Annotated in this window: 51 protein-coding genes and 1 pseudogene (2 of these 52 cut by a window edge); 32 read left to right on the forward strand and 20 right to left on the reverse strand. The window is 65.5% G+C overall.

Features of this window, described 5'->3' with window-relative positions; genetic code table 11:
- Both MY55_RS08195 and MY55_RS08200 read left to right on the forward strand, forming a co-directional pair.
- Window positions 1–172, forward strand: the 3' portion of a protein-coding gene (locus MY55_RS08195; protein WP_065202232.1) for an MATE family efflux transporter. It extends 1,184 nt beyond the left edge of the window; the window shows 172 of its 1,356 coding nt (coding positions 1,185–1,356); the start codon falls outside the window, past its left edge; its stop codon occupies window positions 170–172.
- A 126-nt stretch (window positions 173–298) separates the two neighbouring features.
- Window positions 299–649: a hypothetical protein gene (locus MY55_RS08200; protein ID WP_043572032.1), complete on the forward strand. Its 351-nt coding sequence runs from the start codon at window positions 299–301 to the stop codon at window positions 647–649.
- 56 nt (window positions 650–705) lie between these two features.
- On the opposite strand, the gene MY55_RS08205 is transcribed toward MY55_RS08200, so the two are convergent.
- The 15 genes from MY55_RS08205 to MY55_RS08275 all read right to left on the reverse strand — a co-directional run bounded on the left by MY55_RS08205 (window position 706) and on the right by MY55_RS08275 (window position 13,045).
- On the reverse strand, window positions 706–1,974 hold the full coding sequence (locus MY55_RS08205) for an Hsp70 family protein (RefSeq protein ID WP_047243329.1): 1,269 nt from the start codon (window positions 1,972–1,974) through the stop codon (window positions 706–708).
- A 73-nt stretch (window positions 1,975–2,047) separates the two neighbouring features.
- Entirely contained in the window at window positions 2,048–3,139 is a 1,092-nt protein-coding gene (locus MY55_RS08210) for a tyrosine-type recombinase/integrase (protein WP_065202233.1), read from the reverse strand.
- 128 nt (window positions 3,140–3,267) lie between these two features.
- Window positions 3,268–4,728: a GDL motif peptide-associated radical SAM/SPASM maturase gene (locus MY55_RS08215; protein WP_047236229.1), complete on the reverse strand. Its 1,461-nt coding sequence runs from the start codon at window positions 4,726–4,728 to the stop codon at window positions 3,268–3,270.
- A gap of 55 nt (window positions 4,729–4,783) precedes the next feature.
- Window positions 4,784–5,392, reverse strand: coding sequence for a DUF1842 domain-containing protein (locus tag MY55_RS08220; RefSeq protein WP_065202234.1), 609 nt, complete (start codon window positions 5,390–5,392; stop codon window positions 4,784–4,786).
- Between the two features lie 52 nt (window positions 5,393–5,444).
- A complete protein-coding gene (locus MY55_RS08225; protein ID WP_043572041.1) occupies window positions 5,445–6,080 on the reverse strand; it encodes a DUF1842 domain-containing protein in 636 nt (211 codons plus the stop codon).
- Window positions 6,081–6,117: 37 nt separating this feature from the next.
- On the reverse strand, window positions 6,118–6,297 hold the full coding sequence (locus MY55_RS08230) for a DUF1843 domain-containing protein (RefSeq protein WP_043572043.1): 180 nt from the start codon (window positions 6,295–6,297) through the stop codon (window positions 6,118–6,120).
- Window positions 6,298–6,503: 206 nt separating this feature from the next.
- Complete coding sequence (locus MY55_RS08235) at window positions 6,504–6,980, reverse strand: hypothetical protein (protein ID WP_052257896.1); 477 nt, start codon at window positions 6,978–6,980, stop codon at window positions 6,504–6,506.
- Window positions 6,977–7,687, reverse strand: a complete 711-nt coding sequence (locus tag MY55_RS08240; RefSeq protein ID WP_047236231.1) for a hypothetical protein — start codon at window positions 7,685–7,687, stop codon at window positions 6,977–6,979. Before MY55_RS08240 ends, MY55_RS08235 begins: the two co-directional genes overlap by 4 nt.
- Window positions 7,647–8,225, reverse strand: coding sequence for a type III secretion apparatus protein OrgA/MxiK (locus MY55_RS08245; RefSeq protein ID WP_065202235.1), 579 nt, complete (start codon window positions 8,223–8,225; stop codon window positions 7,647–7,649). The genes MY55_RS08240 and MY55_RS08245 overlap by 41 nt, the downstream gene beginning before the upstream one ends.
- Window positions 8,218–8,973: an EscJ/YscJ/HrcJ family type III secretion inner membrane ring protein gene (locus MY55_RS08250; RefSeq protein WP_047243325.1), complete on the reverse strand. Its 756-nt coding sequence runs from the start codon at window positions 8,971–8,973 to the stop codon at window positions 8,218–8,220. The genes MY55_RS08245 and MY55_RS08250 overlap by 8 nt, the downstream gene beginning before the upstream one ends.
- A complete protein-coding gene (sctI, locus tag MY55_RS08255; protein WP_047243324.1) occupies window positions 8,970–9,272 on the reverse strand; it encodes a type III secretion system inner rod subunit SctI in 303 nt (100 codons plus the stop codon). The genes MY55_RS08250 and sctI overlap by 4 nt, the downstream gene beginning before the upstream one ends.
- A 44-nt stretch (window positions 9,273–9,316) precedes the next feature.
- Entirely contained in the window at window positions 9,317–9,568 is a 252-nt protein-coding gene (locus MY55_RS08260; RefSeq protein WP_043572047.1) for a type III secretion system needle complex protein, read from the reverse strand.
- 19 nt (window positions 9,569–9,587) lie between these two features.
- Complete coding sequence (locus MY55_RS08265; protein WP_052941598.1) at window positions 9,588–10,757, reverse strand: PrgH/EprH family type III secretion apparatus protein; 1,170 nt, start codon at window positions 10,755–10,757, stop codon at window positions 9,588–9,590.
- Between the two features lie 165 nt (window positions 10,758–10,922).
- On the reverse strand, window positions 10,923–11,363 hold the full coding sequence (gene iagB, locus MY55_RS23050) for a type III secretion system invasion protein IagB (RefSeq protein ID WP_047236234.1): 441 nt from the start codon (window positions 11,361–11,363) through the stop codon (window positions 10,923–10,925).
- Window positions 11,360–13,045, reverse strand: coding sequence for a HilA/EilA family virulence transcriptional regulator (locus MY55_RS08275; protein ID WP_043572051.1), 1,686 nt, complete (start codon window positions 13,043–13,045; stop codon window positions 11,360–11,362). The genes iagB and MY55_RS08275 overlap by 4 nt, the downstream gene beginning before the upstream one ends.
- Before the next feature lie 507 nt (window positions 13,046–13,552).
- Between MY55_RS08275 and MY55_RS08280 the strand changes: the two genes are divergently transcribed.
- The 22 genes from MY55_RS08280 to MY55_RS08385 all read left to right on the forward strand — a co-directional run bounded on the left by MY55_RS08280 (window position 13,553) and on the right by MY55_RS08385 (window position 38,100).
- Window positions 13,553–13,924 (forward strand): hypothetical protein, encoded by a 372-nt coding sequence (locus tag MY55_RS08280; RefSeq protein WP_043572053.1) that lies wholly within the window; start codon window positions 13,553–13,555, stop codon window positions 13,922–13,924.
- Window positions 13,925–13,934: 10 nt separating this feature from the next.
- Window positions 13,935–16,517, forward strand: a complete 2,583-nt coding sequence (locus MY55_RS08285; protein ID WP_065202236.1) for a hypothetical protein — start codon at window positions 13,935–13,937, stop codon at window positions 16,515–16,517.
- Window positions 16,518–16,630: 113 nt separating this feature from the next.
- A complete protein-coding gene (locus MY55_RS08290) occupies window positions 16,631–17,965 on the forward strand; it encodes a TcdA/TcdB catalytic glycosyltransferase domain-containing protein (RefSeq protein WP_081284649.1) in 1,335 nt (444 codons plus the stop codon).
- Between the two features lie 115 nt (window positions 17,966–18,080).
- Window positions 18,081–18,848, forward strand: a complete 768-nt coding sequence (invF, locus tag MY55_RS08295; protein ID WP_230623322.1) for an AraC family transcriptional regulator InvF — start codon at window positions 18,081–18,083, stop codon at window positions 18,846–18,848.
- A complete protein-coding gene (gene sctC / locus MY55_RS08300) occupies window positions 18,845–20,554 on the forward strand; it encodes a type III secretion system outer membrane ring subunit SctC (protein WP_065202238.1) in 1,710 nt (569 codons plus the stop codon). Before invF ends, sctC begins: the two co-directional genes overlap by 4 nt.
- Before the next feature lie 6 nt (window positions 20,555–20,560).
- A complete protein-coding gene (locus tag MY55_RS08305; protein ID WP_065202239.1) occupies window positions 20,561–21,679 on the forward strand; it encodes a YopN/LcrE/InvE/MxiC type III secretion system gatekeeper in 1,119 nt (372 codons plus the stop codon).
- A gap of 42 nt (window positions 21,680–21,721) precedes the next feature.
- The gene (locus MY55_RS08310; RefSeq protein ID WP_065202240.1) at window positions 21,722–23,767 is read left to right on the forward strand and encodes an EscV/YscV/HrcV family type III secretion system export apparatus protein; all 2,046 of its coding nucleotides are present in this window, start codon (window positions 21,722–21,724) and stop codon (window positions 23,765–23,767) included.
- Between the two features lie 16 nt (window positions 23,768–23,783).
- A complete protein-coding gene (gene spaK, locus MY55_RS08315; RefSeq protein WP_065202241.1) occupies window positions 23,784–24,191 on the forward strand; it encodes an SPI-1 type III secretion system chaperone SpaK in 408 nt (135 codons plus the stop codon).
- Window positions 24,170–25,477: a type III secretion system ATPase SctN gene (sctN, locus tag MY55_RS08320; RefSeq protein ID WP_279625440.1), complete on the forward strand. Its 1,308-nt coding sequence runs from the start codon at window positions 24,170–24,172 to the stop codon at window positions 25,475–25,477. Before spaK ends, sctN begins: the two co-directional genes overlap by 22 nt.
- Complete coding sequence (locus MY55_RS08325) at window positions 25,461–25,916, forward strand: hypothetical protein (RefSeq protein ID WP_065202242.1); 456 nt, start codon at window positions 25,461–25,463, stop codon at window positions 25,914–25,916. The genes sctN and MY55_RS08325 overlap by 17 nt, the downstream gene beginning before the upstream one ends.
- On the forward strand, window positions 25,904–26,929 hold the full coding sequence (locus tag MY55_RS08330; protein WP_065202243.1) for a SpaN/EivJ family type III secretion system needle length determinant: 1,026 nt from the start codon (window positions 25,904–25,906) through the stop codon (window positions 26,927–26,929). The genes MY55_RS08325 and MY55_RS08330 overlap by 13 nt, the downstream gene beginning before the upstream one ends.
- Window positions 26,929–27,825 (forward strand): YscQ/HrcQ family type III secretion apparatus protein, encoded by an 897-nt coding sequence (locus tag MY55_RS08335; protein ID WP_065202244.1) that lies wholly within the window; start codon window positions 26,929–26,931, stop codon window positions 27,823–27,825. Before MY55_RS08330 ends, MY55_RS08335 begins: the two co-directional genes overlap by 1 nt.
- Window positions 27,815–28,474, forward strand: coding sequence for an EscR/YscR/HrcR family type III secretion system export apparatus protein (locus tag MY55_RS08340; protein ID WP_043572072.1), 660 nt, complete (start codon window positions 27,815–27,817; stop codon window positions 28,472–28,474). The genes MY55_RS08335 and MY55_RS08340 overlap by 11 nt, the downstream gene beginning before the upstream one ends.
- A gap of 359 nt (window positions 28,475–28,833) precedes the next feature.
- Window positions 28,834–29,094: an EscS/YscS/HrcS family type III secretion system export apparatus protein gene (locus MY55_RS08345; RefSeq protein ID WP_065202245.1), complete on the forward strand. Its 261-nt coding sequence runs from the start codon at window positions 28,834–28,836 to the stop codon at window positions 29,092–29,094.
- Between the two features lie 3 nt (window positions 29,095–29,097).
- Window positions 29,098–29,871 (forward strand): type III secretion system export apparatus subunit SctT, encoded by a 774-nt coding sequence (gene sctT / locus MY55_RS08350; protein ID WP_065202246.1) that lies wholly within the window; start codon window positions 29,098–29,100, stop codon window positions 29,869–29,871.
- 1 nt (window position 29,872) lies between these two features.
- Window positions 29,873–30,937: an EscU/YscU/HrcU family type III secretion system export apparatus switch protein gene (locus tag MY55_RS08355; RefSeq protein ID WP_047249720.1), complete on the forward strand. Its 1,065-nt coding sequence runs from the start codon at window positions 29,873–29,875 to the stop codon at window positions 30,935–30,937.
- Between the two features lie 112 nt (window positions 30,938–31,049).
- On the forward strand, window positions 31,050–31,553 hold the full coding sequence (gene sicA / locus MY55_RS08360; RefSeq protein ID WP_043572081.1) for a type III secretion system translocator chaperone SicA: 504 nt from the start codon (window positions 31,050–31,052) through the stop codon (window positions 31,551–31,553).
- Window positions 31,550–33,292 carry a type III secretion system needle tip complex protein gene (locus tag MY55_RS08365; RefSeq protein ID WP_047257636.1) on the forward strand — a complete coding sequence of 581 codons (1,743 nt, stop codon included), beginning with the start codon at window positions 31,550–31,552 and terminating at the stop codon, window positions 33,290–33,292. The genes sicA and MY55_RS08365 overlap by 4 nt, the downstream gene beginning before the upstream one ends.
- Window positions 33,293–33,311: 19 nt before the next feature.
- Window positions 33,312–34,565, forward strand: a complete 1,254-nt coding sequence (locus MY55_RS08370; protein ID WP_081284650.1) for an IpaC/SipC family type III secretion system effector — start codon at window positions 33,312–33,314, stop codon at window positions 34,563–34,565.
- 80 nt (window positions 34,566–34,645) lie between these two features.
- On the forward strand, window positions 34,646–35,686 hold the full coding sequence (gene sctA / locus MY55_RS08375; RefSeq protein ID WP_065202247.1) for a type III secretion system needle tip protein SctA: 1,041 nt from the start codon (window positions 34,646–34,648) through the stop codon (window positions 35,684–35,686).
- Between the two features lie 22 nt (window positions 35,687–35,708).
- Window positions 35,709–37,877, forward strand: a complete 2,169-nt coding sequence (locus tag MY55_RS08380) for a hypothetical protein (protein WP_065202248.1) — start codon at window positions 35,709–35,711, stop codon at window positions 37,875–37,877.
- Window positions 37,861–38,100: an acyl carrier protein gene (locus tag MY55_RS08385; RefSeq protein ID WP_047236246.1), complete on the forward strand. Its 240-nt coding sequence runs from the start codon at window positions 37,861–37,863 to the stop codon at window positions 38,098–38,100. Before MY55_RS08380 ends, MY55_RS08385 begins: the two co-directional genes overlap by 17 nt.
- Here the strand turns inward: MY55_RS08385 and MY55_RS08390 are convergent.
- The 5 genes and pseudogenes from MY55_RS08390 to MY55_RS08405 all read right to left on the reverse strand — a co-directional run bounded on the left by MY55_RS08390 (window position 38,092) and on the right by MY55_RS08405 (window position 44,832).
- Window positions 38,092–40,440: an ATP-binding protein gene (locus MY55_RS08390; RefSeq protein ID WP_052877945.1), complete on the reverse strand. Its 2,349-nt coding sequence runs from the start codon at window positions 40,438–40,440 to the stop codon at window positions 38,092–38,094. The two genes, MY55_RS08385 and MY55_RS08390, sit on opposite strands and share 9 nt — an antisense overlap.
- The gene (locus MY55_RS08395; RefSeq protein WP_065202249.1) at window positions 40,437–41,138 is read right to left on the reverse strand and encodes a response regulator; all 702 of its coding nucleotides are present in this window, start codon (window positions 41,136–41,138) and stop codon (window positions 40,437–40,439) included. Before MY55_RS08395 ends, MY55_RS08390 begins: the two co-directional genes overlap by 4 nt.
- 263 nt (window positions 41,139–41,401) lie before the next feature.
- A complete protein-coding gene (locus tag MY55_RS08400; RefSeq protein WP_244270671.1) occupies window positions 41,402–43,480 on the reverse strand; it encodes a hybrid sensor histidine kinase/response regulator in 2,079 nt (692 codons plus the stop codon).
- Window positions 43,481–43,531: 51 nt separating this feature from the next.
- Window positions 43,532–44,032: pseudogene (locus tag MY55_RS24595) on the reverse strand (7TMR-DISMED2 domain-containing protein); the annotation flags it as partial.
- Window positions 44,029–44,832 carry a response regulator transcription factor gene (locus MY55_RS08405; protein ID WP_043572089.1) on the reverse strand — a complete coding sequence of 268 codons (804 nt, stop codon included), beginning with the start codon at window positions 44,830–44,832 and terminating at the stop codon, window positions 44,029–44,031. The gene MY55_RS08405 and the pseudogene MY55_RS24595, both read right to left, overlap by 4 nt.
- Before the next feature lie 514 nt (window positions 44,833–45,346).
- On the opposite strand from MY55_RS08405, the gene MY55_RS08410 reads away from it, so the two are divergent.
- From MY55_RS08410 to MY55_RS08440, 8 genes are all read left to right on the forward strand, one after another.
- On the forward strand, window positions 45,347–46,765 hold the full coding sequence (locus tag MY55_RS08410; protein ID WP_065202250.1) for a hypothetical protein: 1,419 nt from the start codon (window positions 45,347–45,349) through the stop codon (window positions 46,763–46,765).
- 13 nt (window positions 46,766–46,778) lie between these two features.
- Window positions 46,779–48,914: a LodA/GoxA family CTQ-dependent oxidase gene (locus MY55_RS08415; protein ID WP_043572091.1), complete on the forward strand. Its 2,136-nt coding sequence runs from the start codon at window positions 46,779–46,781 to the stop codon at window positions 48,912–48,914.
- Entirely contained in the window at window positions 48,911–50,098 is a 1,188-nt protein-coding gene (locus tag MY55_RS23380; RefSeq protein WP_122983719.1) for an NAD(P)/FAD-dependent oxidoreductase, read from the forward strand. Before MY55_RS08415 ends, MY55_RS23380 begins: the two co-directional genes overlap by 4 nt.
- Before the next feature lie 92 nt (window positions 50,099–50,190).
- Complete coding sequence (locus tag MY55_RS23055; protein WP_099049621.1) at window positions 50,191–51,261, forward strand: multicopper oxidase domain-containing protein; 1,071 nt, start codon at window positions 50,191–50,193, stop codon at window positions 51,259–51,261.
- 11 nt (window positions 51,262–51,272) lie between these two features.
- Window positions 51,273–52,376 (forward strand): multicopper oxidase domain-containing protein, encoded by a 1,104-nt coding sequence (locus MY55_RS23060; RefSeq protein WP_099049622.1) that lies wholly within the window; start codon window positions 51,273–51,275, stop codon window positions 52,374–52,376.
- A 77-nt stretch (window positions 52,377–52,453) separates the two neighbouring features.
- The gene (locus MY55_RS08430) at window positions 52,454–54,199 is read left to right on the forward strand and encodes a flavin monoamine oxidase family protein (protein WP_081284651.1); all 1,746 of its coding nucleotides are present in this window, start codon (window positions 52,454–52,456) and stop codon (window positions 54,197–54,199) included.
- Window positions 54,200–54,202: 3 nt separating this feature from the next.
- On the forward strand, window positions 54,203–55,888 hold the full coding sequence (locus MY55_RS08435) for an alpha-keto acid decarboxylase family protein (protein ID WP_065202252.1): 1,686 nt from the start codon (window positions 54,203–54,205) through the stop codon (window positions 55,886–55,888).
- A gap of 742 nt (window positions 55,889–56,630) precedes the next feature.
- Window positions 56,631–56,790, forward strand: the start of a protein-coding gene (locus MY55_RS08440; RefSeq protein ID WP_047249361.1) for a DNA-binding protein. It continues 896 nt past the right edge of the window; 160 of the gene's 1,056 nt are visible here — the first part of the coding sequence; it begins with the start codon at window positions 56,631–56,633; its stop codon lies beyond the right edge, outside the window.

A 56,790-nucleotide genomic window follows, 5' to 3' on the forward strand; every position in this document is an offset into this window, starting at 1 on the left:
GCTTGCCTTCGTCGCGCCGGTGATGTGGCTGACGGCCCAGGGCGGCTTTGCCATCGAGCAGGTATGGTACTTTTCGATTGGCAGCACCTTCATCCAGGCGCTGGTCAGCCTGCTGCTGTTGCGGCAGCAGTTTAGCCAGCGTTTGCGCCCTGCGGCCGCATTCGCGCGCTGAGGCCAAGGCGGCGCGGCGGAATGATCACGGTATATTTCGCCGCGGCGCCGCCGCCCGCCTGCGCAAGCGGCGGCTTTATGGTATTCTTGCGCCCCTCGTCAAAACGCCGTGACCCGTCACCCATCCATGAAAGACCCTTGCGATCATTACACCTTCGATCTGATCGGCGGCGTACAGAAAAAGCCAGGCCGCAAGCCGCTGGGTGAGCGCGCGATGACGGTGGCCGAGCGCAAGCGGCGCAGCCGCGAGATGCGGCGCAACCGGCTGCAGGAGTTGTCGGTGACGGTGGAGTTGAGCCGAGACGCGCAGAAGTCGCTGGACAAGATGATCGAGTGGTGGGGCGTCAGCAAGAAGGAAGCCATCAACCGCGCGCTGTTGATCGCCTGTCAATCCCAGACCGGCCGCACCGGCACCCTGTTCGATTTCGAGCTGCCGCCGCAGGGCAAGAAGCCGTCCCGCCGCAAGCCGCAAGGTTGAGTCTGAGAGAAAGAGCCAATAAAAAAACGCCGCGATCCGCGGCGTTTTTATTGGCTTCAGCAACCGTAGCGCTTCATCGCCTCGATGGCGAGGCCGCTGCCGATGCTGCCGAACAGATTGCCCTCGACATGATGCGCCTTGGGCAGCAGCGCGCGGATGCTGGCGCGCAAGGCCGGCACGCCGCTGGAGCCGCCGGTGAAGAACACGGTGTCGATCGCCTCGGCCGGCAGTTGCGCGTCGGCCAGAAGCTTGCTAACGGTGGTGGCTACCCTGTCCAGCATCTGCGCGATGCCGGCTTCGAAATCCTCGCGGCTGAGCTCGCAGCTCAGGCCCGTCTCGATCGGGTCCAGCGCCATGCGGTGCTGGGCCTGGTCGGACAGCGCGATCTTGGCCGCTTCGACTTCCATCGCCAGCCAATGGCCGGCGCGTTCCTGGATCAGGCGGAACAGGCGGTCCAGCTTGTTCGGCTCGGCCGCGTCGCGGTGCACGTCCTGCAGGTCCATCCAAGCCTTGCGGGTGTAGGCGAAGTTGATGGTGTGCCAGGTGGCCAGATTGAAATACTGGCTGGACGGCATTTCGGCGTTGTTGCGCAACCGGGTCTTGAAGCCGAACAGCGGCATCACGCCATGCAGGCTGAGCTGGCGGTCGAAATCGGTGCCGCCGATGTGCACGCCGCCGGTGGCCAGGATGTCGTCGCGGCGTTCCGCCTGGGCGCGGCGATCCGGCGACAGGCGGATCAGCGTGAAGTCGGAGGTGCCGCCGCCGATGTCGACAATCAGTACCAGCTCTTCCTTCTGCACCGAGGCCTCGTAGTCGAAGGCCGCGGCGATGGGTTCCAGCTGGAAGGAAATTTCCTTGAAGCCCACCTGGCGGGCGATGTCGGCCAGCGTGTCCTCGGCTAGCTTATCGGCTTGCGGATTGTCGTCGACGAAATAGACCGGGCGGCCCAGCACCACCTCGTCGAAAGCGCGGCCGGCGTTGGCTTCGGCGCGCAGCTTCAGTTCCTTGATGAACAGCGTGAGCAGGTGGCGGAAGGGCAGGGCTTTGCCCTGGACTTCGGTCTGGCTGTCTATCAGGCTGGAGCCCAGCAGGCTTTTCAGCGAGCGCATCAGCCGGCCTTCGTAGCCGTCGATGTATTCGCGCAGCGCTTCGCGGCCAAAGCGGGAGTGGTCTTCCTCGTAATTGAAGAACACCACCGACGGCAAGGTGATCTTGCCGTCTTCCAGTTGCAGCAAGGTGTCCTGGCCCGGGCGCAGCCAGCCTACGGTGGAGTTGGAGGTGCCAAAGTCGATACCGCAGGCGCGGGCAGCGGTTTGGGGCGTCATTCAGGCATCTCCTTGAAATAAAAAAGAGGCGCGATGGTACGCTCAAAGCCGCGGCATGGGAAGGGGGAGGCTTTCAGTCTTCTGGCTTGAGGCGGTGCAGCCGGCTGGCCTGGTGCCGGGCGTCTTCTTCGCTGTGAAGGTAGCGGCGAGTGGTTTGGATGCTGGCATGGCGAAGGTTCTGGCTGACCAGCAGCAAGGGAACGCCGGCTTCCAGCTGGTGGCTGGCGGCGGTGTGCCGCAGCCAGTGGGTGCTGGCGCGCGCCAACTGGGCGCGGGTTTCGTCGTTCGGCGCGTGTTGCAGGGCGCGGGCGAACACTTCTTTGCAGATCAGGTAAATCGCTTTGTCCGACAACGGCCCCGCGCGGTTCTTCGCGCCGATGCGGCAGACCAGGGGGGTATCGTCGCCAATGCCGATGTCGGCGGGCAGGCCCAATGTCTGGCGGTAATGGCCATAGGCGGCCATCAACTCATCCGACAGCGGGATGCGGGCGCGCACGCCGCCCTTGCCTACCACGTTCCACCACCAGTTGCCGTGGCGGCGCGCGAGGTCGCCCGCGACGGCGCCGGCCACTTCGCTGCGGCGGGCTCCGGTCAGGTACAGCAGGGTGAACAGCCACTGCGCCCGCTCGGCGTGGCGAACTGCCTTTGCCGTGTCGCGCGGCAGCCTATCCAGCGTGGCCTGGATGTGCCGCCAGCATTCGCCATCGAGAAAACGCTCCACTTCCGCGGTCTGGCGCGGCGCGCGGCGGCGCAGCAGCTTGAAAGGGTTGCCGTTCAGATAGCCGGCGTCGTTCAGATAGCTGAACATCGCGCCGAGCACAGTCAGGCTATGCGCGGCGCTGTGCGGCGTCAGCCCCTTGCTGAACGGCTTCCAGTGCGGATGGCTGCGCGGGCGGGGCGGGCCTATCCATTGTTCGGCCGGGTGCGGCGCGGCGAGGAAGCGTTGATAGTCCAGCACGTCTTCGCGCCGCACCTGGGCCAGTTTTTGGCCGCGGCTGGCCAGCCACAGCAGCAGGCGTTCCGATTCCTTGCGGTAACTGGCCAGGGTGGCGGCGCTGCTAGTGTGCTCGGCCAACCAAGCCAGCACCGCTTGGGTGTCGGATTGCGCCTGGATCAGCAGCGGCGAGGCGTTGCGGGAGGTCTGCGGGGGGGTGTCGGGCAGCATGACAGTCTGGCTTGGTGAGTTGGGCCGGATTGTAAGGGATGCCGCCGCTTCGGGGAAACCGTTTCCAATGGCGTGCGGGAGGATGGCGGCCGAGGGCCGGCTGGCGGGAGCGCGCCGGCCCTCGGCAGTTAGGCGCCGATGCCTAGCAGGCGCTGCAGCCGGTCGACGATTTGCCGCCTGTTCGCTTCTTCCTGTCGATAGGCGCTTTCGGCCGCTGCCAGATCGGCGGCGCAATGCGGACAGGTCTTTTCTTCCGGGTGGATGTATTGCTTGCAACTGCGGCAGATGGACAGCGTAGCCGGCGGCTGGCCGATTTCGGGCGCGCGCTTGCCCTGGTTTTTCCATGTCAGCTCTATCACCTGTCCGTTGCGGCTGATCTGGCTGACCACTTTCCCGGTGGCGATCTCCTCGGTGATCAGGTCGAAGCGGCCGACCGCGAACGAGGCCTGGGCGGCGTCCTGCAACTTGACGATGCGCTCCCGCAGGCCTTTCTTCTGCAGGTCCAGCACGCGATAGTGGCAGTAAGGGTTATTGCCCGGCTTGCCCAGCAGCGAGTGGGAAGTCCAAGTACAGCCGCCGCGGCAGACGTCGTTGTAGTAGCAGCCGCGGCAGTAGCCCCACAGGTCGTCGACCGAGCGCAGCCGGCCAAAGTGCATGCCCTCGCTATGCTGCCAGATGTCAGCCAGCGTCATGTCGCGGACATTGCCGCCGGAGAAGCCTACCGTGGCCAGCGACGGGCAGCCTTTGACGGTGCCGTCGGCCTCCAGCGCCATCACGGTCTGGCCGGCGGCGCAGCCGGTCCAGTGCACGCGCTCGTCGCCGAAGCCGCGCCACAGGTGCTCGTAAGGGCCGTAATAGCCGATATTGTTGCCTACGTTCATCAGGAGGCCGCGTTCCAGCCCAGACTTGTACAGGCGGGCGAGCAGCGGCATCAGCTCCTGCAATTGATAGGGCTGCAGCAGCAGCTGGTCGTTGTCCACCGCATTGCCCATCGCCACGGTCAGCTGGATCTGCCAGTGGGTGGCGCCGATGTCGATGATCGTTTCCATCAGCTCGGGCAGGTCCGGCATGGTGGCCGCGCCGATCTGAGTGTTGACGCTGACGGCGAGGCCGGCAGCCTTGGCGCGGCGCAGCGCGTCCACGGCCTTGTCGAACGAGCCCGGCACATTGCGCACCTTGTCATGCAGCGGCGCCAGCCCGTCCAGCGAAACGCCGATTCCGTTCAGCCCCGCGTCCAGCGCCTGCTGCAACCGGGCCGGATTGAGGTTGCGCCCGCCAGTCTGGACCGCGCAGTACATGCCGTGGCCGCGGATGGCGCGTATCAGCTGCGCCCAGTCCTTGCGCAGATAGGCTTCGCCGCCGATCAGCGTGATTTCGCGGGTGCCCAGCGCGGCCAGCGAGTCTATGACCTGCAGGCATTCTTCGGTGTTCAGCTCATCAGGGCGGCGGTGGCCTGCGCGCGAGCCGCAGTGTAGGCATTTCAGGTCGCAGGCCAGCGTGATTTCCCACACCACGTGCACCGGCGTGTAGCGCTTGAAATCGTCGTCGCTGAGATAGCGGGCAGGGCGGATGGCGGCGCTCTCTTGCATCAGTGTGTCCTTGGCAGGGCGCCGGCCCGATGGCCTGGGCCGGCGCGAGGGAGGCTTACTGCTGTTTTTCCAGACGGATGATTTCGTCTTTGAGCTGGGTCAGCGCGTTTTGAATATTGTCGTGCTGTTTCAGCTGTTCCTCAGCCTGGCTGGCCAAGGCCTTGAGCTGGGCGACATCGGTGCTGCCGCGGGACTGCTGCAGCGCGGCGGCGTACAGCGGCATCACCGGATGGTGGCGGGCATGGTTGCCGGCGTGCGGCTGCTTGCCCGGCGCCAGCTTGTCTTCGGTCACCACGGCGTGGACAACGCTGTGCCATGCGCCCTGATAGAAGAAACGGTAGCTGGCGTAGCCTTTTGTCCAGTCTTGCTCCAGGATGCCTTGCAGATTGAAGGTCTCGGCGATCATGCTGTTGGGCGAGCTGGGACTGCCTTCCAGCGACAGCACGATGTGGTGCTCGGTGGCCTTGTCGAGCTTGGCCTGGGTGTAGTGGCCCCAGACATTGGCGTGGAATTGCACCGGCGGATTGGTGCTCTGGAAGATCTGGGCGGCGCCGGCAACCTTTTTGCTGACGGTGTCCACCACCAGGTCGAGGGTCAGGACGGGGGCGCCGAGGTTGGGCGAGGCGACGGTGAGGCGGGTATGAAACAGCCCTGCTGCTGACATGGAGTGCTCCTTGGTCATTGGAGGAATCGTGTAGGGACGAGGCCGCGCCTCTTTAGCCGCCCAGCTTGGAGATTTCCGCCTTCAGTTCGGCCAGCGCCGCTTCCAGCTGCGGCCTGCTGTCCAGCTGCTGCTGGGCCAGGTTGGCCAGGGTTTTCATATGGGTCAGGTCGCCGCTGGCGATGGCGCTTTGGATAGGGACGCCGTAGAGCGGGATGACGCGGCCGCCGGACGGAATGACCGGGCCGGGTTCCAGCGGAATTTCAGGGTGGCGGCGCGATTGCAGCTTGTCGTTCAGCTTGGCCGGCGCGTTTTCGACTTCCACCCACTGCTGGCCGTTGAAATAGCTGTAGTTGGCCACGCCTTTTTTCCAGTCGTGCTCTAGCACCAGGTGGATCTTGAAGTTGACGGCGGCGTTGGAGTGGGGGCCGCCGGGGTTGCCTTGCGCGGTGATCAGAATCCGGCCTTCGCTCGGCGGCATGATGGTCAGATAGGTGAATTGCCCTCGCACGTCCGAGTGCAGATCCAGCGGCGGGTTGGTGGCCTGGGTGATGTGCGCGGTGCCGGTCACCGTTTCGCCGGCGCTGTTCACCAGCAGATTCAGTTGCAGGTTCTGGGCGCCGGGCGCGCCGGTGGTGATGATGTAGCTGACCGGAAACAGTCCTTCAAGAGCCTGAGTGTTGCCTGACATAGAGCCTCCGCAAGTGGACGATGATGCCGGAATCGGCTTAGCGCCTTTCCAGGCGGGAAATTTCGTTTTCCAGCTCCTTGAGCTGAGCGCGAAGATCGTTCAGATACTGCTCGCTTTGCTGGTGGAGTTGCTTCATCTGGGACAGGCTGCCTTCGCTGATGGCTTGCTGAATGGCGGCGCCGTAAGGCATGACGGTGTGGACGGGTTGTGCGCTCATGTTCGCTTTCTCTCGGAAATTGAAAAAAGCAGGGGACGTGCGCGGCAACCCGCGGTGAAGTGACGGGCGGGCGCCGGGCAGTGCTTTCTGATTAGCAGCTTGCCCGGTTCCTGCTCTGCCCTTAAGTACAGGTAGATGGCTGGCGAGGCTTGGGAAAAGGCGGGGCGCGAGGCGGGGTCAGCTTGGGCTGGGGACGCGGCGCGGCATCACCATTCGTCGAATTCCGGCGGCGTGCCGTCCGACAACACCACGTCCTGCATCCACTTTTTCATCTGGAACTGCAGGTTGCTGGTGCCCAGCATCACCGCCATCAGCGGGGCGTGCAGCGGCGAGGTTTCTCCCAGCCGGGCCAGCGTGCGTTGCAGGATGGCGCTTTGCTCTTCCAGCGTGACGAAGGCCGCGCTGTCCGCGGGGTATTGGAAGTCGCGCAGCAGTTTGGCGATGGCGTCGATCTGCGCCTGCTTGTCGGCTTGCGCGTCCGAAAGCGCGGGCGGAAGTTGCTGCAACGCCGCGAGAAAGGCCATGGCCTTGGGGTCGGTGTCGTAATCGGGCCACTTGCCGGTCGGGCGGGTCTGCGGCGTTTCGGATGCGGCGGCGGCCAGCCTTTGCTGCAGAGAGACCGGGGCGTCCGGCTCGGGTGTCGCGGCCGAATAGGGCGATGGGGCGGACAGCGGCGATATCATTCAGCGTCTCCTTGCCGGGCGGCGGCGGGAGCGGATTCCGATTCTGGGTTGCGTTCCCGCTCCCGCAGCAGATGCGCCAGCGAATCGGCCGCGATCCGGCGGCAGTCCTCCTGCAAGCCGTCCAGGGCCTGCAATAATTGCCGCGATGCCGATTCCACGTATTGCTCCGGCTCGAATTCGGCGGCTTGGTCGGCGCAGCGCATGACGAAGCGCGGCTCGGAGTGATAGTCGATGCGTATCGCGCCTGGCCAGTGCTCCGCCAACAGCGCCATCAGCCGCGGCTGCAGCGCCTTGGCGCGCGACGGCAACTGCAGCGTCAGCACGTCGCTGCGCGCGCCGTCCTGCGCGCGCAGCCATTCGTCCAGCAGCAGCAGCAGCGTGTCGGGGTGGTCCACCGCGGCGGACAGCATGGCGCGGGCCTCGGCGCCCAATCGCAGCCGCCACTGTTCGGCCAGCGCGCGGCTGTCGGCGAGATGCGCCGCCACTTGGCCCAGCGCCTCCTGCATGCCCTGCCGGTAGCCTTCCTGGCATGCCTGCTGCCGAATGGCGTCGGCTTCGCGCCGGGCTTCGCGCAGCAAAACTTGCGCGTGCTGGCGCGCCTGGCCGTCCAGCCGGCCGAGCCGGGCGGCCTGGCCAAGCCGCTGGCTGCGGATCAACACGCCTTCTTCAATGCAGGAACGATGGGGAATGGGGATGTCTCTGGGCATGTTGCAAGGCCAAGGTCAGTAGCAAGGGATCGGGCAGCGCGGCGGGCCTGGCGGCCAGCACGGTTGCGGGCGGAAACAGCAGCGGCAGTCTTTGTACCAGCGCGCGCGGCAACTGGCCGCTCCAGGCCAGCAGCTGGCCGTAGCCCGCGGCCAGCAGATCGGCATGATCCGGCGCGCGGGGCAGCGCCGGCGCGGCGGGTGCGGCCAGCGGCATGGCGGCAAAATCCCGCGCCCACGGCGGCAGGCGCAGCAGCGCGCCCTGCCTGGCCAGCGAGGGCCGCAGCAGCTGGCAGCCCATCAGGTAGGCCGCTTGCGGCAGCCGCGCCCAGTGGCGCAGCCATTGCCGGGTGGCGTGGCTGTGCGGCCCCGCCGGCCAGGCGGTGTCCAGCCGGTAGGCGGCGATCAGCATGTCGTTGACGGCGGCGCGCTGGCCGCCGCCGCGCATCTCGTCCGGCAGGCTCAGGCGTTCGCGGTGCAGATAGCCGAGCGGGTCGAACAGGATGGCACAGGCCTGGCTCCCCAGGCCGGTGTCAGCCATGCGACTCTCCCGCGGCAGGGGCGGGCGCCGTCGCCGGCGCGGGGGGGCGGCGGCGATGCCAGAACCAGCCGGCAGCGCCCGCCAGCGCCAGCAGGGCGGCCAAGCCCGCCAGCCACCAGGCGGCGCCGCTCTGGCCTTCATCGCGCCGCGGGCCGGGCGGCTGTTGCTGCGCTTCGCCGCGGCGCGACAGCACCACGGAGATGTTGTCGTACTCCACTTCGGCGAAGCTGTTTTTCAGGAAACGCTTGATGTTGTTGATCATGGCGGCGGGATCGGCCTCGCTGTCGTACACCGCCAGCGCGGAGATGTGCATGGGCTGGGCTGTCCGGCCGGCTTCGCCGCCGTCCAGGTCGTAGCTGACATGCACCCGGGCAGACAGTATGCCGTCCATGGTCTGCAGCGACTGCTCCAACCGCTGTTCCAGCGCGGAGTACAGCCGCGCCTTTTCCGCGCGCGGCGACGACACCAGCGAGTCGGCGGGGAACATCTGCGCCACCTCCACCCTCGGGCGCGACGGCAGGTTGTAGATGCGCAGCCAGTCCACCGCGGCGGCGAAATCGGGCTGGGCCACGGCGATGCTGAATCCGGTCTTGCCGCGGTCGGTCTTGTCGGCTTCTATGTTGTGGCGCTGCAGCACCGCCACCACTTCGTTGGCTTGCTGCTGATCCAGGCCCTTGAGCAGGTCTTTTTGCTGGCAGCCGGCCAACAGCAGCGCCAGCAGCGCGGCTTTCAGGCTGGCGCGCATCATGAGCGCAGCAGGCTTTCCACCGCGCCCACGGTCTTGCGGGACAGGGTGCTGATCATCGACACCTCCAGGTTGTAATTGGAGGTGCGTTGCTGCAGCTCGAACAGCTCGGCCGGGTTGGTGATGATTTCCGGCTGCTCCAGCTTTTGCAGGATGGCGTCTTTTTCCATGCCGGCGCTGACGGCCGAGCGGGAAAACGCCTGAATCAGCCGCTCTTCCAGCGAAACCAGCCGGTCTTCGCCGCGGGCGAGGTCGCCGGATTGCGCCAGCGCGTGCAGTTGAGAGGCGCCGATGGGATTCATGGGTGGCTCCTGGGGAGGCCGCCGGCGCGGGCCGGCGGCGCGGGTTAACGGAAGTTCTGGATGATGGCGGCGTCGATGTCCTTGAACGCCTTCACCGCGTTGGATTGCGCGTTGCGGTACAGGTTGTACTCGGACAGCTTGCTCTGGTATTGCGCCAGCAGTTCGGGATCGGACGGCTTGTCCTTCAGCGCCGCCAGCGCATCCTCCACCTGTTTGTGCATGTTCTTCACGCCTTCGTCGAACTTGGCGGAGGTTTCGTCCAGATAACCGCTCCAGGGAAAATCGATTTTTGCCATAGCTAGTGGGTCCTTGTGGTCAAAGTGGCTTGGGAAAATACCAGTGGCCGGTTTCCATCTTCACGTAGCCCTGGTCGCCGTACTTGAAGGACTTGCCCTTGAGCCAGTCGTCCTTCAATTCTGTGGCGAACTGCACGTAGCGGCTGCCCCATTGCCGGTAGTAGCCGTCCACGAATTGGCGCGCGCGCTGCAGTTCGCCGTCGTCCAGCGCGCCCTCTATCACGAAGGTGACGCTGTCGGGGTGCTTGTTGCGGCTGAAGGGCAGCGCCTGCCGCGTCAGCCCCGCCTCCGCCTCGCGCGCGGCGGCGGCGTCGTCCATCGGGACGATGTCCACCCGCTCGGCGTAAGGCAGCTGGCCCGCCAATTGCCGGCTGAGCGCCGCCGTGTCCGCCGCGCTCAGCGCGCTGCGCTGCAGGCTGGTCCAGAGCTGGGGGCGGCGCGGGTCGTCCAGCTGCAGCCGGTAATAGGCCAGGCCGGGCCGGGAGTCGGCCAGCCAGCGGTCGATGCGTTCGTTTTCCCGCCGCGGATTGATGACCCGGGCCAGGCCGCCGCCGCGCAGCAGCGCCTGCCGCGCCCAGGCGGCGTCGCGGTCGTCGGCGGCGGCGACGTAGAACGCGCCGTCGCGACCCGGCAGCACCTGGAAGCGTTGCGCGTCGCGTCCCAGCAGCGCGGACAGCTGCGCCGCCTGTCTTTGCGGCGTGTCCCACAGCCAGTAGGCGCCGCCGGCCAGCGCCGCCAGCAGAACGATGGCCAGCGCGGCAGGCCAGGCTGGACGGCTGGCGCGGTCCGGGCGCTCGGCCGCCGGCGCGGCGGCTTGCGGATGCAGCAGAATGTCCTCAGCCCAGGCTTGCCCCGGATGCCGCAGCGCCAGCTCCAGCTCGCCGATTTTCAGCGCCCGGTTGAGTTCGGCCGGATAGGCGTCCGCCGCATGCTCGCCCAGCTGGCGAATGGAAGCCCGGCCGTCTGCCGCCTGCAGTTCGAAATTGACGCCGCCTTGCGCCAGCGGCACGTACAGGGTGTCGGCGGGCAGCTCGGGCAGCGTCGCGGCGCTGTCCAGCATCGGCTCGGGGCCGACCACGAACAGGGTCCGGCCTGCCGGCAACGGGAATTCGCAGCCGCGCAGGGGGCTGTTGAGCAGGCGCGCCACGATGGCGGCGCTTGCGCTGGTGTGGGTGTCTTCTACGGCCATGGGCTCTTTGCTGATCTGCGTTGTTGCCGCCACTGTAGCGCTGGCCCGTCCGCGCTTCCTGATGGAAAGCCGATCAAATTCCGATGGCGCGATCAGATTCGGCAAAAAAAAGATGGCGGCCCGCCCACGCAGGGCTGCGGCCGCCATTCAAGGGGTGAATCGTTGTCAGCGGCTGGCGCGCAGCCGCTGGTAGCGCTGCCACACCTGATGGGCGTAGCGCATGCGCAAGGTTCGGCGTTCGGGGCCGACGCCGGCGTTGTAGGCGCCCACCGCCTCCCAGGAGTAGCCGTAGCGTTTCATCATGTCCGACAGGATGGAGGCGCCGACGATCACAGACAGACAGGCGTCGCCCAACAGCCGCTTCTCGTCCACGCCCAGCTGGCGCAGCCGCGGCAGGTGCAGGCTGTTGATTTGCATCAGGCCCAGGTCGCGGCTGCCGTCGCGGTTGCGGCCGGCGGCGTCGGGCCGTAGGCCGGATTCCTGCTCGGCGATGGCGTACAGCAGGTCGGGCTCGATATTGAACATCCGGCCGGCCTGCTCCCAGCAGTCGGCATGGGCGGGCAGCGCGCACAGCAGCGCGGCGCCGGCCAGCCAGGCGCGGCTCACGCGGCCTCCGGCAGCGGCTGCTGAAACAGCGAGGCCAGCCGCGGGTCGTGCCGCCAGGCGCGCAGCCACAGGTAGCGCTCGGCCTGCAATTGACCCAGCAATTGCAGCGCGGCCTCGCGGCCGTGTAGGGCCAGGATCAGCGGCAGCAGGCCGGAGCGGACCTGGCGGCTGTCCACCTTGGCCAGGAAGTCCAGCAGCTGCGGCCGGGCGGCTTCGCCCTGGCTGCAGTGGCGCACGTAGCAACAGTTGGCCGCCAGCAGGCCGCACTCCTCGCCGGAGGCGCGCACCGCTGCCGCCAGCTCTTCTGCCTGGGCGTGCTGGCCTTGCACCGCCAGCATCAGCGCCAGCATGCTCTGCAGCACCGGGTGGTCCTGGCCGTATTGGCAGAGCTGGCTTTTGCCCAGCGCCACCGCGTCGTCGACGCGGTGCTGGCAATAGGTAAGCCACAGTTTGAGGATGCCGGCGGCGATGCGGGAAGGGTCGCGCGCCAGACAGGCGTCCACCGCCTGCTGCGCCTGCTCCAGCCGGTTGGACAGAAACAGGTGCCAGGCGTGGTAGTAGTGGATGTCCAGCGAATCCGGCGCCAGCAGGCGCGCCTGCTCGAACAGAGCGTCGGCCACCGCGATTTGCGCGCGCATGCTGCTGAGCAGGGCCAGCAAGCCCATGGCTTGCGGATGGCCCGCTTCCAGCGCGATCGCCTTGTTGACTGCCTGCTGCGCCTCCTCCAGCGCCAGCGCCTGGTCGAACAAGCCCAGTTGAGCCAGGGTCAGGTAGCACTCGGCCAGGCTGCAGTAAGGCAGCGCGTGGCTGGGGTTGCCGCTGACGCACTGGTGCAGCATGGTCAGCGCCTGGCGCAGGCTGGAGGGGGTGTGGCGCTGCAGTTGGTGGCGGCTGTTGAGGTAGGCCACGGCGAGGTCCAGCGAATCCAGCTCGCTGGCGTTGCCCTGTTTCCAGCGCAGGCCGGGAATGCGTTGCGGCAGCAGGCTGGCCAGCCGGCTGTGGAGCGCGGCGATGGGCTGGCCCGGACCCAGCTCCATGCTTTCGTGATGCACCAGCTGGTGGCCGTCGGCGCGCACCAGCTCGATCTGCAGTTGCGACGCGCCGCCATGGCGGCGCACTTGTCCGGCCAGGTAGTAGTCGGGGCGCAGTTGGTCGATCAGCGACATGATGTCGGCGACGTCGCTGCAATTGCGGGTGATGGTGGCCGGCAGCACGATCAGGCCGAACGGCGAATAGCGCGACAGGCATTGCACCAGCGCCGCGTGCAGCTCCAGCGCGTCCAGTTGGCCGTCGGTGCGAAAGGGCAGCACCGCCATCGTGCACTTTTCCGCGTTGGGCGTCGGGCGCGACACCACCGCCACCGGACGGCAGAAACGGTAGCCCTTGCCATAGACGGTGTCGATGTAGCGGTTGTCCTTGCCTTCCAGCAGGATGCGGCGCAACGCGTAGATGCAGCGGGTGAGCGACTCCTCGTTGACGTCGCCGTCCGGCCAGACCCGGTCCAGCAGCGAGTCCTTGCTCACCAGCTCGCCAGCGGCTTCCAGCAGGGCGGTCAGCACCGCCAGCTCCTTGGGCGGAATGCTGAGCTGCTGTTCGCGGTGAACCAGCGCGCCGTCGAAGCGCAGGACAAAATCGCCAAAGACGAATTGCCGATTGATGAAGCCATCGTTGTGTAACGCCATCTTCAGTTCCTCTTGCGCGCGGGGCGCGACAACCGTGCGGGCGGGCCGCAGGAATCGAGTCGACCGCCGCCGCGCCTGCTGTTTCCCCGCAGCGTCGCGGCATGTCGCGTGTTGTTATCTGGATGTGTTCGAGTGATCTGTGCCGGTTCTTGTATTTATCTTCGCATCATAAAAACGGATAGTGCATGGTACTTATGCATGCGCGGATGCGGCTTGCAAAAAACGTCCAGAGCGATGGCGTGGCGAGGAAGAGTGGCGGTCATCTCTATTGAATTGAATGACTTGCCGCCGGTTGGATCACGGAATTCAACATTTAGAGTAGGAATACTACGCGAGGGTCTGCTTGCTACAAATGGGAAAAGTCTGAAAAACGACCGGGCGCGAAGGGCGTTTTATGCAAGTCGCGGCGCGCGGCCTGCGTTAATTTGACGCTGGGCCGCCTGCATGGATGCGGGACGCGCCGATCGCAAACTGTCGCCCGGGCCAAGCCGGGCAGGAGTCGAGAACATGGTGAATGGAGTGTCCGGGGCCGCCAGGCCGTATCCGTTGGCCGAAGCGCGGCAGGCGTCCCACGGCGCGGCGGCGTCCGGCCTGGCCCAGCGCTGCCGCGGCTGCGGCATGTCGCCGCAAGCGCGGCCCCAGCCGGCGATGGCCGGCAGCCAGGTCGGCGGTTTTCAATCTTGCCTGGACGGGCTGCGGCGCGATCTGGATGGCGCCGGCGCCATGCTGCGCCAGCTGTCCGGCGACGCCGGGCTTCCGTCGCGCCAGCAAGCGCAGGCGGGGCAGTTGGCGCAGCGGCTGGATGGCTTGAGCCAGGCGCTGGAACGGGGCAACCGGCTGGCGTTGGCGGCCAGCCTGATCGGCGCGCGCGGCGCCTGAGGAGAACACCATGCTGGATGCAATCGGCGCGAACGGCGCCGCCACGCTGCGCGGGTTTCGCGCATTGCCGGACGGCGAAGCCGCCCCGGCGGCGAACTTGGGGCGGGCGCTGCGCGGCGCGGCCGGCCGGCCGGAGAGGCGCGCGGCCATGCCGCGCGGGGCGGAGATCAAACTGGCGGATGCCGAACTGCGCCTGCAGCGCCAGGGCATGCGCGAGGTGCTGCGGGCGATGACGGACGAAGCGCGCCGCCTGGCCGAGCCCGCGCCGCGGCCGCGCTGGGCGGCGACGCTGCGGCTGGGGAATGCCAGCCATCGCCTGACGTCGGACAGCGTGGCCATTTTGCAGAACCTGCGCCAGGCGCTGCGCGAAGGCAGCGGCGACGCGCTGGACATCCGCGAATGCGCGAAGCTGTCGCTGCAACTGGAGAAGCTGGCGGAAAAATTGCCGGCCGACAGCCCGCTGGGCGAGCTGAGCCGCCGCCTGGCCTTGCAGGGGCAGGCCGCCTGGGCGCAGCTGGCGCGCGCCGATGTCGAACGGCAATTGCTGCCGCAGTTTTTGCGTTTCGATCAGCCGGGAGCGGCCAGCGAAAGGCATCTGGGCGTATCGGTGGGCGTCGGCATCGGCCTGGGCGAGGGCGGCCTCGGCGCCAAGGCGACGGTAGGCCTGGGCGCGAACCTGAGCCGCGGCATGGATAACGACGACGAGGGTTTCGTATTCCAGAACCGCGGCCATGCGGTATCGGTTCAGGCCGGGGTGAGGGCCGGCGTCGGCGCGGCCACGCTGTCGGGAGCGGCGGAAGGGCGGCGCCAGGTCACCCGCTTCACCGAATTCAACAGCGCCAAGGCATTTGTCCATCTGCGGGCCGAGCAACTGGGGCACGGTTCGCGCCGCGAAACGCTGGGCGTCAGCGCCCGAACCGTGGTGGGCGCGCTGATCCGGCTGTTCCGCCCCGGACACGGCAACGAGCTGCGCCATTACCACCGCTTGCAGCAACAGGCGGGCGATCAGCAGCAGCGGGTGGCGGTGCTGCTGGGCTGGCTGGGGCGGCGCGATGCTTCCGCCGCGCTGCCTGGCGCGCGGGTGCCGGTGTTGCCGGGCGGCGAATCGGTGGCTATCCGCGGCGCCGTCAGCGCGCGCGCGGCGGCGGTCGGTTTGAGCGCCGGCGTCGGCGCGGCGCTGGAGCGCATCGACATCCGGGCCGACGCGCTGACGCCGTTCTGGCAGGGCGTCGCGGCCGAAGCGGGCGCGGCGCGCGACCCAGTGGTGGCGGCGCAGCGGCTGGCCGGCATCGAGCAAAAGGCGCAGGCGCTGTTCGACCAAGTGGGCGACAAGCCGGGCGCGCGGCCGCTCAGCCGTTTGACCGGCGGGCTGCGGCTGGCGGATTGCCCGCCCGAGGCGTTGAAGTCGGCCGTCGGCCGGCTGGCGGCGGAGTTCGAGCATTTCTGCGCGGTGGCGCGGCAGCTGGATGCCGGCATCGGCCGCCGCGAAGGCGGCGCGCAGGTGGAAAAATCCATTCTGGCCAGCTGGCAGGGAAAAAGCCGCGAGGACGCGCTGGCGAACATGGCGCTGGCGCATGCCGCGCTGTTGCTGGCGGCGGGGCGGCGGGAGGGCGCGGACGATGCCCGCGCGGCCTTGTTGGAAGCCGCGCCCGGCTTGTACGCGCCGCCGATTCGCCATGACGCCGCGGCGCTGGCCGAGCGGGTGAGCTTCCGCGACACCCTGGCTCTGCAGATCCGCGACCGCAGCTACGCGCTGGACCTGGGCGGCGGCATCGGCCCGCTGGGGGTGAAGGCGGAAGCGTCCTTGACCGAGCGCGAACGGGTTCATCCCAATCCGGCGCGCGCTGGCAGCTACAAGGATGTGCGCGTCACCTTGTCCGGCAGCCTGGGCGACGCTGGCGCGCTGGACAAGCTGAAGGACGCGCTGCTGGCGCAACTGGCGCCGCATGGCCTGGCCGATCAGCTGCCGGCGGCGTTGGCGGGCGCGCAGTCGCAATTGAGCGCGCAGACCGGCGCGGGCGTCACGCTGCTGCTGCGCTTCTACCAGCCGCAATACCAGCGCCAGGCCGACTTCCCGGCCGCAGCCGCCGGCTACCGGCTGCAACTGGCCAGGGTGAGCGCCAGCGTGGACGGTTCGGCCGCGCTGTCCGGCGGCGTGCCGTTGCAGCCGGGCGTGTCGCTGGAGCTGGGTTTGAGCGCCGGAGCGTCCTCAAGCGCGGTGTTGCATGAGCGTTGGGGCGACAACAGCCTGAGCGCGCCGATGATGCATTATCTACACCTGCAGGCGGTGGGCGAGCCCGAGCGCTGGCCGGCGCTGCGCGAGTCGCAGCGGGAGGCGCTGTCGGGCCTGTTCCGGCAACTGGCCGACGACGGCGCCGCCGTGCATCAAGAGGCGGGGTATTTTCTGGCGCGCCAGCCGCAAGACGGCTTCGGCGAGCGCTTCTTCGCCGCGATGCGCGCCTTCGCCTCCGGCTCGGGCGGCTTCGACGCGGCAGGCGCGGCGCTGGAAGCCCTGCTGCAGCGGCAATACCCGCTGTGGCAGGCGGACAAGCTGTCCTTCCCCGGCCTGGTGGAGCTGCCGCTGCCGGCGTGAGCGAACCGCCATGATGGTTTTGCCGGCCCGCTTGAGCGCTTTTTGTAAGCGCCGGCGGGCCGGCTGTATTCCAATATTCCTGGTCAGTTCGTTGATCCCAACCAGGAGCCGTCATGCACATTTCCAGTCTTCAACCATCCCGTCCGTTGTCTTCTTCGTCCGCAGCCGATCAGGCCCAAGCTGTCCGCAGCTTTGCCCAGGTTTACGACAAGGCCGACTTCAAGCCGGTGCCGAATCAGATCCACATGGTGTGGGTGGGTTCGCAACCCGGCCAGACCCAGCAGGACTACCTGCGCCAATGGGCGGCCAAGAATCCGGGCTCTGAAGTCAATCTGTGGGTGGATTCCAAGCAGTTCGGCGCCTACGCCGCCAACCGCGAGGTGCGCCAGCAGGTGGACAAGCTGTTCCCCGATGCCGGCGCCTTCCAGGCGGAAAAGCTGTTCCGCGGCCTGTTCAGCCAGTTGGCCGCCACGCTGGGCAAGGAAGACGGCGCCTTGGGGCGCGCCGCGCAGAAGCAGGCGCTGAGCGAATTGAACAAGGAATTGGCGGCGCCGGGGAATGAGGCCTGGCGCGAGGCGCTGCTGCCGCAGGGCGGCAAGGTGACCGGCGACAATGCCGCCGCCGCGCTGGATGCCTTCCGCCAATTGGTTCGCGGCAACGACGAGAAATTCCTGTTGGCCGACCGCCTGATCCTGGACCAGACCGTCAAGGCCTGGGACCGCTGCGCCGCCGGCGCCGAGCGCGACGTCGCCGCGCTGGAGCGCCTGCAGGCCGGCTTCGCCGACGCGCCCAATGTGAAAGTGCGCGACCTGAGCCATGCCGGCGATATCCAGCTGCGCAACCGCGACGCCTACCAGCATGAAATCATCGGCCGCAACGGCGCGTATCCGGCGGCGTCGGACATCGCCCGCTATGAAATTCTGCACAACTACGGCGGGGTGTACGCCGATATCGACCTGGAGTGCACGCAGCCCTTGGCCGGCGCGTTGTCCGCCCACCCGGACCTGATGCTGGTGGGTCTGGCCGAAGGCAAGCGCGAGGCCAGCGGCAGCGCCACCCCGTATTTCGCCAACGCGCTGCTGGCCAGCCACCCCGGCAGCAAGATGCTGGACGGCTTCATCGACAAGATCGGCCGAGACTACCAGCAGATGAAGGGCGCGGAATTCGCCGGCGACCGTTACTTCAGCCGCGCCAACAAGAGCACCATCGAAGGCACCGGCCCCAACGCGCTGCGCGGCCATGTCGACGCCGTGCTGCGCGAAGCCGAGGGCCGGCCGGAAGCCGCGCGCGGCGACGCGCAATCGCTGGCGGAGCGCATCTGGAGCCAGGACGACACCCGCAACCATGATTTCTGGGCGGCGATGGACTCCCACTTCCGTTTCCCCGACGGCTTGGTCAACTTCGAAACCGAAGAGCAGCAGCAAAGCGCGACCAAGGGCATGGCCTGATGGACGCCGGCCGGGCAATGTCGGCCCGGCCATCAGATTCGCATCAGGATTCGCCCGGGACGCTGGGCGAAACTGTCCGTCATCCAAGCACGAGCCCGCAAGCGGGCATGGACCGATGACAGATAACGATGTGTTGAATCCGCTGGAAACATTGGGCGCGGCCGCCAGTCGCGGCGTGGCGTCCCAGGAGGCCTGGCTGTTGCAACCGCGGGAGGGCCGGGCCGCGCGCCTGGCCCTGGACTGGGCATCGGGCGGCGAGATGCTGGAGCTGCCCGCCGGCTGGCGCGGCCTGCTGCTGCTGGACCGGCTGGAGCTGACCGTGCTGGACGGCGGCGTGAGCTTCCAGCCTATGCGGCTCGAGGCGCTGACCAAGCTGCTGTCCTTCGTCGACGAGGCGCGGGACGCCGAGCAGCAGGCCAGCGAATGCCGTTGCGCGCTGCTGCCGTTGGGCGAGGACGAAGTCTGGACCGACCGCCGCGGCTGCGAGTACTGGTTTTTGCGCCAGGTGCTGGCGCCGTCCGAGCCGTTCCAGGCGCTGTTGTCCTTGCTCAGGCGCAGCGAAAGCTACTGGCTGGTGCGCTTCCTGCTGGCGCAGTCCGAGCGCGGCGACAAGCTGCAAGAGCTGGGCGAACGCTACGGCGTGTCCTACTCGCACTTTCGCCGCCTGTGCCGCAATGCGCTGGGCGGCGCGGCCAAGACCGAGCTGCGCGACTGGCGGATGGCCCGCTCGTTGCTGGACGTGGTGGAGGGGCGGGACAGCCTGACCCAGGTGGCGCTCAAGCACGGCTATGCGTCGTCATCGCATTTTTCCAATGAAATCAAGGGACTGATCGGCGTTTCTCCGCGTGGGTTGTCCAATATCATCCAGTTGGCCACCAAATGAACAAGTCTCTTTTGCTCGCAGCCTGTCTGGGCTGCGCCCTGTCGTTGCCGCCGGCCAGCGCCCTGGCCGCGCCGCCGGCCGAACGCGCCGGCGAGGATGCCGGCTATGTCGCCAGGAAAGACAGCCTGCGCGCCTTTTTCGACGCGCTGTCATCGCGGCTGAAGAAGCCGGTGATCGTCAGCAAGCTGGCGGCGCGCAAGCAAGTCAGCGGCGATTTCGACCTTTCCAGCCCGCAGGCGCTGCTGGAAAAGATGTCGCAGCAGCTGGGGCTGATCTGGTACCACGACGGCCAGGCCATCTATGTTTATGACGCCAGCGAAACCCGCAGCGCGGTGCTGTCGCTGCGCAACGTGACCTTGTCCGCTTTCAACGATTTCCTGCGCAAGTCCGGCCTGTACGACAAGCGCTACCCGCTGCGCGGCGACGGCCGCAGCGGCACCTTCTACGTGTCCGGCCCGCCGGTGTTCGTCGACCTGGTGAGCAGCGCGGCGGCGATGATGGACAAGCAGAGCGACGGCCTGGACCTGGGCCGGCAGAAGATAGGCGTGGTGAAGCTGAACAACACCTTCGTCAGCGACCGCAATTACGAGCTGCGCGATCAGAAAATCTCCATCCCCGGCATGGCCACGGTGATAGAAAAGCTGCTGGAGGGCGAACAGAAGCCGGTGCGCGACGTGGCGGCCGCGCCGCCGGCCCGCCGCGGCGACATCCCGCCCATGCCCGACTTTCCGGGCGCGGCCGACCTGAAGCCGCCGCCGTACGCGGCCGGGCTCAGCCTGCCGGAGGCGCTGAAGCAGGAAGCCGCCGCCGGCGACATCCGGGTGATCGCCTATCCGGACACCAACAGCCTGCTGGTTAAGGGCACCGCCGAGCAGGTGCGCTTCATCGAGAGCCTGGCGCAGGCGCTGGACGTGGCCAAGCGCCATGTCGAGCTGTCGTTGTGGATCATAGACATGCAGAAGGACGACCTGGACCAGTTGGGCGTCAACTGGAGCGGCAGCGTCAGCGTCGGCAACAAGCTGGGCGTGGCCTTCAACCAGTCCGGCTCGCTGAGCACGCTGGACGGCACCCGCTTCATCGCCTCGGTGATGGCGCTGTCGCGCGACAACAAGGCCAATGTGGTGTCGCGCCCGGTGGTGCTGACCCAGGAAAACGTGCCGGCCATCTTCGACAACAACCGCACCTTCTACGCCAAGCTGGTGGGCGAGCGCAGCGTCGATCTGCAGCATGTCACTTACGGCACGCTGGTCAGCGTGCTGCCGCGCTTCGCCGCCGACGGCCAGATCGAGATGTCGCTGAACATAGAAGACGGCCGCGAAACCCGCGCGCCGGACTATTCGCAGGACAACAAGGACGCCGGCCTGCCGGAAGTGGGCCGCACCCGCATCAGCACCGTGGCGCGCGTGCCGCAGGGCAAAAGCCTGCTGATAGGCGGCTACACCCGCGACGCCAGCGACAAGGAGCAAGCCAAAGTGCCCTTGTTGGGCGACTTGCCGCTGCTGGGCGGCCTGTTCCGCTATCAGCGCAGCAACCAGTCCAACACGGTGCGGGTATTCCTGATCCAGCCGCGCGAGATAGACGAGCCGCTGATGCCGGACGCCAGCGATCTGTCGGGCGGACTGCCCGGCGGCGCCGGCGTCGATGCCGACCCGCTGCAGCAATGGGTGCGCGGCTATCTGGACCGCGAACAGCGGAACGGCGGGTAGGCGGCGATGGAAATCAACCACCGCGCGGTGTTCAGCATAGGCCTGCGCTCCCCCAAGCAGCAGGCCCGGCAAGAAGCGCAGCGCGACGCCGTGCGCCAGAGCGAGGCGAGGCAGGCCGAGGCACAGCAGGCGGCGGAGGACGCCAGCCCGGCGGCCGAGCTGCAGCGCTTCGCGCAGTCCAGCGATGAGATGGCGGCGGCGCTGACGATGTTCCGCAACCGCCGCGACTACGACAAGAAGCAGGGCGGTCTCGCCGACAGCTTCGAGCGGGTGCTGGACGAAGAGGCGCTGCCCAAGTCGCGCCAGCTGCTGCAAGTGGCCAAGGCGCACGGGCTGACGGCGGAAGAGCTGCTGCGCCAGGCGCGCGCGCTGTTTCCCGACGACAGCGACCTGGCGCTGGTGCTGCGCGAACTGCTGCGCCGCCACCAGCTGGACGAGGTGGAACGCAAGCGGCTGAAGGCGCTGCTCAAGCAGGTGGAGGAGCAGGCCGCGCCGCGGCCGTTCAAGGCCGGCATCAATTGCGCGCTGAAGGCGCGGCTGTTCGGCAAGGCGCTGGACCTCAGCCCCGGCCTGCTGCGCGCCAGCTACCGGCAATTCCTGGAGAGCGACGCCTCCGAGGCGGAAATCTACCAGGACTGGGTGGCCAGCTACGGCTGCCAGCGGCGCGCGGCGGTGCTGGATTTCATCGAGGGCGCGCTGCTGGCCGACATCGACGCGCAAGACCCCAGCTGCTCCGGGCTGGAGTTCGGCCATCTGTTGGGCCGGCTCAGCCAGCTCAAGTCGCTGCGCTCGGCCGACGCGCTGTTCGTCGGCCGGATGCTGGCCAATCCGCTGGCGCGCCGCTTCAATCCCGCCGAAGCCGACTGGCTGCTGTTGCTGCTGTCGCTGCTGCAGCAGCCGCAAGACGTCGACGCGCTGCTGGCCGACACGGTGGGCGAGGCCGCGCTGCTCAGCCGCCACGCCGATCATTCCGCGCTGTTGCAAACGCTGTACCAGGCCTGCAAGGCGTTGCCCCCCGGCCTGTTCGCCGACGAAGCCTGGCAGCCGGCGCTGCTGGAGGAGTTCCGCCGGCTGGCCGGCGTCGCCTACCGCCGCGAACTGGCGGAAAAACGGCGCGAAAGTTAACCGCCCGGCGCGCCGCGCCGGCTTACCCTGGATGGAGCCCTGGTGTTGAATTCCTTGCTGAACGGCGCGCGCACGCGGCCGGAACTGCTGATCTTGCTGTTGATGGTGATGATCATCGCGATGCTGATCATCCCGCTGCCCACCTATCTGGTGGACTTCCTGATCGGCCTGAACATCGTGCTGGCGGTGCTGGTGTTCATGGGCTCGTTCTATATCGACCGCATCCTCAGCTTTTCCACCTTTCCGTCGGTGCTGCTGATCACCACACTGTTCCGCCTGGCGCTGTCGATCAGCACCAGCCGGCTGATCCTGATCGAGGCCGACGCCGGCGAGATCATCGCCACCTTCGGCCAGTTCGTGATCGGCGACAGCCTGGCGGTGGGCTTCGTGGTGTTCTCCATCGTCACCGTGGTGCAGTTCATCGTCATCACCAAGGGCTCGGAGCGGGTGGCCGAAGTGGCGGCGCGCTTCTCGCTGGACGGCATGCCCGGCAAGCAGATGAGCATAGACGCCGACCTCAAGGCCGGCATCATCGACGCCGACGGCGCGCGCGAGCGCCGCAGCGTGCTGGAGCGCGAAAGCCAGCTGTACGGCTCTTTCGACGGCGCGATGAAGTTCATCAAGGGCGACGCCATCGCCGGCATCATCATCATCTTCGTCAATTTCATCGGCGGCATCGCCGTCGGCATGAGCCAGCACGGCATGGACCTGTCCACCGCGCTGTCCACCTACACCATGCTGACCATAGGCGACGGCCTGGTCGCGCAGATTCCGGCGCTCTTGATCGCCATCAGCGCCGGCTTCATCGTCACCCGCGTCAACGGCGACGGCGACAATATGGGCCGCAGCATCATGAGCCAGCTGCTGGGCAACCCCTTCGTGCTGGCGGTGACCGCGGTGCTGGCGCTGGCGGTGGGCATGCTGCCCGGCTTTCCGCTGCCGGTGTTCCTGGTGCTGGCGGCGGCGCTGGGCGGCTTGTTTTACTACAAGCGGCGCCAGGCCCGCGCGGCAGGCGGCAAGCCCGCTCCGGCCGCCAGCGGCGGCGCCGAGCCGACGCCAGCCGCCCGCGAGGGCGGCCTGGGCCTGATCGGCAACCTGGACAAGGTGGCGGCGGAAACCGTGCCGCTGATCCTGCTGCTGCCGAAAAGCCGGCTCGCCGCGCTGGAGTCGGCGCAACTGGCCGAGCGCCTGCGCAGCCAGTTTTTCATCGACTACGGCGTGCGCCTGCCGGACATGCTGCTGCGCGGCAACGACAAGCTGCCGGACAACCGCGTGGCGGTGCTGATCAACGAGATCCGCGCCGACGAGTTCGCCATCCATTTCGACCTGCAGCGGGTGGTCAACTACTCCGACGAGGTGGAAACGCTGGGCATGCAGCCGCTGCTGGCCGACGGCCAGGCCTGGGTGGCGCCGGCCGACGGCGACAAGCTCGCCACGCTGGGCTACCAGCTGCGCGCCGCGCCGGACGAGCTCTACCACTGCCTGGCCGCGCTGCTGGCGCGCCACGTCAACGAATACTTCGGCGTGCAGGAAACCAAACACATGCTGGACCAGCTGGAAGGCAAATACCCCGACCTGCTGAAGGAAGTGCTGCGCCACGCCACCGTGCAGCGCATCGCCGAGGTGCTGCAGCGGCTGCTGGCCGAGCGCATTTCGGTGCGCAACATGAAGCTGATCATGGAGGCGCTGGCGCTGTGGGCGCCGCGCGAGAAGGACGTGATCAACCTGGTGGAGCACGTGCGCGGCGCGCTGGCGCGCTACATCTGCCACAAGTTCGCCAGCGGCGGCGAGTTGCGCGCGGTGATGGTGTCGGCCGAAGTGGAAGACCTGGTGCGCAAAGGCGTGCGCCAAACCTCGGCCGGCGCCTTTCTCAACCTGGAGCCGGCGGCGTCTGACGAACTGATGGACCTGTTCGCGCTGGGCCTGGACGGCCTGGGCGTGGCGCACCGCGACATGGTGCTGCTGGCCTCGGTGGACGTGCGCCGCTTCATCAAGAAACTGGTCGAAACCCGCTTCCGCGAGCTGGAAGTGGTGTCGTTCGGCGAAATCGCCGACAGCGTGTCGGTGAACGTGCTCAAAACCATCTAATAGAGGAGGCAAGCTTATGTTCGCACTGGATATCGCCCAACTGGTCCGCTCGGCGCTGCGGGAAAGCGGCTGCGACCCGGCCATGCTGGGCGAGCTGGACAACCACTCCACCATCGCGTTGGACCTGCATGAGCTGCCCAGCATCCACGTCGGCGCGCAGGACGCCGAGGTCTGGCTGTGGGCGCGCCTGACCGAGCACGGCGAAGCGGCGCTGGCGCAGCGCGGCGGCGACCTGCTGCAAGAGCTGCTGCAAGGCTGCGACTATGCCCGCGGCGGCCAATTGCAGCTGGCGTTGAACGACGGCGCGCTGGAGCTGAAGGCGTTGGTCAATCCGGAATTCCTCGCCGACGGCGCGCGTTTTTCCGAGGCGCTGAACGGCTTCTTCGACAGCCTGGAGCGTTTTTGCGAGTTCACGCTGCGATGAAGCCGCCGCGCCTGCTGCGCCGGCTGGCCAACCCGCAGCGCCTGTCCGGCCCCATTCTGGAAGCCGCCTTGCCCGGCGTGGCGATAGGCGAGCTGTGCGACATCCGCCGCGGCTGGCAGGACCGCGAGGTGGTGGCGCGCGCCCAGGTGGTGGGCTTCCAGCGCGAACGCGCGGTGCTCAGCCTGATCGGCGCCGCCCGCGGCCTGTCGCGCGAGGCGGTGCTGGCGCCCAGCGGCCGCGCGATGTCGGCCTGGGTGGGCGAGGCGGCGCTGGGCGCGGTGCTGGACCCGACAGGGCGGATCGTCGAACGCTTCGCGCCGGCCGAGGGCGCCGGCGGCGAAGAACGCGCCATCGACGCCGACCCGCCGCCGTATTCGCAGCGGGTGGGCATACGCCAGCCGCTGGCCACCGGCGTGCGCGCGATAGACGGCTTGCTGACCTGCGGCGTCGGCCAGCGCGTCGGCATCTTCGCCGCCGCCGGCTGCGGCAAGACCATGCTGATGCACATGCTGATCGAACAGGGCGACGCCGACGTGTTCGTGATCGGCCTGATCGGCGAGCGCGGCCGCGAGGTGACCGAGTTCGCCGAATCGCTGCGCGCCTCGCCGCGGCGCGGGCGCTGCGTGCTGGTATACGCGACGTCCGACTTTTCCTCGGTGGACCGCTGCAACGCCGCGCTGCTGGCCACCACGGTGGCGGAGCATTTCCGCGACCAGGGCAAGAAAGTGATGCTGTTCGTCGATTCGATGACGCGCTACGCCCGCGCGCTGCGCGACGTGGCGCTGGCGGCGGGCGAGCCGCCGGCCCGCCGCGGCTATCCGGCCTCGGTGTTCGACAGCCTGCCGCGCCTCTTGGAGCGGCCGGGCGCCACCCGCGGCGGCAGCATCACCGCCTTTTACACCGTATTGCTGGAGAGCGACGACGAGCCGGACCCGATGGCTGACGAGATCCGCTCCATCCTGGACGGCCACATCTATCTGAGCCGCAAGCTGGCCGGCCAGGGCCATTACCCGGCGATAGACGCGCTCAGGAGCGCCAGCCGGGTGGCGGGCCAGGTGACGGACGCAGACCACCGGCGCAGCGCCGCCGCGGTGCGCGGCCTGATGGCCAGGCTGGAGGAGCTGCAGGTGTTTCTGGACCTGGGCGAATACCGGCCGGGCGAAAACGCCGACAACGACCGGGCGCTGGCCGCGCGCGCGCCGCTGCAGCGCTGGCTGCGCCAGGGCGTGGACGAAAGCTCGCCGCTGGCGGACACCCTGGCGGGCCTGCATGCGCTCGCCGATTGAGCCGGGGCCGCTGTTGTCGCGTTGCCAGGCCGAACAGCGGCGCTGCGACAGCGAACTGGCGCAGCTGGCGCGGGAGGACGGGCAACTGGAAGCGCGCCAGCGCGATCTGGACGGCCAGGGCGAAGGCCTGCGCCGGCTGCTGCTGGCGCAGCGCCCAGCCGGCGCGGCCTTGGACCGCGGCCAGCTGTTCGCGCTGCTGCGCAAGCAGGCGGTGCTGCGCCGCCAGCTGCAAAACCTGGACTTGCAGCGGGAGCAGGCGCGCGAACAGCGGCTGCAGCTGGCGGAGCGGCGCGAGCGGCAGGCGGCGCTGCGCCGCCAGTGGCTGCGCAAGGAAGAAAAATACCAACGCTGGATGCAGCTGCAACGCCGGCGCCGGCGCTTGCTGGGCTTGCGTCAGGAAGAAATCGAACAAGAGGAGATGACGACATGGCAAGCGTGATGCCGACAAGCGCGCCGGCGGCGATGGCGCCGGCCCAGCAAGCGGAAGCCGAGGGCGTGGCGGGCGCGTTCGCGCGGCAGGCCGGCCGGCTGGCGCGGGACGAAACGGGGGGCGAGCGCGACAAGGACAAGGACGCGTTGCCTGAAACCGGCGTTTTCGCGCTGTTGCCGCCGGCGTTGCCGCCGCTCGGCCTGCCGGCGCATGGCCGCCGCGCCGCCGACGCTCAGCCCGTGGCAGCGGGCATGAAGGCGGCGAGCGGAGCGGTGGAGAAAGAGGCGCGCCGCGACGGTGGCCGCGCATCGCTGGAGCAGGCGCTCGCCGCGGCGGCGAAAGCCGCCGCCCATGCCGGCGCGGCCGCGCCGCAGCCGGGCCTGAAACCGCGCGGCAAGGAGGCCAGCGGTCCCGCCGCGCATGGCGAGGGTGGCCTGAAGGAGAAGGCGCAGCCTGCGCTGCCCGCCGCGCCGCTGGCCGAACCGTGGCGGCTTGGGCCCTTGTCGCACGAGCACTTGCGCGCGGCTTTGCCCGCCGCAGCCGGCATGCCGCCCAGCCCGCCGCAGAGTCCGTTGTCTGACCTGCCGGCAGTCCCGTCGCTTGGCCGGCTGAAGGATGAGCCGCACAAGCCGGTTGCGGCTGAAGCGTCGGCGCAGCCGGCCAGCCTGCCCGCCGCGCCGCGGAAAGAGGCGGAAGCAGGTCTGCCGCCGCGGGCGGAAACGCCTCGGCCGCAAACGCCGGGCATGGAGCGCCAGCCGCCGCAACCAGCCGCGGCGGGGGAGCCGCAAGCCGGCCTGACCTATCGCTTCCAGCGCTGGGGCGGCGAGCATTCGGTCAATGTGCAGTTGCCGTCCGGGCCGGGCGCCGCGCAGCTGACGCTGCAGCCGTCCGACAGCCTGGTGCAGCAGCGCCTGAGCGAGCAGTGGCAGCATGGCGACCCGCAGCGCTGGGAGCTGGCGCGGGACGGCGGCGAGCGCCAGCGCCGCGACGGCCGCCAGCCTGAGCCGGAGGAGGACGCGTGATGTTGAAACTGCGGCGAGTGGAGGGCGAAACGCTGGCCTTGCGCCAGGCGGCCGAAATCTGGGCCGGCCAGGGCTGGGAGGCGGAGATCGCCTATCCGCCGCGCCATGGCCGCTGGCTGGAAGTGGCGGACGAGGACGGGCGCTGGCAGGGCTGGCTGGAGCCGCGCGCCTGGCTCGAGAGCATGGCGCCGGATCTGGCGGTGCTGGCCAGCGGCGCCGGCGCGGAGCGGCAGGCCGGACGCCTGATCGCCGCCAGCCCCGCGCCGCTGCATTGGCCTATGCCCGATCTGCCGCGCGGACGGGTGCGCGCCGGCGCGGAGCGGGATGGCGGCGAACTGCCGCAGCGGCCGCTGTTGCGAGTGGCTACGCCGCAAGGGCCGGTATGGCTGGCCAGGGTGGAAGCGCCGCGGCCCGCCGCCATGCCGGCGAGGCGTTTCGACTGGCTGTCTGCGCCGCTGGCTTTCGGCCTGGGGCATAGCCACATCAGCCAAGCCCTGCTGCGCAGCGTGCGCGGCGGCGATGTGCTGCTGGTCCAGCAAACGGCGTCCCTGGTGGCCTGCCATGGCAGGACGGTGGGGCGTTATCAACGATCCGATGAAGGAATCATCATGGAATGGCAAATGGAAGAGGCGGCGGAGCGGGATGAGCCGGCGCTGGCCGATATCGAACAATTGCCGGTGCGGCTGGAGTTCGTCTTGCAGCAAAGCCGGGTGACGCTGGCCGAATTGCGGCAGCTGTGCCAGGGCCGGCTGCTGCCGTTGCAGGCCGGCGCCGAGCGCCAGGTGGAGGTGCGCGCCAACGGCGCCTTGCTGGGCCGCGGCGAGCTGGTGCAACTGGATGGGCAGCTGGGCGTGGAAGTGGCGCAGTGGCGGGACGGGCCGGACGATGTCGAATGATATTTCGCTGATCGCGCTGCTGGCGTTTTCCACGCTGCTGCCGTTCCTGATCGCGTCGGGCACCTGCTTCATCAAGTTCTCCATCGTGTTCGTGATGGTGCGCAACGCGCTGGGCCTGCAGCAGGTGCCGTCCAATATGACGCTCAACGGCATCGCGCTGATGCTGTCGATGTTCGTGATGCTACCCGTCGCGCAGCAGGCTTACGGTTATTACCAGGAAGAGCGAGTCAGCTTCACCAGCGTGGAGTCGGTGAGCAACTTCGTCGAAAACGGCCTGGACGGCTACCGCGCGTATCTGCAGAAGTATTCCGACCCGGAACTGACCCGTTTCTTCGAGAAGGCGCAGGTCGACCGCGCCGAGCGCGAAACCGGCAGCGCCGCGGCGGACGAACAGCCATCCATCTTCGCCTTGCTGCCGGCCTACGCGCTCAGCGAGATCAAGAGCGCGTTCAAGATCGGTTTTTACCTGTACCTGCCCTTCGTGGTGGTGGACCTGGTGATCTCCAGCATCCTGCTGGCGCTGGGGATGATGATGATGAGCCCGGTGACGATATCGGTGCCGATCAAGCTGGTGCTGTTCGTGGCGCTGGACGGCTGGACGCTGTTGTCCAAGGGCCTGGTGCTGCAATACCTGGATCTGGCGACGTAGCGGGCGCCGGGGCGGCGGCAAATGGCGCTACCGGTTTGAACGGAGCGGAGAGTCCGCTGCGCGGGCGATGATTTTCATGGCCGGGGCTGCCCGGCAGGCAGGTCTGGGAGCTGTCTCGCCAGCCCCCTGACAACCCCAGTCGACCCCGACCGCGCGGCGAAACCCCGCCCCCGCATCCCTCGCCAAGGCGCCGCCGAACTCGCGATTTGCTAGCGTCAAATCGCTCAGACAAACGGCGGCTTAAAACCTTGGCGAGGGATGCGCGGACGGCTTGCGCTGGCGGGGAAGGCGGGAGCGTCGGATGCGTCCTGCCCTTAGGCTCCTGCGTGCACAGTTTTTGTTGATTGAAAGGTTTTCCTATGAACGACCTGGTTTTCGCCGGCAACAAGGCGCTTTACCTGGTGCTGCTGATGTCGGCCTGGCCCATCGTGGTCGCCACCGTGATCGGCCTGCTGGTCGGTTTGTTTCAAACCGTCACCCAGCTGCAGGAGCAGACGCTGCCGTTCGGCATCAAGCTGTTCGGCGTCAGCCTGTGCCTGTTCCTGCTGTCCGGCTGGTACGGTGAAACCTTGCTCGCCTTCGGCCGCGAGGTGATGCGGCTGGCGCTGGCCAGGGGCTAGCCGATGCCGTTCGGGCTGTTTTTCGAGATCCACGGCTGGGTGGCCGCGGCGGCGCTGGGTTTCGCCCGCGTGGCGCCGGTGTTTTTCATCCTGCCTTTCCTCAATAGCAATGTGCTGACCGGGGTGGTGCGCACCTCGGTGGCGATGCTGGTGGCGCTGGGACTGTGGCCGCACGCGCCGGAGGCGCTGCCGGCCTTCGACGCGCTGTCGTTCGCCGCGCTGATCGCGCGCGAGGCGACGGTGGGCTTGCTGCTGGGCTGCCTGCTGGCCTGGCCGTTCTGGGTGTTCCACGCGCTGGGCAGCATTATAGACAACCAGCGCGGCGCGACGCTGAGCAGCAGCATAGACCCGGCCAACGGCGTGGACACCTCGGAGCTGGCCAATCTGTTCAATCTGTTCGCCGCCGCGGTTTATCTGCAGGGAGGCGGCATGGCGCTGATGCTGGATTTGTTCCGCGAAAGCTACCGCTTGTGCGACCCGCTGGGCGGCGGCATGCCGGCGCTGGCGCCGCTGCTGGGCCTGCTCAATCAGGTGGTGTCCAAATCAGTGGTGCTGGCCAGCCCGGTGATGGCGGCGCTGCTGCTGACCGAGGCGGTGCTGGGACTGTTGTCCCGCTTCGCGCCGCAGATGAACGCCTTTGCGGTGTCGCTGACGGTGAAGAGCGCGGTGGCGCTGCTGATCATGTTGCTGTATTTCGCGCCGGTGCTGCCGGACGCGCTGGCGCGGCTGTCTTTCCAGCCCGGCGCCTTGTCCGGCTGGCTGCCGGCCGGAGGCTGAGATGTCGAACAAGACCGAACAGCCGACGCGCAAGCGGCTGCGCGATTCGGCCAAGAAGGGCCAGTCCTTCAAGAGCCGCGACCTGGTGGTGGCCTGTCTCACCCTGTGCGGCGTGGCCTATCTGGTGTCTTTCGGCTCGCTGGTGGAGTTGATGGGCGCCTTTCGCCAGGCCATCGCCGGCGGCTTCAGCTTGGACATGGCGGGCTACGCCAAGACGGTGGCCTGGCTGGGGCTAAAGCTGCTGCTGCCCATTTTCTTGCTGTGCGTCGCCGCCTCGGCGCTGCCGGCCTTGCTGCAAAGCGGCTTCGTGCTGGCCAGCGAGGCCTTGAAGCTCAATCTGTCGGCGCTCAATCCGGTCAACGGCTTCAAAAAGCTGTTCAGCCTGCGCACGGTGAAGGAGGCGGTGAAGGCGCTGCTCTATCTGGCCAGCTTCGCGGCGGCGGTGGCGGTGATCTGGCGCAAGCACAAGGAGCTGCTGTTTTCCCAGCTCAACGGCAGCCCGCTGGACATGGCCGGCGTGTGGCGCGAGCTGTTGCTGTCGCTGGTGCTGACCTGTCTGGGCTGCATCGTTCTGGTGCTGCTGCTGGACGCCATCACCGAGTATTTCCTGTTCATGAAGGACATGAAGATGGACAAGCAGGAAGTGAAGCGCGAGATGAAGGAACAGGAAGGCAATCCGGAAATCAAGTCGCGCCGCCGCGAGGCGCATATGGAAATCCTGTCCGAGCAGGTGAAGTCCGACATCGAGAACTCGCGGCTGATCATCGCCAACCCCACTCACATCGCCATCGGCATCTACTTCCGCCCGGAAGTCGTGCCCATCCCCTTCGTGTCGGTGCTGGAAACCAACCAGCGCGCGCTGGCGGTGCGAGCCTACGCCGAGAAGGTCGGCGTGCCGGTGGTGCGCGACGTGCCGTTGGCGCGGCGGATCTTCGCCGGCCATCGCCGCTATTCCTTCGTCAGCCTGGAGGAGGTGGACGAAGTGCTGCGCCTCTTGGTCTGGCTGGAGCAGGTGGAGAACGCCGGCCAGCCGGAGCCGGACGACAACCCGCCGAACGCCGGATGAGCGATTCCTGAATGTTTGCCCGCGCGCTCCGCGCTTAAATGATTCCGACCGCTTGCCACACAGGCGGTTGCTAGCCAGCTCTGCCGGGTTGGTGACCTTACCAGGAGCAGATATGAACGCGAATGACAACGTCAGCGACGACCGCTTTGCGGAGATGGTCTGGGAAGCCGTGAGCGGAGGCGCCACGTTGAAGGACGTGCACGGGATTCCGCAGGACATGATGGAAGGCCTGTACGCGCACGCTTACGATTTTTACAACAAGGGACGGCTCGACGATGCGGAGACCTTTTTCCGTTTTCTCTGCATCTACGATTTCTACAACTCCGATTACATCATGGGCCTGGCGGCGGTTTGCCAGCTGAAGAAACAGTTCCAGAAAGCCGCCGACCTCTACGCGGTGGCCTTCGCGCTGAGCAAGGACGACTACCGGCCGGTGTTCTTCACCGGCCAGTGCCAGCTGTTCCTGCGCAAGGCGGCCAAGGCCAGGCAGTGTTTCGAACTGGTGTGCGAGCAAAGCGCCGACGAGGCGCTGCGCGCCAAGGCCCAGGTGTATCTGGACACTTTGCAGGAAACCGAAAACGGGCAGTCCCGCGAGCAGGAAAAGGAGCAGGCATGAGTGACGCAGGCACCATAGGCAGCGCGTATCTGCGCAATCCCGGCCTTGCCGGCGCGGCTTTCGACAGCGTGCGCAAGGACGGTTCCTTTCTCGACGCCGCCGACAAGGCGCTGAAGGCGGTGCTGGCCACCCGGGCCGGCGAAGGTAAGCCGACAGTGAGCGAGCGCGATCTGGCCACCCCGGCGCTGAGCCAGCCCAGCCCCAAGGCCCAGCGCGAGCTGGACGGCAGCGGCAAACTGACGCTGCTGCTGGGCCAACTGATGACGCTGCTGGGAAATGTCTCCCTGTCGCAGCTGGAGAGCCGTCTGGCGACCTGGCGCGCGATGATGGAGTCGCAGCAGGCGATGGGCAATCAGCTGTCGCAGGAATTCCAGCAGGCGGTGGCCGAATCGCAGGCCGCCACCGAGGCCTTCCGCGGCGCCGAAGGCGAGTATGAAACCGCCAAGGCGGCGGCCGACGCCGCGCAGCAGAAGGCCGCGGCCGCCAAGGCGAAGCTGGAGGCGATGCAGCCGGACGACCCGGGCTATGCCGACGCCAAGGCGGCCAGCCAGCAAGCGGCGGCCGAGGCGCAGCTGGCGCTGCAAAAGGCCGGCCAGGCGGGCGAGCTGGCGGAGAAAGCCCGCCTGGTGGCGGTGGACAAGGCCAAGCGGGCGGACGAGCTAGCGGGCAAGGTGCAGGGCGCCAACGTCAACACCGACGCGGCCCGCAAGGGCGCGGAAGACCACCTGAGCAATGTCGGCAAGCTGACCATGCTGATGGCGATGTTCTCCAAGCTGGTGGGCGAGAATAGCGAAAACAGCCTGAAGAACGACCTGGCCCTGTTCGAAGCGATGCAGGAAGGCCGGCAAAAAGAGATGGACAAGAAATCCGCCGAGTACCAGGAAGAGGTGCGCAAGGCGGAGGAGCTCAACCGCGTCATGGGATGCGTGGGCAAGATTCTGGGCGCGCTGCTGACGGTGGTCAGCGTCGTGGCCGCGGCTTTCACCGGCGGCGCCAGCCTGGCGCTGGCCGCGGTGGGTGTCGCTTTGATGGTGGCCGACGAGGTGGTGAAGGCCACCACCGGCGTGTCCTTCATGGAAGAGGCGCTCAAGCCGCTGATGGAAAAAGTGCTCAAGCCCTTGATGGAGCTGATAGGCAAGGCGCTGAGCAAGGCCCTGGAAAGCATGGGGGTGGACAAGAAAACCGCCGAAATGGTGGGCGCCATCGCTGGCGCCATCATCGCCGCGGTGGCGATGGTGGTGGTGATGGTGGTGGTGGCCACCGTGGGCAAGGGCGCGGCCAGCAAGCTGGGCGGCGCGCTCAGCAAATTGATGGGCGATACCATCAAGAAGCTGGTGCCCAAGTTGCTGAAGGAATTGGCCAGCAACGGCGGCAAGCTGCTCAGCCAGGGCATGCAGCGGCTGGGCAACAGCCTGGGTCTGCGCACCGACGAGCTGTCCAAGCAGCTGATCCGCAACACGCTCAACCGCGTGGTGGTGGGCGGCGAGGTGGTCAATGCCGCCAGCCAGGCCGGCGGCGGCGTGGCGCAGGGCGTGTTCATGAAGAACGCGTCGGAAGCGTTGGCGGATTTCTCGCTGGCGCGCGCCTCGATGGAGCAGATCGAGCAATGGCTGAAGCAGGCGGTGGAAGCCTTCGGCAGCACCCAGAAAATCACCCAGGAACTGACCGCGGCCATGTCCGCCGCGCTGCAGCAAAACGCGGAAGCCAGCCGTTTCGTGCTGCGCCAGAGCCACGCCTGAACCAGAGGAGCCATAGAATATGATCAGCCTGAATCACAGCAGCCCCCTCGCCATTTCCCTCCCGACCGGCGCCGACAGCCCCAAGGCGCGCGCCGCCGACGGCCTGATTTCCGTCGCCACCCTGCTGCCGGCGCTGCGCGCCAGCGGCGAAACCGGCCGCGAACTGGCCGGCGCGCTGGCGGGCCAGCCCGAACTCGCCAAGCCGCAAGGCATGCTGAAGCCTGAGGACGCCGGCGCGCTGCACCGCTGGCTGAGCGGCAAGCTGGACGACCGCCAGTTCACCGCCGGCATCGAGCAGACCATGGGCAAGCTGGAGTTGCTCATCGACAAGGAATTGAAAGCGCGCGGCGACGAGGCCAAGGACCCGGCCTTCGACATCAGCGGCATGTCCACCCGCATGGCCGCGCTGCTGGCGCAGGCCATCGTGCTGATGTCGGCGCTGCGCACCGCCGACAGCGCCCTGAGCAGCAAGCTGTCGCAGGTGAGCTTCGACGCCACCAAGAGCACCGCGGCTTCCATGGTGCGCGAGGGCCTGTCCAATCTGTCCAGCAGCGTGGCGCAGGGCGCGATCCAGTTCGGCGTCACCGGCGTCGGCGCCAAGAAGCAGCTCAGCGGCCTGTCCGCCGAGCGCGGCGCGCTGAAGAACAACGCGCCCAAGCTGAACAAGCTGGGCGACGAGGCGCGCAACATCCAGGGCGCGCTGGGCCGCCAGGGCAGCGTCAAGCTGGGCGCGGACGCCGACAGCATGAAAGACATCAAGCTGGCGTCGCCGCAGGCGGGCAACCGCCAGAGCCTGGCCGAGATGAATGCCCAGCCGGGCGCCGGCGCCGGGGTGGCGGACGGCATGGCCGCCGCGCGCGACGGCGCGGTGCCGCTGCAGGCGAGCAATCAGCGTCTGGCCAGCCAGCATGAAGCCGCGCTGGGCAGCGTCGGCGACGACATTCCGGTGAAAACCCGCGCCGAGCAGGCCGCGCTGGAAGACACCCGGCTCAAGTCGCAGGCCAAGCAGACCACTGGCAAGGCCATCATGGAGGCGTCCAACGCCGCCGGCGGCATCGCCGGCGGTTCCGGCCGCTACGCCGCCACGCTGGAGCAAGCCGATCAACAGATCAGCCAGGCGTCCGGCCGGGTGGCCTCCAACGCCTCCGACGAGGCGCGCGAGCGCAGCCGCAAGGCCGACAGCATCATCCAGGATCTGCTGAAGACCCTGGAAGGCGTCAGCCAGTCCAAGAGCGCCGCGATGGGCGCCATCGCCGGCAACATCCGCGCCTGATCCCGTCAACCGGGCCGGGGCGCTGCGCCCTGGCTGCCCTGTCGCCCGCCGGCGTCCTGCTGGCGGGCGTGGAGAGACTCATGCTCGACTCCCTGATCCGCACCCCGTCCATTCCGCTGTACTCCGCCGCGCGCGCGCAAAGCGAAGCGCCGGCCGCCGAGCTGCAAACCGCGCCGCCGCGCGGGGAAAGCGCGCCGCTTCCGCCCAACGCCAAGCTGATGCAGGCCACGCTGCAGTCCGCCAGGCAGCTGGACGCCGCGCTGCAGTCGCAACAGCGAGACGCCGCCGCCGGCCGGCCGCCCGCCGGCGAAACGCAGGACCGCAAGGCCTTGGCGCTGCACCAGCTGGACGGCAATCTGCGCGGGCTGAGCGCGGCCGGCTACCGTCTGGCGCCGGAAGCGGTGAGCGCGATGGCCGCCGAAAACGACGCGGCGCTTGACGCCGCGCCGCAGCTGCTGCGAGAGCAGGCGCCGACGCTGGCTGATCACCAGATGTATCCGGACAGCGTGTTGTGGGACAACATCGCCAAGGCCATCGGCGGCATCAACGACAACTATCTGGGCGTCTACGAGAATGTGGTGGGCAAGTACACCGCCTTCTACCAGGCGTTCAGCGACATCCTGGCCAAGCTGGGCAGCCTGATTTCGTCCAACGACAAGGGCGACAAGGTGACGCTGGAGGTCGGCCAGCTGGTGACGCTGTTGGAGAAGCTGAAAACCGATTTCAGCCTGCCCAATTCCGCCGCCATCCTGTTTCCCAAACAGGGCGCCAAGGCCACCGAGGCGCAAGCCAAGCAGTGGGCGAGCGAGCTGGGCCTGCCGGACGGCTGCGTGAAGCCCTTGCCGGGCGGCGGTTACGGGGTGGTGCTGGACCTGGGGCCGATCACCGTGATGACAACGGAGCTGAACAAGTTGGGTAGCGGCAAAGTGGAGCTGGACAACGCCAAGTTCCAGTCCTGGAAGGCCGGTTTCGACGCCCAGGAAGAAAAGCTGAAAAACACGCTGCAGACGCTGACCCAGAAATACAGCAACGCCAACTCGCTGTTCGACAACCTGGTCAAGGTGCTCAGCAGCACCATCAGCAGCTGCCTGGAAACCGCCAAGTCCTTCCTGCAGATCTGACGCCGAACTTCCGGGAGCGCGCATGACCATCACATTGCAACGATCGACCTCCTGCCCGGACCTGTCTGCGGCCGCCGCGCGGGAGCCGGGGCCGCAAACCCCGCTGGCCGGCAGGATGCGCGGCGCCGCCGCCGCGCCGGCGGTGGGGCTGGAGGGTTTCAAGGCCGACTTCGCCAACCGCAGCCTGGAGGCGCTGTTCGGCCAGTCCAGCCAACCGGAGCGGCTGCGCCAGTTGTACCAGTCCTCCGCCAATGCCTATGCCAAGCTGGAAATCGCCGAATTCGCCAAAGTGTTCCACCGGTTGGCGCAAAGTCCGGATTTGAGCGAGGAAGCCCGGGCCGCGCTGGACGGGCAGGCGCGGCAATACGCCGCGCAGATTCTCAAGGACGGCCTGGGCGAGCGTTCGGCTTTCGGGCCGTGGACGCCGAAAACCGCCAAGGGCTACCAGCTGCGCGCCCGGCTGGAGCATCAGCTGGCGCAATTCGCCGCGCTGCGGCTGGGGGGTGACGCCGCCCGGCTGGGAGCCGATTTCATGAACCGGGAGGTGCTGCCTTTCGTGCGGCAATACCTGGAGCACCAACTGGCGGGCAAGCTGGACGAAGCCTGCGTGCGTGAACTGACCGGCGTGTTCGACCGCGCCGCGCATCAGGCTTTCGAAGCCTTGCGGCAAGGCCGCGACGAGCTGGTGCAGCTGCACGGGCTGGGGGTGGGCAAGCTGGCGCGCGATCTGGACACGGTGGCAGTGCTGCCGCTGCTGATGCGCAATGTGCTGGCGCAGCTGCAGCCGCCGGCCGAGGGAAGGGCCGATCCGGCCAGCCCGGCCGCTGATGACGGCGCGGCGAAGCCGGAGGCGGCCGGCGGCGTCCACATCCGCATCGGCGACATCCATATCGACAATAGCCGGCACATAGACAACAGCCGCCATATCGACAACAGCCGGCGCGGCCGCGGCGCGCCGACGCCGCTGTCCCTGGCGCTCAAGCTGCGGCGCGATCCGGGCGGCGACGGCAAGGCGCGGGCCGAGCCGGCTGCATCCGGCAAGCCGCCGCCGCCGGCCGCCAGCCTGGCGCGTGATGCCGCCGTCCAGACCCATCCGGCAGCCGCTGAGCCCGCGCCGCCCAATCCGGCCCAGGCCGATGGCCACGGTCAGGCGGCGCCATTCCCGGCCTGGCGCAGCTATTACCCGGAAGCGGTGCTGCGCTCCATCGGTTTTCAAAGCCGGGACGACGCTCACCCGGCGGCAAGGGCGTTGGTGGCGGACATGCGCAGCGCGCTAAGGCTGGATGCCGCCAGCGAGATGGACCCGCATTCGCCGTTCGCCGCGCTGGCGCGCGCGCGCGACGCGGCATTGCGCGAAGCGCCGGGCGAGGCGCGGCAGCCATATGAAGCGCCTGTCGATGCTGCGCAGTGGGCGGTGCTGAAGCAGGGGCTTAACCGGCACCCGCAAAGCGAGCAGCTGCGCGGCCAGGTGCGCCGGCTGGCGCGCTTGACCAATCTCGCGCGCGGCGAATGGCCGCAAGACAGCGCGGTGCAGCGGTTGCTGCAGTGGGGGCTGGCGGCCATGCCGGCTGCCGGACCCGCCCCGGACCTGCCGCCGGGGCCGCCTCCGGACGCCGGCCCATCCATATCGACCCAGGATGGCGCGCCGTTCGCCGGCATCGCGCTGCGTGGCGCCGCGCCGCGCCTGCCCGCCGCCGACTACCTGCGCGGCTACCCGTTTCGCAGCGATCCGCAAGCGCCGGCGCTGCTGTTGATGAGCGCGCTGCGCGAAGCGCTGGAGGCGGACCCGGCCACGCCGTGGCCGCTCCGGCGCGAATTCGACCGCAGCCGCGACGAGCTGCTGCCGCGCGCGCAGCTGGACCAGCGCCGGGCCTTGCAACGCTTCGCCGACGGCGACGCCGCGGTAGCGCCCAGGCTGGGCCAACTGCTGTCCTTGCTGGACGCCCATCCGCGGCGGCAGGCGTTGGTCGATCTGGGCAGGCGGCTGGCGCGCGAAACGGCGCTGCTGCCGCGCGGCGAGCCGGCCAACCCGCTGGTGGCGCAGTTGCTGGCCGGACTGGGGCTGGACGCCGCGGAAGAAGCGAGACGGCGCGAGCCCGCCACGCCGGCGTCCACGGTGGTCCTCACCGTAGACGGCCAGCATCTGGACGCCGCCGCCATTCGGGAGCGCAGCCGTGCCGCGCGCGATTGAGGCCAGGGTGCTGGCGGTGCTGGGCGCCAGCCTGGGGGCGGAGGTGGGCCGGATCCAGCCCGCGTCGCGGCTGGTGGACGATTTGTGCGCCGATTCGCTGGAGCTGCTCGACATGGTGATGATGCTGAACGACGAGTTCGGCATCGAGATCGGCGTCGAGGACATCGTCGGCATCCGCACCGTCGCCGATGTCGAGGCCGCGGTGGCGCGCCGCCTAGCCTAGCGCCTGCCGCAGCCGGGCTAGCTGTTCGCGCAGCGCGGCGTCGTCCTTTTGCGGCTGCCGCAGCAAGGCTTCCATCTGCCGCGCGGCATCGGCCAGCTCGGCGTGGCCGGTGGACAGCGCCGCGCCGCCCAGCCGATGCGCGTGGTGGATGGCGACCGGCCAGTCGCGCGCCTGCAGCGCCTGTTCCAGCAGCTGGGCGTCTTCCCCGCAACTGCTGCGGAATATCCGTTGCAGGTCGGCGTCGGACGAGGCCGTAGCATCGGCTTGTTCCTCTGGCGAGGCGGCGGGAGTTTCCAGCCACAGCGCCAGGATCTGCCGCAGCTGCTCCAGCCGCAGCGGCTTGGACAGGCAGCTGTCCATGCCGCTTTCCAGGCAGCGTTGCTGGTGCGCGATGCCGGTGGTGGCGGAAATGGCGACGATGGGCAGATGGGGCGGCGGCTGCAGCGCCGGATGGGCGCGCAGCCGCTGAGCCAGCTCGTAGCCGCTGATGCCGGGCAGGTCGCAATCGAGCAGCACCATGGCGAAACGCTGGCCTCGCGCCAGCAGCGCCAGCGCGGCGGGCGCGTCCTCCGCCATTTCGGCGCGGTAGCCCAGCTCCCGCAGTTGCTGGGCGATGACGAAGCGGTTGGCCGGCTGGTCTTCCACTACCAGGACCGCGGCGCTTGGCGACGCCGGCTGCGAAGGCGGGGCGGCGTCGATGTCCGCCGGCTTGGCGGCGGGCTGCGGCAGGCAGTCCACCGGCAGGCGCAGGGTCATAGTGGTGCCTAGCCCCGGCAAGCTGGACAGCGTGATGCTGCCGGCCATCAACTCCACCAATTGGCGGCAGATCGCCAGCCCCAGGCCGGAGCCGCCGTAGCGGCGCGTGGTGTCGTCGGCCTGGGAAAAGGCGGAAAACAGCCGGTATTGCTGTTCCGGCTCGATGCCGATGCCCGTGTCCTGCACTGTCACCAGCAACGCGCCGCTTTCTCCTTCCGCCAGCCGCAGATCCACTCGCAGCAGCACCTCGCCCTGGTGGGTGAACTTCACCGCGTTGCTCAGCAGATTGCTCAGGATCTGGCGCATGCGCACCGGGTCCAGCAGCAGCGGGCGCTCCAGTCCGCTCAACTGCACCGTCAGTTTCAAGCCCTTTTTTTCCGCGCAGGGGCGGTAGACGGCGGCCACGCTGCCGGCCAGCGCCGCCATGTCGGTGGCCACCGGCTCCAGCGCCAGCTTGCGCGCGTCCAGCTTGGAGATGTCCAGCACATTGTCCAGCAGCTCCAGCAGGTTCACCGCCGAGGCGTTGGCCAGCGCCGCCAGCTCTTGTTCGCGCGGCGGCAGCGCGGCGCGCCGCAGCAGCTCCACCGATGCCAGGATGGCGTTCATCGGCGTGCGGATTTCATGGCTCATCACCGCCAGAAACAGCGATTTTTCCGCCTCGCTGCGCTGGGCGGCGCGCTGGGCGGCGCGGGCCCGCTGGGCCAGCAGCGCCAGCGCCAGCAAGCCGGCGGCCAGCGCGCTGAGCTCGAAAGCGTAGTAGCGGGCGATGGAGCCCCACGACGGCATGCCGTAGTCGGTGGTGCGCAGCCAGGTGTATAGGATGGCGTCGGTGTCCTCGGCGGTGAGCTGGCCCAGCGATTTATCGATGATGTCGCGCAGCATGGGCTGGCGCAGGTTGACCGCCATCGATACCAGCCGCGGCATTTCGCTGACGCTGCCGGCGATGTGCAGCGTGCCGTAATAACGGCGCTGGATCACCGCCTGCAAGGTGGCGTCCAGGCCCACGGCGGCGTAGGCGCGGTCTTCCGCCACCGCGTCCAACGCGGCCAGCGGCGTGGCCGTCGGCACGATGCGGATGTCGGGGTAGTACTGGCGCAGGAAGTATTCGTAGGGGTCGCCTTGCTCCACCGCGACGGTCTTGCCGCTGAGTTTGGCCGGGTCGAACACGATGGGCTTGTCCGGCCGGGTGACCAGCAGGGTGCTGCCGGAGAAATAGGGGTCGGTGAACAGCATCTGCTGATTGAACGGCGCGGGAATCAGCTTGGGCGAGGTGGCGGTGAGCAGGTCCAGCTTGCCCTGCAGCATCATGGTCATCGCCTGGAAGCGGTTTTGCACCGGCACCAGTTGGAAGCGGATGCCGCTGATGTCGCCTATTCGTTGCAGGTACTCCTGGGTCAGGCCCTTGTGCTCGCCTTGCTCCAGATATTCGATGGGCCAGCCGTGCGGGTCTATCGCGTAGCGCACCACCGGGTGGCGCGCCAGCCAGGCGCGCTCGGCCGGATTGAACGGGCTGGCCAGGCTTTGGCCGTGGTCCAGCAGCAGGGCGGCGGCCAGCCACGCCGCCAGCCGGGCGGTGGATTTCATTTTTCCTCCAGACGCTGCTGCAGCTGGAACAGCTCGTTGTCGCGCCGCAGGCCCAGCTTTTTCAACGCCGACTGCTTCTGGTTGCTGATGGTTTTGACGCTGCGCGAGAACTTGGCGGCGATATCGCTCACCGACAGTCCGTGCAGGCAGCAGCGCAGCACTTCGCGCTCGCGCGGCGACAGGTCGGGGTGGTCCAGCAGGGTGGGGCTTGCTCCTTGCGGCGCGTCCGATGCCTCCAGCCGGGCATGCAATTCGCGCGACATCTCCGGGCTGAGGTAGTCGCGCCCGTCCGCCAGCGCGCGGATCGCCGCCACCAGTTCGTCCAGCCCCTGCTCCTTGCCGATGAAACCATGGGCGCCGCCGCGCAGGGCCAGCGCCACCGTGGCGGGCGTGTAGTAGGCGGACATCACCAGCAGCCGCAGCCGCGGAAAGCGTATCCGCAGCGCGCGGATCAGGTTGAGGCCGTCGATGTCGTCGGGGCGCAGCGCGTAGTCGATCACCACCACGTCGGTTTCCGCTGCCAGCCCGCCGGCCAGCGCCTGCATCAGCTGGCTGCTGGCGGTGAAGCTGCCGGCCACGCGCAGGCCGGCCACGCCGGCCAGGTGGCCGCTCAGGCCGTGCAGGATCATCAGGTGGTCGTCCAGCAAGGCGACGCGAATCGGGTGGGGCAGGGCGATGGAGATTTTGCTGTCGGACATGGCGTTTCCCACGGATGCTCGCCGCAGGGCCGGGCGCGGCCCCGCCGCTCTTTATTGTTGATTATGCATGCCGCCGGAGAAAGGGCGGCATGGCTGTTTTTGTCACGGCGAGCGCGCGTAAGCGCATTCCCCCTGCAATGATTCTACCCGGCGGGGGAGCGGAGCTACAGGCTTATGTCGATGCCGACAATGATTTATGCTTTTGATTTTATTTTTGTTTCTTTTGAATGCCAAAGGCCTTTTGCCTGACCGGCCAGGCGTAGCTATTCTTCGCAAAGCGCCTGCAAAGACGACAGCTCTCCTTGCCTGACCAATTGGCGCAGCCGCTCGATGAAATCCTGGCAGCGCAGGTTGTCCTGGGCAATGTGTTCGGCCCAATCCAGCAGATCCGTCATGGCGCCAAGGCTAATCAGCCGGCGGGCTTCTTCCAGCTGGCTGGCATCCGGCCGCTGGGCATGGCTAGCGTCGGGCGGCGTCTCGGCGAAAGGTGGGCCGCCTAGTTGCAACAAGCTGGCCAAAGTATTGCGCAGTTCCGCCAGGTTGATCGGTTTGAGCAGGCTGGCGTCGTAGCTCTGCGGCCCTATCGGTTGCGGCAGCGCGGAAATGGCCACCACCGGCACGCCGGGCAGCCGTTGGCGCGCTTCGGCCAGTACCGCCAGTCCGTTGGCGCCGGGCATCATGTGATCGGTCAGTATCAAATCGGGCGAGGAGCTCAGTCGCTGCATTTTCCGGATCAGTTCCAAGCCATTTTCCGAAGCGTCCACGGCAAAACCCTGGCCCGTCAGCTCATCGGCCAGCAAGCGTCGGATGTCGGGCGTATCTTCCGCCAGCCAGACCGTTTTGCCTTTTCCGTCTATCTGCGGCAGCACGCCCAGCGCATCCGGCCTGCAATAGCTGTCCATGTCCGCCTCGGACAAGGAGGGCGCCGTCAGCGTGATCTTGACCGCGGTGCCGGCCCCCGGCGCGCTGTCGATCTGCAGAGCGCCGCCCATGCGCTCCACCCATTGCTTGACGATGGACAGGCCAAGGCCGATGCCGGGCTGGGAGCGCGCCTGGCTCAGCCGCAGGAACGGTTCGAAAATGCGCCGCTGGTCCTCAACGGCAATGCCGCAGCCCGAGTCCTTCACCGTAAGCGACAGCTTGCCAGGCTGCCCGGCAAGATGCCGACGGTAATCGACGGCGAGAATGATAAGGCCCGACTGGGTAAACTTATTGGCATTGTCCAGAAGATTGCCCAATAGCTGGCGCACGCGCTTGCCATCCAGCTCCAACACCGGGGGCAACTCCGCGCCCGCCTCCAGCAGGAAACGGTTGCCCTTTTTCATCGAGAGGCTCTCGTGTTCCTGCGCAATCGCTTGAAGCAGCGCATGGATGTAAACCGGCTCTTTCTTCACCGCGTTAGGCGAGGCACCGGCCGCGTAGTCGATCAGATCATTGATCATTTGCAGCATATGGGTGGCGCTGCGGCGGATGATGCCGCCGCGCTCGGCATCGCTGTGGCCGCCGGCCTGAATCAGGTCGGCAAAGCCGATGATGGACGTGAGCGGCGTGCGCAGATCATGGCTGACGCGGGCCAGAAAGTCCGATTTGGCGCGGTTGGCTTCGCCGGCGGCGATCAAGGCGCCCTGCAACTCCCGCGTGCGCTCGTCCACTGCGTCCTGCAGACGCTCCTGCTCTTTTAAACGAGCATCCAGCAAGGCATCCTGAGCTTGCTGCTTTTCCAGCCGCAACTGCCGTTGGCGGCGAATGTTGACGGCCAGCAGCAGCAGGATGATGGACAGATTGCCCCAGATGATTTCCGCCCCGCCAATCATGGATTCGGACAGCAGGCCAAACCCCACGGCCATTTTCAGAATGGCGCGGCTGCTGTACAGGCAGAAGGCCAGGAAAAACAGCCTGGCCTCGCGCGAACCTTGCCGCCATCGGTGCAGGCAACTGCCAAAGATCAAAATCAGGCAGGGCACCAACAACCAGTTCAAGGCATAAATGAACATGCTGTAGTCGCCAAAGGCAGTGCCCGCGGCGCAGACCGCCAGCCCGGACATGGATGCTCGGTATAGCCAGCGCCAGAGCGCGATGCCGCCGGCTTCGATGAAGCGCATCATCAAGGCAAGCACAAACGCCACGACCAGGCAGGGCAGCACGCCAGTCATGCGTAAAACCGCATCGCCGCCGCCTTGCATCAGGTAGTAATAGTGATATCCCTGGAAGGAAAGATCGGCCATTAAGACGCAAAACGCCATGCCCGCCAGCAGCAGCGAAATCCGGTCCCGACGCGCCAGACCCATGGCCAGCGTGTACAGGGCAATGGTGAGCATGGAGCCGACCAGCAGCATTTCCATGGCCAGCTGTCGGTCCTGGTTGGCGCGATAGGCCGTTTGCGTCCATAGCTCAGGCGAAATGCTGATGATGGAACGACTGCGGATGCGCAGGACAAAGCGGATGCTTTCACCCGGCGCCAAGGTGATGGGAAACACCGACAGCAGCGCGGGAACGGGGTGCTGGGCCAGCGGAATGCGGGTGCCCGCCAGGATGGCCTGCTCCACCTGAACATGATGCGGCGGCAGCCGATAAAAACGGATGTCCTCCAGCCGGGACGAGCCGACGGAAAGCCAGCGCGTCACCGGCTGGCTGCCGCTATTGTCAAGCTGCCCTTGCAGCCAATAAGTGTCGGAAGAGAAGCCGGCTGTCAGCCGTTTGAGCGTGGCGGCCTGCCAGTTGGGGCTCGCGAGCGCCTGGGTAAGCGTCAAGCGCTTGCCCGGCTCCCGCATGATGTCCAGTTTTTCATTTGGCTGGACATGCTCGGGCGCGCCGGCCAAATCGACAGGGACGGCCGCCCCGGCCCAGCCGCAGCAGGCCAGCAGCAGCCAGAGCAAGCAGGCGCGCCAGATCATGCGCCCGCATCTCCGGCATGGCGCAGGCTGGTAGGCGGGCAGCCGAACCTGTCTTTGAACGCGGTGGAAAAATTGGCCGGGTTGCCATAGCCGGTGGCCTGCGCGATCGACTGCACCGGCAGGTCGGTTTCCACCAGCAAGCGCCGCGCCTCCTTCATCCGGGCCTCGCGCAGGAAATCGAACACCGTCATGCCCGCGCAGCTGCGAAAGGCCTGGTTCAGCCGCCGGGTGTTGGTGCCCACCGCCTGCGCCAAGCCGGCCAGCTCCGGCGTGACATCCAGCGCCGCCAGCAGCAACTTGCGAGCGGAGCGGTACAGCACCCCGTCCAGTCCGCCCGCCTTGGGTTCTTTGCTTTTATCTGCCGGCGCGGCCGGCGGCTGCGAGCAAGGCGGGGTCATCCGCAGATGGATGCACAAGCGCATCCGGACTTCCTCGAAATCAAAAGGCTTGGTGACGTAGTCCACCGCGCCGGCGGCCAAGCCTTCCACCCGTTCCTTGGGCAGTGCGGACGCGGTGAGAAACAGCAGCGGAATGGTGGAGGTTTGCTGATTGGCTTTCAGCAACCGGCAGGCGGTCAGCCCGTCGCATCGCGGCATGGAGATATCCATCAGGATCACATCCGGCTGCACTGCCTGCGCTTTGTGATAGCCATCCCGGCCATCCTCGCCGATGTAAAGGCGGCAACCGTGCCTTGACAAAAAATCCATCAGCAGCATGCGGTCCTGCGCATTGTCGTCGACGATCAGGACGCGCAGGCCACGAAGGCCTGCGTCGGGAGGTGCAGAAGCGATCTGATTCATACTTATTACTATGACATAGCTAGGCTGTGTGCGCCTAATTTAAAATGACAAATGAATTGTCTTTTGTTGGCGCAAGGAGAAATTAATATCCTTGCGGCAAATCTTTCCAGCCCTTGTGCAAAAGCGGCGTCTTCTGGCTTGGCTATGACTGGCATAGCATGTGATTGCATTGAAATGTTAAGCGCCATGCTTTGGCGTCTGGCGAAAATAAAACTGCGAAAGCCAGCATTGCCAAATTCAAGTCATGGCAAGTTGCATATCGCAGTGGACTGGCGGCAAGCGCATCCATGCCTGAATGGATGGTAGGGCTGCTTGGATGTATAGGCGCACCGAAAATGCAGAAGGGTGTGCCTGCAAGGCATGAGGTGATTTTCTCGGCAGATGGGATCGAAGTAGATCCGCGCCTGATTGTATGGATTGAGTTCCACGGTTTGAGTATTTCTCACTTACTCTCTTTGCAGCTTGCTGGGTAGGCCGGCTGCGATCGTATTCTACGCATTCATGGAGACATCCAATGAAGATTTTCTCCTTGCGCACCAAGGCGTGGCTGGGCTTGGCGATTGGCGGCGCCGCGTTGTTGAGCGGTGTGATCGGGGCCGAGCAGGCGTATTCGCCCGAAAATAGCGCGGTGGCGGTGGCAGGCAAGGCCGCAAATTCCTGTTTGCCTCAAGAGGGATGGTTTCCCCATCGGCAGACGCTGGAGCCAAACTCCGGACAGTTCGCTGCCGACGCCAGCAATTGCGCCTTCCATCAATGGTCATGGCAAATGTTTCTGTGGCTGACGCAGGCGCTGCCAGACCCAGATCATCAGGGGCAGACTCTGCCGCGTTTCCTTACCTTTCCGGACCCCCGTATCCTGCGAGGCAAGTCCCAGTCATCGGCCGACAGCTTCCTGCCGGCGCTGAACTTGAAGGATGACAGGCCGCTAGACGAATACCTGCAAGCGGGGCCGGATGGCATGCTGGTCGACCAGAATGGCCGGCTTGTTTACTACTCGATGTATCTGAATGATGTTTTCGCCAACTTCGTCAAAGAGCAGGGCCTGAACAGCGCGGAACGCATCCGCGATTTCAATCCGGGCATTAACTATCCGGTAGGAACATTGACCTTGAAGGCGGCTTGGAAGGTGCTGTCAAGCGAGGAACAGAAACGCAATGACGTATCCCACAAGTTTTATACGCGAACGGCGGAGGTATATCCGCTTAAGAAGCGCGGGAAGGGATTCGAATTAGACCGAACTTACCCTCAAGAGGTTGTATTGGCCTTGGTTGGCTTACATGTTGTCGGCACCACGCGGCATCACGAAGAAATGATCTGGGCTTCCTTCGAGCATGTCGACAACGCGCCGGATGTCGATGCCGGAGCGATACAAGACCCCAAAACGCCGGTTTCGGACCGGGACTGGAGTTTTTACGCCAAGAACACGCCGCTTTCCGCTTGCAATCAGAACCTGGCGTCCAGCGGCAAGTTGGAGCTGGATGAGACCCGCCAGACATTCACTCCCGTCACGCAGGTGTGCCGGATGTATCCGTACGGCAGCGGTCCGGACAAGCAGCCAGCCAACGCCGCCAATATCAAGGCGCTGAATACCGCGGTGCGCAATAAGCTCGAGGGGCCGTGGAACAATTATTTCGAAGTCGGGGCCATCTGGTTCGATACCCAGAAGGGTAAGCCGCTGCAAGCAAATTGCAACTTCCAGCCCGGCGCCAACCAGTGCGGGGTGGTGCTGGCCGGATCCACGAGGTTGTCCAACGCTGCCATCGAAACGTTCACCCAGTCGCAGAGCAGCATGGACAACTGTTTTGCCTGCCATCAGACCATGCCGCATTACGGCGGACCGGGGCAACAAACCCTGCCTGGGAAGAACCTTAGCATCAGCCACATCATGAACAATCTGTATTTCGACCTGCAATCGTCGAAGAAGTCGAACTAAGGAGGATGACTTGATGAGCGATTACATTCTGCGGGTGCACCCGGCCATTAATATCGCGCGCGTGGGGAGCAGCGATGAGTTCTACATTGCGCCAGAAACACCTGCTGGCGAAAGCCTGCCGGATAGCGATCTATTGGGTGGTTTGCCTATCAAGGCCGGCACGGAAAATACGCCGATCGACGAAAGCGATTTTCGCGACGCGCAAGGGTTGGTCAAGCGGCAGGCGGCGCGTTTTCGCATCTTCGCCTATCTAAAGGGCGAGCATCTGAATCAGTATCCGATGGGTCCGCAGGCTCAGCCGGTGGAAGTGGTGCTGGGTGCCCGGCTAGGCGCCAAAATAGTGAAGGACATCATTTGGACCGTGCATGTGGCGAACAAGAAGCTCAACAACTTCGCCATCGGGAGCGATGGGCTGGATGGCTATGACGATCCAGCCAGCGTGCCGCTGCGCAATGGCTATTATCCCAATCTGCCGCCCAACTTCCCATTGCTGCCGACGACGAATGGCTCGCCGTATTGGCGCGAAATTCTGAGCAACGCCAAGCGTTGCATGGATTTGGTGATCGATCCTGGCCCGCGCAGCATCAGCGCCTTTCATGATCAAGGCAAAACCAAGGCCTTTTCGAAGCGTGAACGCGCCTGTTTTGCCGATGGCAAGGGCAATATCCAGTTTTTGGATTACCCGCAACATTTTCCCGATGATGCCCACCCGTATCTGGAGCAGCCCTTGGGGCCGATCGCCTCCCTGGGGGAGTTGCGAGTCGATGCCCAAGGGCGCTTGCTCGTCACCGGGGGTTTTGGCCATACGGCGGGGGTAAAGCTATCGGCAACGGGGCTGCCACCAAGCCTGGCCAACTCAACCGAGAATGGACTGTGGTTTGACGATACGTCAGATGGCCCGGTCAATGCGGTGGTGGTGTTCGATGATGGAAGCTGCGAGGCCCATGGTGCCTGGGTGGTGACTGGCGATCCCGGCTATGCGCCGCAAATCCGCAATGTCGTGTCCGCCTGGGACGATATTTTCGACATGTGGGTGCGTGAACTCGATTTGATGCCGAGCCTCTACCGTGGTAACGCATTCAACCATGGCGAGTATCAGCCCTGTTTCCGCCATCAGGTGCAGCCTATTTTCCGGGCGGCCATGTTGCAGCGTTGGGGCACCAATTTACCGAACCATGTTGTGAATGCCCATGATGGGGTGGGCGCCATTCAGCCCACGACGGATCCCGGCGCGATCATTCAGGACTTGGAAAAACTGATCCGCAATCCGGAAGGCTCGCCCCAGGAAATGCAAACGGGCCGGCCGCTGATGCCCTTGTCTTTGGGCGACGCTCGCAAGAGCTTCCTGACAGTGACCCGCAGCCAATATTTCTTTTTGCAGTGTTGGCACAAACAGCAGTTTTCGGCCGAAGACGCGATGCCCTTGAGCGTGGGAGAGAAACTGGACTATGCCGCGCTGGCCAACTGTTTGGGCGGCCGTTACAGCCCGGGCATCGAGGTGTCTTTCCCGGTGCGGGACCGCAATCTGTACATCCAGAATTGGCGCGAGCGCGACTGCGGCCCCTTCCGTATCAATCAGGCTCGGATCGATTACGCCAACATCGACAGCGGCGAGCCTGTGCTGCGTTGCGGCTATGTGCCGCGGCAAATCGGAGCGGTGGAGCCGGGCGATCTTTCCAAGTTCATGTCGGTGCCTTGGCATACCGATTACAACTCCTGCGCAGTCCACCTGCCCAAGCCGAATCCCATCAATGTAGATGGCAACGGCACTCCATACCCTAACAATGTGCTGTTCTGGTCGTGGCCGGCGCAGCGCCCGGTGCAGGTGTTTCCCAAGTCCAGTTGCGATTACGACCCGGCAACGGGAACCTGGAAATTGGGCAATCAGGTGTTTTCCATCCGCGGAGTCGGAACCGAGACGGAATACCCGGCCAGAGCGGGCAGCTTCCGAGAGCATGCAGATTATATGCGGCAATGGAACAAGACCGGCTTTGTGATCCAAGGCTTGCAGATTCCATCCGCGCAGGGAGGCAGCTATGGCGGCAAGCTGTTCCTGGAGGTGTCCAGCCAGTGGGGCCCGGAGGAGGGACCGCCAGTGCAGCCGTTTCCTACGGCTTCCGTGCCGCCTGAGCCTGAGGGGAAGGTTTGACGACGCGGAGCCTGGCGCTGCAAACATGCGATGTGGCGGAAGCGGAAGCCGTCCGTGTCGCGGTCATCGGCGCAGGCGTGGCAGGCTGCGCCGCTTCCCTCAGCTTGCTGGCTTGCGGCGTGGATGGGGTGCTGATGCTGGACAGCGACTCAGGCGGGAGGGCGGATCGGGTAGGAGAGTGCCTGCCGCCTTCGTGCGCGCCGATTTTGCAAAGCCTGGGTGTGTGGAATGACTTTCTGGCCCAGGGGCACTTGCCCAGTGTGGGCAGCGCTGCGTGCTGGGGGCGAGACGGCTGGGGCTTCAATGATTTCCTGATTGATCCGCACCGTTGCGGCTGGCATTTGGATCGCCAGTCTTTCGACGCGAGCATGTTGGCGGCGGCACAACAGCGCGGTGCCCGCTTATGGAAGGGGTGCCGCTTGCGCGGCTTGGCGCGGCGCGACACCGGTGGCTGGCTGCTGGATTTGGAGAGGGAAGGCCAGGCGCTCCTGCAACGGGCGGACTTTGTGCTGGATGCCAGCGGGGCCGCCGCCGTCGTGGCGAGACGCCTTGGCGTGATGCGCAACGAAATAGACTGCCTGAACGTGTCATATGCCTATTTGCACTGTGATGATGCCATGGCCTTTCCCGCGCGCTCCTGGCTGGAGGCGGTGGAAAATGGCTGGTGGTACGCGGCTGGCGTGCCGGGCGGCAGGATAGTCGCGGCTTATGCGACGGACCGCAAAAATCCCGCAAAGCCGCAAGGCCCGGTGGCGTGGATGGCGGCATTGCAAAGCACCCGCCATCTATGGCCGGTCATGCTGCGCGCGCGTCCCGCCTCCATGCCGGGCGCGGTGCGGGTGGCGGCCGCGCCCAGCGCCATTCTGAGCAATGTGGCGGGCCGGGACTGGTTGGCCGTGGGCGATGCGGCGTGCAGCTATGACCCATTGACGGCGCATGGCATTTTGAAAGCCTTGCAAGACGGAGAGGCTGCGGGGCGGGCGGTGGCGAATGATTTGGGTGGAAATCCCCAGGCCATGCACGATTACCAGAATGGCATTTTCACCCGCTTTTCCGACTACTTGCGCTTGCGAAACCGTTTGTACAGCGAAGAGGCGCGCTGGCGGCATATGGATTTCTGGGCGCGGCCCTTGACGCAAGCGGCGCGGGGCGCTGGCGGCGGACCGGGCGCGGCTGTGGATTGACACCAATGGCGCCTCTGATCGGATGGAGCGCCTATTGATGGTCGACGAGTTTGCGCTGCGCCGTTGGGCGCAGCTTTTCAGCGGAGGAAAATATGCAGCACATCGCAAGCAAACGGGTTATCACTCGACTGGCCGCCGCCGCTCAAGGCGTGCTCATGTTGGGATGGGCCGTGCTGGCGGCAGCGGAACCGCTGCCTGATCCCACGGCAATCGCGGATCCGCCACCGCTGCACCCCCGCGATCTATCCGAGCCTAAGCCTAAAAAGGGGACGCTGCAGCTGCAGAACTTCATGTCCCTCCCAGCTTTGTCGAAATCGGAGTCTGGCGTATTTGACAAGCCGGAATTCCTGACTCCTGATACTGTGGATCTGGATTTGGAAGTTGCGATGCTGAGTGGAAAGATACGCAATCCATCGGCAGACAAAGAGGGAGAGGCGCATTTTGACCGCGTCCTGCTGCGCGGCTACCGCCCCTGGTGCGATCCTGGAGAGAATGGAAAGCCATGCCGGGCATCACGGGTCACCAAGTCATTCATCGCGCCTTTGATCCAGGCCCATCCGGGTCAAACGGTTCGAATCACGCTGCACAATGATCTGCCGCCTGATCCGAGTTGCGTTTCTCAAGGGGGGAGCGCGAATAAGCCGCACTGCTTCAATGGCACCAATTTGCACACTCACGGCTTATGGATCAATCCGGCCGGCAATAGCGACAATGTGCTGCTCGCCATTCACCCCGGGGTGGCTTTTCAGTACGAGTACAACATCCCGTTGGAGCATCCGGCTGGAACCTACTGGTATCACACGCATCTGCATGGATCAACGGCGCTGCAAGTGTCCAGCGGCATGGCAGGTGCTTTAATCATTCGCGGCAACAGGCAGCCTCAACTGGATGGAAATCAGGCCAATTCCAGTCAGAAGAATTCACATGTCCATGGAGATCTAGACACGTTGTTGGTGTCAAGAGATAAAGATCAGTTCCAGGAGCATACCTTTGTCTTTCAGCAAATCCAATATGCTTGCCGTGGAAAAGATAGAAAAATAAAACCAAAAACGATGAGGAAGGCGGGCCTTATCGTTGTGATGATGGCGATATTGGGCAGGTTGATGGTTACGATCTGTTCGGTCCTGGTCGGTGGGAAAAGTCTGGCCGTTATACCAGTATAAACGGAGTGGTGATGGGCAAACTCCAGAATGCGAAGGTAGGTAAGGTGCAGCGCTGGAGAATGATACATGGCGGTGTGAGAGATACCATTGCTTTGGAAATTCGGCGCCGCGAACCCATTTCCAATGAAAGCGCGCAGAGTATTTCTGGACTTACGGCGGAACAGACTCAGGACTATGTCAATAAAGAGTGCACCGGCGAGCCCATCCCCTTCACTTTGGTGGCCGCGGATGGTTTGACTATGGCGCAAGCCATGCAGAAGAAGCGGCTAGTTTTCCAGCCTGGGTACCGCTGGGACGCTTTGATGGTTTTTCCGCAAGCTGGTGATTATTGCCTAATTAACAAAGTAGGCCGCTCCAATATTGACCTGGTTCAGCCTTACACAAGACTGCTGGGCATGATCCATGTCAATGCAGCAAATATGCCAGTTGTGCCCGATGACATCGATGGCAGCATCAAGCGCCATCTGCAAAATCTGTTGATCAAAGCTGCGCAAGATAACTACCGCTCCGCCGTAGCAAAGTTGGTGGTGGCGGATCTGCGGAATGATATGAAGCTAACCCGCTTTGTGCCGCATGCGGATATCCAGGACTCGGAATTGACTGGCCAGCAGCGACTGGCATTTAACATAGACACCCAGTCTGTGAAAGGCCAGTCATTCTATCAGATTGATGGCAAGCCCTACGATGGCGGAAGAATAGACCGTACTCTCCCATTGGGTGGCGTGGACGAATGGACGCTGACGTCGGACTTTGCCAGCCATCCCTTTCACATTCATGTCAATCCATTCCAAATAGTCAAAATTATCAATCCGAAAGGTCAAGATATTAGCGGGCCAATGCCACAAGCTGATGACGACGACGATCAGTATCATGGCATGAAAGGGATGTGGAAAGACACGCTGTGGATCAAGAGCCTGTTTGACGGCACTTCCGGGGGTGAAAAGGATGCGGCGGCGGGAAGATACACCTTTATAGTGCGCACCCGTTACCAGCGTTATGTCGGAGATTTTGTGCTGCATTGCCACATTTTGGACCATGAGGATCAGGGCATGATGCAGAATGTGCGCATCGTTTTGCCGGATGCCCAAGGAAATCTGACAGCAGGCCATCATTAGCAATGGACTGAGAGCCGTCTCAATTAATTTTCTAAGTGATTATCCTGAAGCATCAGCAAGCAACTTAAGGAAAATATATGAGCAATTTATATCTGGACACTGCCATTGTCGGTGGTGGCGCTTCTGGCGCGTATAGCGCTTGGCGTTTGCAGCAAGCTTATGGCGAGGAGCGTAAAATCGCCTTGTTTGAATACAGCAACCGCATTGGCGGACGACTATATACGGTGACTATGCCAGGCCTGCCCAATGTCAAGGCAGAAGTGGGCGGCATGCGTTATATTCCGGATCAGCACTATATGGTTGCCAATCTCATCGGCCACCTTGGTCTTGCCACCAAGCCCTTTCCGATGGGGGAGCCTGCGCCGGTCGGGTCCAGCTGCAATATATTTTATTTGCGCGGCAAGCACTTCCGTCTGCACGAATTGTCCGATCCGGAGAAGGTCCCTTACAACCTTTCCTGGTCGGAGCGCGGCCTTGGGCCGACGAATCTGCAAGTGCAAGTGATGAATTATATTTACCCCAATATGCAGAATCTGTCACTGTGTCAGCAGATGCAGGTTAAGGCGTATGGCAAGCACCTCTGGCAGTACGGTTTCTGGGATCTGATGTTCCGCGCTCTGTCCAATGAAGGCTATCAATTCATGAAGGATGCGGGCGGATATGATGCCAATGTGGCGAATGCCAATGCGGTGACTCAATTGCCGGCGACGGAATATAGCGACAGCACGATATTTCTGACCTTGAAGGATGGCTACGATCAGCTGCCGATTCGCTTGGCGCAGGCATTCAATCATGAACTCCCGGGCCTGGCTCCCAAGGGAGAGCGGATTTACATGAATCATTGCCTCACCGAGATTCATGAAAACACTGGCGAATATCGCTACAAGCTGGTTTTCCGTCCGACCAAGGTGCAGCAGCATGAGGGCGGGCTGCGTTCTTTGCTTGATCATGGCGCCGACCCCATCGTTGTCTATGCCAAGCACATCGTGCTTGCGATGCCGCGCCGCTCGCTTGAACTGATCAAGTCTGATTTCTTTTTTAGCGATCCTTGGCTGAAAGAAAATCTGAAGTCGGTGCTGATCCAACCGGCGTTCAAGCTATTCCTGGCCTACGAGCGCCCCTGGTGGCGTTCGCTCGGCCTGGTGGCTGGCCGCTCGGTCACGGACCTGCCCATCCGCCAAGTCTATTACTTCGGCACGGAAAGCGAGCAGGACGGCGGGCAGCCTTGGCTGAACTCCTTGCTGATGGCGTCATACAACGACATCAGCACGGTGCCGTTTTGGAAGGGGCTGGAAGCGGGGCCTGCGTTCAACGGTTATCGTCCGGACTGCATCGAAGCAGACAGCAGCAATGTTGTTCCGCAGATGGAACATGTGGCTACCGAGGAAATGGTATTTGTCGCGAACAAGCAAGTGGCGGAAGTGCATGCCCAGCAGCAGATTCCGAGCCCGTATTCCGCCGTGTACCATGACTGGAGCGACGACCCCTATGGCGGCGGTTGGCATGAGTGGAAGGCGAATTACCGGCTGGACCAGATCATGTGGCAAATGCTCAAGCCGGTTGATGCGCACAATATTTTCATCGTCGGCGAGGCGTATTCCATAGGCCAAGGTTGGGTTGAAGGGGCGCTGTGCACCGCAGAGCAGATGCTGGAAAAGCATTTCCAGCTGAAGCGGCCAGGCTGGCTGAAAGAAGGCTATGAGCTGATGCCTGTGCCGGAGGGTGGCTGCGGCGAGTTGTGCGGCTGCATCCCGGCCAGCGCCATGGGGTCGACGCTTGAGGCTATCACGCCGAACTGTCTCAAGTGCGCGCAGGAGGGCTAAGCGATGACGGCATCGACTCCCGCCTACACGGTTTCAAACTACATACTGGATCGCTTGCGGCAGCTTGGCGTCCAGCATCTGTTCGAAGTTCCCGGCGACTACGCATCGATTTTCTTGAACACGCTCGATGAATGTCCCGCCATCGAGCGCATCCCCAACATCAATGAATCGGGCGTCGGTTATGCAAGCGATGGCTACGGGCGTTTCAAGGGCGCGGCGGCGTGCAGCGTTCAATATGGCGTCGGCACCTTCTCGATACTGAATTGTTTTGCCGGCGGTTTTGTCGAGCGCGTCCCCATGGCGCTCATCGGCCCTAGCCCCAGCACGCAAAATCGCGAGCTTGCCCGTACTGAGGGGATACTGTTCCACCACAGTACCGGCAATCTGAACGCCGATATGCGGGTTATGGAAAATGTGACCGCTGCGGCCGTCGCCATCCATGATGGCGCGAGCGCGCCAGCGTTGATCGACGAGGCGCTGACGGCGATGCTCACTCACCGTCGTCCAGTGTATATCGAGGTGTGGCAGGATATCTTCGGCGTGGAATGCGCGCGGCCCAGAGGCGAGTTGCGAGCGGTCGAGACCGCAAGCGAGCCTGCTGCGTTGCAAGCCATGCTGGATCTGGCGTGGCAAACCATAAGCGATGCCGCGCTTCCGGTGTTTTGGCTGGGCGTTGAAATCCAACGCTATGGCCTGCAAGAGCTGGCGCAGCAGCTGGTCGATGCGAGCGGTCTGTTTTTCACGACCACCAGTCTTGGCAAAACCGTGCTAGACGAAAGCCAGGCTTCCTTTATCGGCACCTATGCCGGGCCAGCCTCCCCCGCGTTGACCCGCGAGGTGATGGGCAGCGCCGACTGCGTGGTGGCGCTAGGCGCCATCATCACCGACGATTACCTCGGCATCATGGCGCAGGACTATGCCAGGATGGTGGAGATCAACGATGAAGCCGCGCGCATCGGCTGCGGCCATTATCAAGGCGTGTATCTGCGCGATTTCATGCAAGGCTTACTGGCGCGATTTCAGCGGCGGGCGAGCGCGCGGCGCTATCGCCTGCCGCAAGTCAGCCCCGATCCGCAGCCCAGCTTGCTGCCGACTGACGGGCTCACCTATGACCGCTTTTATCATGTGCTCGGGGATTGGCTGATTCAGGAGGGCCATATCCGGCAGGCCAAGCTGATTCTGGGCGAGAGCACCAGCTTGTATGTTTTCGGCAATCTGTTTGGCATGCCGCGGGATGCCTTTGTCGCGCAGGCCGCGTGGGGCTCGCTTGGCCATGAGACGGGCTGCGCGCTGGGCGTCGAACTCGCCACCGGCCAGCGCCCCTTGGTGGTTGCCGGCGATGGCGGCTTCATGATGATTTGCCAGGAAATCTCCAGCCTGGTTCGCCAGCGCTCCAATGCCGTCGTGTTTGTCATGTCGAATGCCGGCTACGCCATCGAGCAAGCTTTCGTGAATCTCAATGCCTTCACGCCGCAAGACAACTACGCGGCTTTTGATTTGCTGCCGAATTGGGATTACCTCGCATTGGCAAAGGCATTCGGCGCGCGCGGGCATGTTGTTGAAACTGTCGATCAGCTGCGCAAGCTGCTCAAGCAGTTGGAGCATATGGACGGGGTGCCCAATATCGTGCAAGTGAAGATACCGTTGAAGGATCTGCCGCCGCAGCTGCGGCGTTTGGCAAGCGGTTGAAGTGCTAGTTAGGCATAGGTTTGTTCTGGCTTGTGTGGGCGTTGAGGGGGGCGAGGAGCTTGCCTGCGAGCGCAAGCGGGACGATATATCGCAAAAAACAGCGCGGCGCCTTGCCGGGGAGTCCGGGGGGAGAGCCGCTTGGCGCGCGGGGCGGCCTGGCAGCCGGGCGCGTGGGCGTCCGCCGCAGATTGTTCGTGCGGGCTGGGGCAATGGTCGCGCGATTCGGCCCCGGCTTGTCGGCCCTGGGTGACGATAGGAGGGGCTTGCCGGGGCGTCGGCGCCAAGTTGACGGGGCGCAATGGCGCGCGTGTCGCAGTCAGCGTTCGACGCTGTGGCAATGCGGCATTCCGGTCCCGCGCGGCGGTAAAACGCTTCGTCCGACTGCGTTCTATTCCTTCTTGCTGGCGGCCGGAGGAATCGTAAACCATCCAGGCGGACTGGGTGGCCGGCATCGCCCGCATTCCTGGTTTTGCGGCGGGGAGCGGGGGCAGTCCAGGGCTTGTGTTGATGCGGTGGGGTAGGGGGGTGGAGCGAGGTGCGGATTTTTGGCATGCGCCGAAAGCTTGCGGGGGGCGGTCGGTGTATTGGTTTGCTTGGTGGTAATCATGGAAAAACTTCCGATAAGTAAAATTATCGGAAAAATATAGAATAAATAGTAAATTAATAATGTAATACGTAATATATTTATCAATAGATTTTTGCTACACTCCACGCCAAGTTGCCCAAGGGCAGGGAGAGAACAATGGCTGCAGATATTTACGCGAGGATCCGCCAGGCGGCGTTTGAGCTGGTGGGCGAGGGGGTGTGGCCCACCGTGGTGGATGTGCGGACCCGCCTGGGAAGCGGCTCCAACACCACCATCAACAACACGCTGAAGGAATGGCGGCAGGAATTTTTAGGCC

Origin of the sequence: Chromobacterium subtsugae (genome assembly GCF_001676875.1) — a bacterium.
Classification (GTDB): domain Bacteria; phylum Pseudomonadota; class Gammaproteobacteria; order Burkholderiales; family Chromobacteriaceae; genus Chromobacterium; species Chromobacterium subtsugae.

Coding starts and splice junctions, on each gene's coding strand:
- MY55_RS08395 (WP_065202249.1), bottom strand. CDS start 41,138: ATGTCCGACAGCAAAATCTCCATCGCCCTGCCCCACCCGATTCGCGTC.
- MY55_RS08245 (WP_065202235.1), bottom strand. CDS start 8,225: ATGGCTGACACCGGCCTGGGGAGCCAGGCCTGTGCCATCCTGTTCGAC.
- sctA (WP_065202247.1), top strand. CDS start 34,646: ATGCTCGACTCCCTGATCCGCACCCCGTCCATTCCGCTGTACTCCGCC.
- MY55_RS08285 (WP_065202236.1), top strand. CDS start 13,935: ATGCTGGATGCAATCGGCGCGAACGGCGCCGCCACGCTGCGCGGGTTT.
- MY55_RS23055 (WP_099049621.1), top strand. CDS start 50,191: ATGCAGCACATCGCAAGCAAACGGGTTATCACTCGACTGGCCGCCGCC.
- MY55_RS08410 (WP_065202250.1), top strand. CDS start 45,347: ATGAAGATTTTCTCCTTGCGCACCAAGGCGTGGCTGGGCTTGGCGATT.
- MY55_RS08340 (WP_043572072.1), top strand. CDS start 27,815: ATGTCGAATGATATTTCGCTGATCGCGCTGCTGGCGTTTTCCACGCTG.
- invF (WP_230623322.1), top strand. CDS start 18,081: ATGACAGATAACGATGTGTTGAATCCGCTGGAAACATTGGGCGCGGCC.
- MY55_RS08265 (WP_052941598.1), bottom strand. CDS start 10,757: ATGGCCGTAGAAGACACCCACACCAGCGCAAGCGCCGCCATCGTGGCG.
- sctI (WP_047243324.1), bottom strand. CDS start 9,272: ATGAATCCCATCGGCGCCTCTCAACTGCACGCGCTGGCGCAATCCGGC.
- MY55_RS08215 (WP_047236229.1), bottom strand. CDS start 4,728: ATGCAAGAGAGCGCCGCCATCCGCCCTGCCCGCTATCTCAGCGACGAC.
- MY55_RS08275 (WP_043572051.1), bottom strand. CDS start 13,045: ATGGCGTTACACAACGATGGCTTCATCAATCGGCAATTCGTCTTTGGC.
- MY55_RS08435 (WP_065202252.1), top strand. CDS start 54,203: ATGACGGCATCGACTCCCGCCTACACGGTTTCAAACTACATACTGGAT.
- MY55_RS08205 (WP_047243329.1), bottom strand. CDS start 1,974: ATGACGCCCCAAACCGCTGCCCGCGCCTGCGGTATCGACTTTGGCACC.
- MY55_RS08280 (WP_043572053.1), top strand. CDS start 13,553: ATGGTGAATGGAGTGTCCGGGGCCGCCAGGCCGTATCCGTTGGCCGAA.
- MY55_RS08390 (WP_052877945.1), bottom strand. CDS start 40,440: ATGAAATCCACCGCCCGGCTGGCGGCGTGGCTGGCCGCCGCCCTGCTG.
- MY55_RS08235 (WP_052257896.1), bottom strand. CDS start 6,980: ATGATATCGCCGCTGTCCGCCCCATCGCCCTATTCGGCCGCGACACCC.
- MY55_RS08325 (WP_065202242.1), top strand. CDS start 25,461: ATGCGCTCGCCGATTGAGCCGGGGCCGCTGTTGTCGCGTTGCCAGGCC.
- MY55_RS23060 (WP_099049622.1), top strand. CDS start 51,273: ATGGGCAAACTCCAGAATGCGAAGGTAGGTAAGGTGCAGCGCTGGAGA.
- MY55_RS08335 (WP_065202244.1), top strand. CDS start 26,929: ATGTTGAAACTGCGGCGAGTGGAGGGCGAAACGCTGGCCTTGCGCCAG.
- MY55_RS08220 (WP_065202234.1), bottom strand. CDS start 5,392: ATGTCAGCAGCAGGGCTGTTTCATACCCGCCTCACCGTCGCCTCGCCC.
- MY55_RS08210 (WP_065202233.1), bottom strand. CDS start 3,139: ATGCTGCCCGACACCCCCCCGCAGACCTCCCGCAACGCCTCGCCGCTG.
- sctT (WP_065202246.1), top strand. CDS start 29,098: ATGCCGTTCGGGCTGTTTTTCGAGATCCACGGCTGGGTGGCCGCGGCG.
- MY55_RS08230 (WP_043572043.1), bottom strand. CDS start 6,297: ATGAGCGCACAACCCGTCCACACCGTCATGCCTTACGGCGCCGCCATT.
- MY55_RS08305 (WP_065202239.1), top strand. CDS start 20,561: ATGGAAATCAACCACCGCGCGGTGTTCAGCATAGGCCTGCGCTCCCCC.
- MY55_RS08200 (WP_043572032.1), top strand. CDS start 299: ATGAAAGACCCTTGCGATCATTACACCTTCGATCTGATCGGCGGCGTA.
- MY55_RS08290 (WP_081284649.1), top strand. CDS start 16,631: ATGCACATTTCCAGTCTTCAACCATCCCGTCCGTTGTCTTCTTCGTCC.
- MY55_RS08250 (WP_047243325.1), bottom strand. CDS start 8,973: ATGATGCGCGCCAGCCTGAAAGCCGCGCTGCTGGCGCTGCTGTTGGCC.
- sctC (WP_065202238.1), top strand. CDS start 18,845: ATGAACAAGTCTCTTTTGCTCGCAGCCTGTCTGGGCTGCGCCCTGTCG.
- MY55_RS08240 (WP_047236231.1), bottom strand. CDS start 7,687: ATGCCCAGAGACATCCCCATTCCCCATCGTTCCTGCATTGAAGAAGGC.
- MY55_RS08370 (WP_081284650.1), top strand. CDS start 33,312: ATGATCAGCCTGAATCACAGCAGCCCCCTCGCCATTTCCCTCCCGACC.
- MY55_RS08260 (WP_043572047.1), bottom strand. CDS start 9,568: ATGGCAAAAATCGATTTTCCCTGGAGCGGTTATCTGGACGAAACCTCC.
- MY55_RS08380 (WP_065202248.1), top strand. CDS start 35,709: ATGACCATCACATTGCAACGATCGACCTCCTGCCCGGACCTGTCTGCG.
- sicA (WP_043572081.1), top strand. CDS start 31,050: ATGAACGCGAATGACAACGTCAGCGACGACCGCTTTGCGGAGATGGTC.
- MY55_RS08225 (WP_043572041.1), bottom strand. CDS start 6,080: ATGTCAGGCAACACTCAGGCTCTTGAAGGACTGTTTCCGGTCAGCTAC.
- MY55_RS08365 (WP_047257636.1), top strand. CDS start 31,550: ATGAGTGACGCAGGCACCATAGGCAGCGCGTATCTGCGCAATCCCGGC.
- MY55_RS08330 (WP_065202243.1), top strand. CDS start 25,904: ATGGCAAGCGTGATGCCGACAAGCGCGCCGGCGGCGATGGCGCCGGCC.
- MY55_RS08355 (WP_047249720.1), top strand. CDS start 29,873: ATGTCGAACAAGACCGAACAGCCGACGCGCAAGCGGCTGCGCGATTCG.
- MY55_RS08405 (WP_043572089.1), bottom strand. CDS start 44,832: ATGAATCAGATCGCTTCTGCACCTCCCGACGCAGGCCTTCGTGGCCTG.
- MY55_RS08345 (WP_065202245.1), top strand. CDS start 28,834: ATGAACGACCTGGTTTTCGCCGGCAACAAGGCGCTTTACCTGGTGCTG.
- MY55_RS08430 (WP_081284651.1), top strand. CDS start 52,454: ATGAGCAATTTATATCTGGACACTGCCATTGTCGGTGGTGGCGCTTCT.
- spaK (WP_065202241.1), top strand. CDS start 23,784: ATGTTCGCACTGGATATCGCCCAACTGGTCCGCTCGGCGCTGCGGGAA.
- MY55_RS08415 (WP_043572091.1), top strand. CDS start 46,779: ATGAGCGATTACATTCTGCGGGTGCACCCGGCCATTAATATCGCGCGC.
- MY55_RS08400 (WP_244270671.1), bottom strand. CDS start 43,480: ATGGAAATGCTGCTGGTCGGCTCCATGCTCACCATTGCCCTGTACACG.